The following is a 57,671-nucleotide window of genomic DNA, read 5'->3' on the forward strand; positions in this document are numbered from 1 at the left end:
CGGTGCCGACGGCCAGGGCGGTCCCGACGGCCATGCCGCGTCCGCTCCAGGTGGTGCCCGCGCCGCGGAACGTGTCGTAGGCCCGTCGCAGCCGGGGCAGCGGGACGGGCTCGCGGTCCGCGTACGGGTCGTCGTGCAGGATGCGGGTCAGGGCCTCGCGGACCACCGGGCGGGTCATCCGCTCGCGGGAGTTCTTGCGCAGCAGCCCCTGGATCACCTGGGCCAGTGGTCCGGCGCGCGACGGGCTGCGCATCGGGAGCCGGTCCACGCCCTTCAGGGTCGCCTCGGGGCGGCCCCGGTCCCGGAACGGCGGGTGTCCTTCGACCAGCGTGTAGAGGATCGCGCCCAGCGCCCACAGGTCGGCGGCCGGTCCGATGCGCTCGTCGCGGGCCTGTTCGGGGGAGGCGTACGAGGGCGCGGTGAGCCGGGGGACGAGGGTGGCGCCGGCGAGTCCGAAGCCGGTGAGGACGACGGTGCCCCGGTCGCGCACGAACACCTGGCCGGGGCTGAGTTCGCCGTGGGTGATGCCCTCGTTGTGCGCGGCCTCCAGGATGTCGAGCAGTTCGAGGCCGATGCGGGCCGCCCGTACATAGTGGAACGTGCCCTGCTGGGCGAGGAGTTGGCCGAGCGGTGTGCCGTCGATCCAGTCGGTGACGGTCCACAGCGTGCCGGCGTCCTCGACGGCGTCCATGACCTGGGCGACCCGGGTGGGAGCGAGCAGCACCATGATCTCGGAGGTGCGCATGATGGCCGCGGTGGTCCGGCGCGCGCTCTCCTCGTCCAGCGCGGCGGGCAGCGTCACCTGCGTGAGCAGGCACGGGCGCTCGGCGGCCATGTCCTCGCCGTACCAGGTGTCACGGTTCGTCTCGCGATGCGCGACCTCCATGGGCCGGTATCTGCCGGCGACTGACTCGTGTACGGAGACGTGTGTCTCGACCATGGCCATCCCTCGCTGAAACCCCGGGCTCTCACCTTTCACAGAAGTACGGCGGTTGTGATGGGCTGGTTCAAAGGAATCCCAATTCCCCGGTGGTTCTTGCCTTTTATTCAATCGCGGCGGGCGGGGGGCGAGGAAATGCCGTCGGGGAATATCCCTGCCCCGACCTGGCGGTAACCACGGGTAACGGGCAACTTTCCCGTCGCCGGGGCCCTGACCAGGCCCTCTTGCCCTGCCGGGACCGATCCCTGCGCCTGGGGACTTCCCGCGGCTACCTTGCTGTTCCCGGCAGTTCAGATCGGCCGTCGGGCTCAACTGTCAGTGCCGGGTGCGAAACTGCCCGGCATGATGGAACCGAACCCGAAAGCGGACCTTCTCCGGTACCTGCAAGAGGCGCGCGACGCCCTGGTGTGGAAGCTCGACGGCCTCTCGGAGTACGACATCCGCCGTCCCCTGACTCCCACGGGCACCAACCTGTTGGGGCTGGTCAAGCATGTCGCCAGTGTGGAACTGGGCTACCTCGGCGACGCCTTCGGGCGGCCGTTCTTCGACGGGGAGGAGCCGCCGTCCTGGTGGTACACCGAGGAGTCGGAGACCAACTCGGACATGTGGGCCACGGCGGACGAATCGCGGGAACACATCGTCGGGCTGTATCGCCAGGCGTGGGAGCACTCCGACAGCACGATCGCGACGCTGTCGCTCGACGCGGTCGGTCATGTCCCGTGGTGGCCGGAGGAGCGCCGGGAGGTGACGCTGCATCACATCGTCGTGCGCGTGATCTCCGACACCCAACGGCACGCCGGTCACGCCGACATCCTGCGGGAGTTCATCGACGGATCCGTCGGATATCTGCAGGACAAGGGCAACCTGCCACCGGAGGACGAGGCGTGGTGGGAGGAGTACCGGAGCCGACTGGAGCGCGTGGCGCGGGAGGCCGACAGCTGATCCCGCTCTGCTGTGACGGCTGGAGCGCCACATCCGGGAAGCGCGGCTCCCGCGCACCCTGGCCGGACTCCTCGCCGGAGCGGCCCTGGGACTCGCGGGCACCGTGATCCAGGGGCTGACCCGCAATCCGCCGACCGATCCGGGCCTGCTCGGCGTCGACGCGGGCGCGGCCGTGTTCATTGTCTTCGCCATCGGCGTCCTGTCGCTGACCGGGCCCGGCCAGTACATCCGGTTCGGCTTCCTCGGCGCCACCCTCGCCGCCGTGCTCGTCCACGGCATCGGCAGCCTCGGCCGCGAAGGTGCGACGCCGGTGAAGCCGGCGGGGCCGCGTTCTCCGTCCCGGTCTCCGAGGAGAACCTGGCGCTGCTCGACGCCGACCTGATCGTGATGGCATCGATCGGCGTCAAGGCCACCGAGATCACGTCGGATCCGCTGTGCAAGTCCCTGCCCGCGGTGAAGGCCAGCCATTCGGTCGTCTTCTACGACCCGAACCTCAGCCAGGCCTTCGCCACCAGCTCGGTCCTGTCGGTGGGGTACGCGGTGGACCACGTCGGCCCGCTGTTCGCGGCGGCGTTGAAGTAGTTGCGAGCCACGCGGTCACCGATCCGCTGCGGCGGAGCCGTCACGCTCACGCCGCAGCGACGGTCGGTGTTCCGGTCAGGCTTCGAGCGCGGCCAGTTCGCGGTCGACGGCATCTTGGTGGGCCTGCGCGTCCTCGCGGGCCTTCTTCGGGCTCCAGCGGCCCGCCATCACGAACACGAAGGGCAGGAAGAGAACCTGGCCGCCGACACAGATCCACCACCAGGTGCGCCACTCGCCGGGACCGTCCTTCGCGGCCTTCTGCACCTTCGTCCCGTACTCCTTGAGCACCTTCAGCTGCGGCTGTGCCTTCTGTACGACGGCCAGGTCGGCGGGGCCGACCTCCTTGACTGCCTGGGCGGCCAGGGCGGGGGGTGTGGTGGTCGGCGTGTACTTGCCGAGTTCGGCGAAGAGTTGGGGGTGGGCGCCGACGATCGCGAGCGCCGGGGCGGCCTGCTTCTGCGCCGCCGCGACCTCGGCGCCGTGTTCGACGAGCGGGGTGACCGACGTGACGAGCACCGGGATGAACGCCGCCGACACGGCGACCACGATGCGTACCGTCCAGCCCCAGACCGCGAGGCCCGCGGCGGTCGCGGCCGGATTGCGCTTCTCCACGGTCTCGGTGAAGCTCGCCATCCAGGGGGCGTAGGCGATTCCGCTGAACACGCCGATCGCGACGAACAGCCAGGCGAAGGTGTAGTAGTCGGTCGTCGGATGGGTGGCCCGGGAGGCGAAGACCGCGGTCGCCACCACGGCGCCGACCCCGCCGACGATCATGAAGGGCTTGCGCACCAGCAGCCGGTCCGAGAGCAGGCCGGCCACGATCAGCGCGAGGGCGTTCGCTGCCCAGTACCAGTTGGCCAGGCCGTTGGTGCGCTGCTCGCTGTAGCCGAAGGTGGTCGAGAAGTAGACGACGAAGTTGCCGACGGCGGCGTAGTAGAGGAGCAGGAAGACCGCGATCGCGAAGGCGGAGCCGAGGATGTCCAGGCGCAGCATCTGCCGCCACTCGCCGCGTCGTACCGCCTCGGTGTCGAGTCCCTTGGCGCGTGCTTCGACCAGGGCCCGGTCCCGCAGGCTCACCATGATCTGGTCGCGCAGTCCCGGCGACAGCTCGCGCAGGGCGAACAGGGCGACGACGAACACGATCAGCCCGGCCGCCCCGGAGTAGCGCAGCTCGTCCTGCCAGGAGGCGGAGTCGAGGGTGCTGCTGGTCACGGAGGTGACGACCAGGCTGCCGATGACCGGGCCCATCGTCCAGTAGCCCATCGCGGTGGCACGGCCCAGCTGCGGTGAGAAGTCCCGTATCAGCGCCGGGGTCGCGACCAGCACGATGCCCTCGATGACGCTGACGACGGCGAACAGCACCAAGTACGTTGTCTTGTCGCCCGCGTTGGGGAGTCCGAAGAAGACCAGGAGCGCGGCGATCAGCAGTCCGTAGACCACGAGGTTCGCCCGTCCCCAGCGGTCCGCGAGGCCGGCCACGAGGGAGGCGAAGGCCCCGAACGCGTTGCCGATGACCGAGACCCACACGAAGTAGCGGTAGGTCATGTCGAAGTGCGTGATGATCGACGTCGCCACCGCGTACTGGATGTAGAGCATGTAGTAGAGCACGACGGTCGTGACCACCACGATCGCCAGATACGACATGCGTCGCCCGGTGGCCGGATACGCGCCCAGGTCACGGCGGTACAGCCCGGTGAGCGAGCCGCGGGAGTCGGCGCCGGGTGCGTCGGTACCTGGGTTACTCGTGTCAAGAGGTGCGGAAGCGGAAGACATACGACTCCCTTTGAAGCTGCTGGGGACAGGGTGAGCGGCGGGAGGCTGGGGGCCCTTCCGTTCGGCGGAGCGTAGTACCGACTAGTCGGTATGGCTAGATGTGCGACAAGCCTTCGCGCACGGGGTCGAGAACGGGTCGATAACGGGTCGAGAACGGGACCCTTCATGCGGGAAGGCTCGTCGCACCTGCCGTCAACGGCAGGTCAGCGCAGTCCGAAGCGCTCCGACCAGTCCGCGATCTCCCCGGCCGTCGCGTTGCCCCCGCACACCACCAGGCCGAGCCGCGCGCCGTCGCCGACGCGTTCCAGGACCTGCCGGGCGGCGGGCAGCAGACAGCCCGCGGCGGGCTCCGTCCACACCTTGCCGTGCTCGGCGAGGTCGAGACAGCCCCGTACGGCGTCCTGGTCCGAGACGGTCAACACCTCGGTGACCAGGGCCGACACATGGTCGTACGTCAGCTGCGACACGGCCGGCGCGCTGAGCGTGGTCACGATCGAGGACGGGGTGACCGACACCGGGCCACCGGCCGCGAGCGCCGCGGACATCGCCTCGGCACCCTCGGTCTCCACGCCCCAGACCCGGATCCCGGGCCGCCGGGCGTGCAGTGCGGCGGCGACCCCGGCGATCAGCCCACCACCGCCGATGCTGACCAGTACGTCGGTGAGTTCACCGGCGTCGTCCGCGAACTCCAGCCCCACGGTGCCCTGTCCGGCGATCACCAGCGGGTCGTCGAACGGGTGGACCAGGGTCAGCCCCTCGTCCCGCAACCTGTTCACCAGCGCGAACGCGCTCGGCATGTCCTCGGTCAGCCGCAGCGAAGCGCCCGCCGCCTCCACCAGCGCCACGGACCGCGCCGGCGCCGAACGCGGCATCACCACCGTGGCCTTCACGTCCAGCGCCGCCGCCATGACCGCGAGCGCGATCCCGTGATTGCCGCCGCTGACCGCCACCACCCCGGCCGCCAACTCCGCCTCGCCGAGCGACAGCAGCTTCGCCGTGGCACCGCGCGCCTTGAAGGAACCCGTGCGCTGCAACAGCTCCAGCTTCGTCGTGACCGGGACACCGAGCAGCTCCGAGAGCCCCGGGCTCTCCACGGTCGGGGTGCGTACGACGTGTCCGGCGATCCGCTCGGCGGCGGCTTCGATGTCCGAGATGCCGATCAAGGCAGTCATCCTCCCGGCACGGGGCAAGGTGGTCCGTGCCGCCTCCGACCCTGACTCGGAAAGGACCCGCAGGTCAACACGTTTCAGGGTCGGTGCCGGATCGGGACCTCAGTGCTGCTGCGCCTTCTGCGGAGTCACCTCGCTGGGCCGTACGACGACGAACCCCTGTCCCTGGAGCATGAGTTGGACGGCCTCGCCGGAACCACCCCGCAGCATCGACCCGATGGACTGCGAACGGTGCAACGAGGTCTGGAGGTTGGCCGACCAGCCGACCACCGCGTCCGTGTCGACGAACACCGGGTACTGCGGCGAGACGGGTATGACCAGCGGGTTGCCCTCGCAGACCAGACCCAGCTTGCCCTGCCCCGTGAAGACGCTGTTGAACAGGCCGCCGCCCGCGATGCCGGAGCCCTTCACCGTCTTGATCGCGTACGACAACGAGGCGTCGAAACACAGGACGTTGCGGCCGTTGACGGTGAACTCGTCACCGGGGTCGATCTCGACCACGAAACAGTTCTGCGCCTCGTGCGCGAACCACGCCTCGCCCTGGCCGCGCACCGCCATCAGCGGCAGGCCCTCACCGGTGACGGCGCGCTTGAGCATGCCGCCCACGCCCTGGCCCTTGCGCTCGAACTGGAGGTTGCCGCGGTAGGCGATCATCGCCCCCTGGCGGGCGAGCATCTCGCCGTTGACCGCGTACTTGACGCACTTGGCGTTCTCTACGGTCATGCCCGGCGCGGTGGCCGGCTGCACCATGTGCTCACTGGAAAACAGATCACCCTTCATGCGGGCATCCTGACCCGGAAGATCTCATTCCGCCAAGATCGTGGAGGGCTTGACCTCGTCGGATGGTCAGGCGCCGAAGAGTTGCGTCCAGTACGTCCCCATCTGTCCGCCGCCCGCGAAACCGATGCCTATGTGGGTGAAGTCCGGCTTGAGGATGTTGGCGCGGTGGCCGGGGCTGTTCATCCAGCCCTCCACGACCTCGGCGGGGGAGCGCTGACCGCAGGCGATGTTCTCGCCGATCGTGCGCCTGCGTGAACCCGCGGCGGCGGCCCGGTCCCAGGGCTGGGAGCCGTCGGGGGAGGTGTGCGAGTAGAAGGCCCGGGCCACCATGTCCGTACTGTGCGCCTGCGCGGCGGCGGCGAGCAGCGGGTCCACGGCGAGTGGCGACAGCCCGGCCCTCGTCCGCTCCCTGTTGGTCAACTCGACGACGTCGCGCGCCGTTTGGGCCAGGTCGGCGGCGGTGAGCGGCTTCGCCCACAACGCCGTCCAGTAGACGTCGCCGGAGTGAGGGGAGACCGCCTGGGCGAGACCCGCGTGCGTGACGTCCCGTTCGAGCAGTGTGCGGCGGGCCTGTTCGGTGCGGAGACAATAGTCGACGAACTCCGCGGGGGTGCGCGGACCGGAGACCAGGTGCTCGCCGACGGTGAGATAGGCGTATCCGGCGTGGATCACGCGCTGGTACACGGAGGCGCCGTCGCGGCTCTCGGTGCTGAGGTGCCCTGCGGCGGCCATGTCGGAGACGTGGGCCTGCGCGGCCGACACGAGCCGGGAATCGAGCGCGATGGGTGGTGAACCGGCTTTGGCGCGGGCCGAGTTGACCAGGGCGAGGAAGCCGGTCGGGTCGGCGGCGGGGGAGTTGGGGGAGCCCCCGGTTCGCGCGCCGGCGCCCGGCGCGGTGCCCCTTCCTCGCACGGGGCCGGAGGCAGGGGTGGGACCGGGGGCCGTGTCCTCGACGATGTCCACGCCGAAGTCCCGTGCGATGCCCGCGAGTCCGTCGGCGTACCCCTGCCCCAGTGCGCGCAGCTTCCAGCCCGTGCCGCGCCGGTAGAGCTCGGCGAGGAGCAGGACGGTCTCGCGCTGGGGGCGGGCCGGGGTGAAACGGGCGAGCGGACGGCTGCTCGCGTCCGTGACATGCAGGGTGGGTGCGGGCAGGCGGCCCAGCGGTGTGCCGGGGGCGGCGGGGCTGATGACCACGGTGACCCGGGCGGCGCCGGCGCGGAGGCGGGCCGGGTCGACGGTCAGGGTGTCGCCCTGGAGGCGGGCTCCGGTCACGGTCGGCTGGTTGTAGAACACGAAGTCCGCGTCACCGCCGACCTTGCCGCTCTCGTCCGTGATCAACGCCGACACGTCGAACGGGCCGGGCACCCGCAGGGTCATGGCACCGCCCGGGAGGGGCAGGTTGCCGCCCGGCACCAGCTCGTTCATGGCACCGCCCTCGCTGTCCGTGTCCGGGGCAGTGCCCGGTGGGGGAGTTCGCCCTCCACTCAACGTCCCGTCACGGCGAGAGGGTTCCCGCGGGGCGCGGTGGGTGCCGGTGCGCGAGGCTGTCCGGCACCCACCGTGCAGCGCGCTCAGTCCCGGGCGATCCCCGGCGCGATGTCCTCGTAGGCCGTGCGCCGTTCGGTCACGTAGGAGCCCCGGCCGGTGAGCGGCGAACCTTGGAGCGTCCTGGTGCGCTTGCCGCAGAACGCCGACTCCAGGGCGCCCGCCATCGTGTTCAGCACCGTGCCGTTGTTGGAGGTGTTGGCCAGCGCGGTGAGACTGCGGCGGCCGTCCTTCGAGGTGAAGGAGTAGGTGTAGAAACCCTGGACCGCGCCCGTGTGGCCGTACACGGAGACGCCGCACGACAGGTCGCGCCGGCGCAGCCCGAGACCGTAGCGCGTCGTGCTGTTGACCGGAGTCCACCGCTGCATCTGTGCGAGCGCGGAGGCGGAGGTGAGCCTGCCGGAGAGCAGGGCGGAGAAGAAGGTGTTCAGGTCGTGGGTGGTGGAGATGAGCGCGCCCGCGCTCTGGGCCCAGGACACCGTCTGGTCGGTCGCGTCGACCGATTGCGCGCCGGCGCGGTCCTGCGTGAGGTAGCCGTGGGCGTGGCGGCCGGGGATCTTCGTGCCGGGGTGGACGTAGAAGGTGTCGCGCAGCTTGAGCGGCTTGATGACGCGGTTGCGGTACTCGGTTCCCACGGAGTGGCCGGTCAGCTTCTCGATGAGCATCCCGGCGACCACGAAGTTGGTGTTCGAGTACGAGTAGGCGGCGCCCGGCGCGTTGGTGCGCGGGTGCTGCAGGGACAGCCGTACCAGCTGCCGGTAGGTGAAGACCTTGTCGCGTACGGCCTCGAAACCGGAGACCGAGTTCGCGAACATCGCGTTCGTGTAGTCGTACAGGCCGCTGCGGTGGCTCAGCAGGTGCCGCACGGTGATCCGCTTGTCTGGGAGCAGGCCCGGCAGGTAGCGGTCGACCGAGGCGTCCAGGTCGAGCTTGTGCGCGTCGACGAGTTGGAGCAGGACGACGGCGGAGAACGACTTGGTGACGCTGCCGATGCGGAAGCGGTCGGCGTTGTCGATGGCCCGGTGTGTCGTGCGGTCGTCGATGCCCGCGGCGGCCGTGCGGACGGTTCCGTGGTCGTCGACGCGGGCGATCGCTCCGGGTGCGCCCTGGGTCGTCAGGGTGCGCAGCACGGCACGGAGACCCGCCATGTCGGGCGCCGGAAGCGCGACCGCCCGGCTGTCGGCGGTGTCCGTGGTGTCCCGCTCGTGGGTCGCGGCATGCGCGGGTACCGCCGTGAGCGTCACCAGCGCGGCTGCGGACACCGTGGCTCTGCGCAGCGTTCTTGAGACCATCCGGTTCTCTCCCGTTCTCTGTATGCGAGATCTGTCACAGTCGCGCGAGGGAACCTTCTCGCAGCCCGTCACATCTCCACAGGTGTCGCACAGTTGGTCACTCGCTGATCACTGAGCGACGCGGATTTGCAAAGTATTGCCATGAAAGCCACGAATACCGTTCATTTCGGCTTTACATGCACATGACTGATCCGTAAGGGTTTCGCCTCGGGGCCCGACCAGCCCCCTGGGCGCTGTCAACCGCGCCCGGTCTCAAGGCGGTCGGCGATCCCGGCCGTCTCGAAGCGAGGAGCCCTCACCCATGCGTGGATCCCACATACGCGGCCTGGCGGTCGCCGTCGCCGTGACGACGGCCGCCACGGGACTGGCCGGAACGGCCTTCGCGGGACCGGGGACGGACCACGCGGTGGCGGCGACCGGCACCAGCGCCGCGTCCGTCGTCGCGGCCGCGCGTGCCGCCGCCTTCGCGCACGCGGCGGCGACCGGTGTCGTCCAGGGCGACGGGCTCCGGGCCAAGGACGTGATGATCGACCCCGAGGGCGCACGCCATGTCCGGTTCATCCGTACGCACCAGGGCATGCCGGTCCTCGGCGGCGACCTCGTCGTCCACCTCTCCCGCCACCTGGCCTACACCGGGGTCACCAGGGCGGCCGACCACAGCGTCGAACCCGCCACCACACAGCCCGAGTTGACGGCGGCGGAGGCCGAGACCAAGGCCGCGGCCGTCGCCGAGGGCGACGCGGGCACCGCCCGCCTCGTGGTCGACGCCCGCGCCGGCCGGGCCGCCCTCGCCTACCAGGTCCCCGTCAGCGACAGCGACACCGCCGAGGCCACCGGCACCCGCACCGTCGTCATCGACGCGGTCACCGGCAAGGTCCGCAGCAACACCCCCGACAGCGACGAGTTCCTCTCACCCGAACTCCTCGACACCCTGCGCGAGCGCGGCGAGACCCTGAACCCCGCGACCGGCACCGCCGCACAGCCGACCGCGCTCACCGCAGCCACCGCGGCGCGTGCGGTCCACTACCCCGTCACCGCCACGGGCACCGGCACCTCCCTCTTCGTCGGCAAGGTGCCGCTGACCACCACCCGGACGGCACGCACCAGTTACCTCCTCAAGGACCCGACGCGCTGGGGCACCGAGACGCGCGACGCCAAGGGGCAGGAACTGGAGAGCTTCGCGCGCGGCAAGGCGTTCACCAGCACCACCGACAAGTGGGGCAACGGCACCGTCTCGCGCCGCGACAGCGCCGCCGTCGACGCCCAGTACGGCATCACCAAGACCCTGGACTTCTACAAGAAGACCTTCGGCCGCAAGGGCATAGCCAACGACGGCAAGGCAGCCCGCGGCATGGTCCACTTCGGCAACAAGGTCGCCAACGCCTTCTGGGACTCGACCTGCGACTGCATGCTCTACGGCGACGGTGACGGTGACATGTTCAAGAAGCCGCTCGTCGTCCTCGACGTCACGGGCCACGAGCTGACCCACGGAGTCGTGGACGCCACCGCCGAGCTGGAACCGACCCGCGTCGACGCGGACGGCAACCAGTACGGCGAGGCGGGCTCCCTGAACGAGTCCCTCGCGGACATCTTCGGCTCCAACGTCGAGTTCAGCGCCAACAACGCGAAGAACCCGCCGAACTACCTGATCGGCGAGAAGCTCGGCCTCGCCCAGAAGTTCCTGCGCCGCCTCGACCACCCCTCCCTCGACAAGCTCGAAGGCACCATCGACTACTGGTCGCCGCAGACCTACGACGCCGAGGTGCACGCCGGTTCCGGAGTCTCCTCGCACGCCTACTACCTGCTCGCCGAAGGCAGCGGACGCAAGACGATCGGCGGGTTCACCTACGACTCGCCCACCTACGACGGGTCCACGGTCACCGGCATCGGACGCGCCAAGGCCACCGCGATCTTCTACCGCGCGCTCACCCGCTACATGGTGTCCACCACCGACTTCCACGACGCGCGCCTCGCCACGCTGAAGGCGGCGGCGGACCTCTACGGCGCGAACAGCACGGCGTACCAGACCGTCGACAAGGCCTGGGCCGCCGTGAACGTCACGGTCGCCAACACCCCCGCGGCCAGGCACTGACGACCCTCCGGGTGTCCCGCCACGAGCGGGGCACCCGGAGGCCCGGCCGTCTCAGACCCACTGCTTCTCGATCTCCTCGGACACCGTGAACACGGCCTCGCAGGAAGGGCAACTCGCCTTCCCGAACACATACGTCAGCGCGGTCGCGACCTCCGTCTGCCCGAACTCGACCGCCTCGCCGTGCAGCCGCGCGCCGATGCCGTCGAGCGCGTCGGGCACGGCCGGTATCAACTCCGTCCGCCCCTCGGTGTTCTCCTCCTTGCCCGTGCCGGTCACGTAGTCGCCGGCCGAGGTGAAGACGCCGTACGAACCGAACGCGACGTACAGGCCCTCCTCGCACTCGGGGCATTCGAGGTCGTACTCCTCGCTGTTGACACCCTCCAAAGCCTCGGCCCACACACTGCCGCCCTCGAAGGCGAGCACGGCCATCTGCAGATAGACGAAGGTGTGCGCGTCCTGCGTCGGGTCGGCGCGCAACCGGCGTGCGACATCGAGCAGTTGGCCTATCTCGCTCGCATGGCGCTGGTGGCAGTCCTCGTCCGGGTCCGTGGTGATCAGGCCGGCCATGGTGACCGCCTGTATCGGCCCGCCCGGTGCCCGCTCCAGCGCGATGTCGACGAGCGTGGGCATCGCCGCCCAACTCGCGTCGTACACCGACCCCTGGTGACACAGGGAACCCCACAACTCCTGCCACACCGCGTCGTCCTCGGAGCCGCCGAGGCGCGTGAACAGGCCGGGGATGTCCTCGGCGCTGCCGTAGGCGTGGGTCAGCTCGGACCAATCGATCGTCGTCATACGGCGATTGTGCCGCGCGGCACTGACAACGCGGCTCCGGCCGCGGGCGGCTTCGTTAGACCTTCCGTCAACTTGGTCCGAACGAATCCTGCTTCTTTCATTGACGACGGAAAAGAAGGCATCTAGGTTCCGGCCATGCGCTTGATCCCCCACACGGAGTCGTTCCCGGCTCACACGCCCGCCGCCTCACAGGTCTTCACGACTGTGCTGTCGCACGGCCCCCTCACCCGGCTCGAGGTGGCCCGCCGGGCCGGGCTGTCGGCGGCGGCCGTGACGAAGGCGGTCCGGCCGCTGATCGAGGCGGGGTATCTGGCGGAGGGCGCGGACGAGGACGCGCCCCCGGCGCTGGGGCGGCCCGCGAACCTCGTCCGGGTCGACGGCGGGCGCGCGCTGTTCATCGGGGTCAAGGTGACCGGCGACGAGATCATCGGCGTCCTCACCGACCTGTGCTGCCGCATCCGGGTCGCCCGCCATGTGCCGCTGACCGACCGCGAACCCCGGTCGGTGCTGGCCTCGATCGCGGACCTGGCGCAGGAACTCCGTACCGAGGCCGACGAGTTGGGCATCCAGGTGGTCGGCCTCGGCCTCGCGGTCTCCGGTGACGTGGACCGCGGCGAAGGGGTCGTCCGTTACTCGCCGTTCCTGGAGTGGCGTGACGTACCGCTCGCCGAACTGGCCGCCATGACAACGGGGTTGCCCGTCACCGTCGACAACGACGTGCGCGCGCTGACCGTCGCCGAGCAGTGGTTCGGCGCCGGCGCCGGTCTCACGGACTTCGCCGTGGTGACCGTCGGCGCGGGCATCGGCTGCGGACTGGTCGTGCACGGCCGGGTCGTCGCCGGCGCCCACGGAGTGGCGGGCGAGATCGGCCATGTCGTCGTCGATCCCGCCGGACCCCGCTGCCACTGCGGCAACCGCGGCTGCGTCGAGGCGATCGCCGGGGACGCCGCGATCGTCGCCCGCGTCCGCGAGGTGACGGGGGTCCAGGTCGCCGACACTTCGGAAGCCGTGGCCCTCGCCCACCGGGGCGACGCCGGCGCCCGCGAGGTCTACGCGCGGGCCGGGGAGGCGATCGGCCGGGGCATCGCGACTGTGGCCAACCTGCTCGGCCCCGAACGCGTGATCATCTCCGGCGAAGGCCTCGCCGCCTACGACCTGTTCGCCGAACAGATCCGCGACTCCTTCGCCGAGGCCGCCTTCGGCTCCGCCGCCCGCTGCGACGTACGCACCCGCCCGCTGCCCTTCGACGAGTGGGCGCGCGGCGCCGCCGCCACCGCGATCCAGTCCTTCATCCGAGCCGCCGACTAGCCCGCACGATCCCCCTCCGACCCGCACGAGGAGCCCGACGATGTACTCCCTCACGCCCGTTCGCGCCCTGAGAGCCATGGTGGTCCTGGCCCTCACCGCAGGGTTCGCCACCCACCTCCCCACCGCGCACGCCGACACCGCACCCACCGTCGCGGCCAAGCCCTACATGGGCTGGTCGAGTTGGAGCATGCAGTCGTCCAAGTACCCCGGCCTCAACCCGGACGGCGACTACAGCTACCTCACCGAGGCGAACGTCAACAAGCAGACGGACGCGCTCGCCGGCAAGCTGAAGCAGTACGGCTACGACCACGTCAACATCGACGCCGGCTGGTGGATGGACAAGACCTGGAAGTCCGGATTCGACGAGTACGGCCGCCAGAAGGCCGACCCGGTCCGCTTCCCCAGCGGCATGAAGGCCGTCGCCGACCGCATCCACTCCAAGGGCCTCAAGGCCGGCATCTACCTGCCCGCCGGCCTGGAGAAGGGGGCCTACGGCGACGGTAAGACGCCGATCTGGAACGCCGACGGCTGTACCACCGCCGACATCGTCTACAGCGACCTGCGCACCACCAACGGCTGGGACAGCGCGTACAAGATCGACTTCTCGCGGCCCTGCGCCCAGAAGTACATCGACTCGCAGGCCCAGTTGATCGCCGGCTGGGGCTACGACTTCCTCAAGCTCGACGGTGTCGGCCCCGGTTCGGGCAAGAGCGGCGATCAATACGACAACGTTGCCGATGTGGCCGCCTGGAACAAGGCCATCACCGCCACCGGACGCCCCATCCACCTCGAACTCTCCTGGTCCCTGGACTACGGGCACGCCGCCGACTGGAAGAAGTACTCCAACGGCTGGCGCATCGACACCGACGTCGAGTGCTACTGCAACACCCTTGTCAGCTGGGAGAACTCGGTCGACGACCGCTGGGACGACGCCCCCGCCTGGACCGGCCAGGCTGGCCCCGGCGGCTGGAACGACCTCGACTCCCTCGACGTCGGCAACGGCAAGATGGACGGCCTGACCAAGGCGGAACGCCAGAGCTACGCCACCCTCTGGGCCGTCGCCAAGTCCCCGCTGTTCACCGGCGACGACCTCACCCAGCTCGACGACTACGGCCTCTCCCTCCTCACCAACCGTGAGGTCATCGCCGTGGACCAGAGCGACGCGCCGCCCGCCCGCCCCGTCACCCCGTCCGACTCCCAGCAGGTGTGGGCCGCCAAGAACCCCAACGGCACTTACACCGTCGCCCTGTTCAACCTCGCCAGTGCCCCCGCCGCCGTCTCCGCGAACTGGACGACCCTCGGCTTCACCGGCAAGGCCGACGTCCGTGACCTCTGGAACCACGAGGACCTCGGCTCCTTCACGAACAAGGTGACCGAAGCCCTGCCCGCCCACGGCTCCCGCCTCTTCACCGTCACCCCGCACGGCAGCGCCGTCACCTCGACCGCCTACGAGGCCGAGGCCACCACCAACACCCTGAGCGGCAACGCCAACATCGCGGACTGCTCGGCCTGTTCGGGCGCCCACAAGGTCGGCAACCTCTACCTCGGCGGCAAGCTCACCATCAACAACGTCGTCGCCGCCAAGGCCGGTATCTACCAGGTGAAGATCGCCTACGTCAGCGGCGACTCCCGCTCGGTGGCGATCTCCTCGAACGGCAACGGCGCCATCAGCCACAAGTTCCCGTCCACCGGCGACTGGGGGACCGTCGGGACGGTCAGCGTCCCGGTGACCCTGAAGGCGGGCGCCAACACCATCACCTTCGACAGCGGTTCGAGCTACGCACCGGACATCGACCGGATCGACGTGCCCAAGTCCTCCTCCTGAGCCGACCTTTTCGGAGACACCCATGTCCAGCGCACCGTTCGACCTGCCCAGACGCAACGTCCTCGCCCTCGCCGCGGCCACCGGCGCCCTCGCCGGCCTGCCCGCCTTCACCGCCTCGGCCGCCCCTGAGCGACCCGCCAACTCCACCTACAGCGGCGGCCCTTCACGCAACACCCTGTGGTGGCAGGCCCCCGCCGACGACAGCTCGATGATCGAGCAGGGCCTCCCCGTCGGCAACGGCCGGCTCGGCGCTCTCGCCAGCAACGACCCCGGCCACGAGGTCCTCCTCGTCACCGACGCCACCATGTGGACCGGCGGCCTCAACGACACCCTCGACTCGGACGGCCAGTTCCCCTACGGCCGCGCCGACTTCGGCTCCCTCACCCTGCTGGCCCGGCTCACCGTCGACATCCCCGACCACGACCTGGGCGCGGTCAACGGCTACCGCCGCACCCTCGACCTGGAACAGGGCGTGGCGACCACGTCGTACGTCCGCTCCGGAGTGACGTACCAGCGGCAGCTGTTCGCCAGCCGACCCGACGACGTGATCGTCCTGCACTTCACCCAGAACGGCGGCGGACGCTACACCGGAACCGTCGACCTCGCGGGCACGCACGGCGAACCGGCCACGGACGCCCGCTCGTTCGGCGGCACACTCGCCAACGGCCTGCGCTACGGCGCCGCCGTCACCGCCTACGGCAGCGGCGGCAGCGTCACGGTCAACGGCTCGCGCGTCGCCTTCTCCGGCTGCAAGGACGTAACCGTCGTACTGAGCGGCGGCACCAACTACGCGCCCAACTCGAAGGCCCACTACCGCGATCCGTCCCTCGACCCGCAGAAACTGGCCCGCACCAAGGTCGCCGCAGCCGCCAAGCACACGGCGGCCACCCTGCTGCACACCCATGTCGCCGACCACGGCGCCCTGTTCGGGCAGCTGGGCATCTCGCTCGGCACCTCGTCCGCAGACCAGCGCGCCCTGGACACCTGGGAGCGCATCCAGGCCCGCGCCCTCGACGGCGTGCCCGACCCCGAACTCGAAGCCTCCTACCTGCAGTTCGGCCGGTATCTGATGATCGCCGGTTCCCGGGGGAGCCTGCCGATGGGCCTCCAGGGGAACTGGCTCGACGGCAACGACCCCGACTGGATGGGCGATTACCACACCGACATCAACATCCAGATGAACTACTGGATGGCCGACCGCGCCGGACTCTCCCAGTGCTTCGACGCGTTCACCGACTACTGCGTCGCCCAGCTCCCCGACTGGACCGACGTCACCCGCAGGCTCTTCAACGACCCCCGCAACCGCTACCGCAACTCCAGCGGGAAGAACGCCGGTTGGACCGTCGCCATCTCCACCAACCCCTACGGGGGCGGAGGTTGGTGGTGGCACCCGGCCGGGAGCGCCTGGCTGAGCAACACCCTCTGGGAGCACTACGAGTTCACGGGCTCACGCGCCCACCTCGCGAAGATCTACCCGCTCCTCAAGGGCGCCGTCGAGTTCTGGGAGGCGCGGCTGCTCACCACGACGCTGCCCGGCACCTCGAAGGAGGTGCTCATCGCCGACAGCGACTGGTCGCCCGAACAGGGTCCGCTCGACGCGAAGGGCATCACCTACGCCCAGGAACTGGTGTGGGCGCTGTTCGGCAACTACTGCGTCGCGGCAGCCGAGTTGAAGAAGGACACCGGCTACGCGGGCACGATCGCCGGGCTCCGCAAGAAGCTGTACCTCCCGGTGGTCAGCCCCAAGACGGGCTGGCTGGAGGAGTGGATGTCCCCGGACAACCTCGGCGAGACCACCCACCGGCACCTGTCCCCGCTCATCGGACTCTTCCCCGGCGACCGCATCCGCCCCGACGGCTCCACCCCGAAGGACATCGTCGAAGGCGCCACCGCCCTGCTCACCGCCCGCGGCATGGACAGCTTCGGCTGGGCCAACGCCTGGCGCAGCCTGTGCTGGTCGCGGCTCAAGAACGCCGACAAGGCGTACCAGTTGGTCGTGAACAACCTCCGCCCGTCGACCAACGGCAGCAACGGCACCGCCTCCAACCTCTTCGACATCTACCAGGTCGACGTGGGCAACGGCATCTTCCAGATCGAGGCCAACTTCGGCACCCCCGCCGCGATGATCGAGATGCTCCTCTACTCCCGCCCCGGGCATCTGGAACTCCTCCCGGCGCTCCCCGACGCGTGGGCCGCGTCCGGGTCCGTCACCGGTGTCGGCGCCCGCGGCGGCTTCGTCGTGGACCTCCACTGGAAGAACGGGAAGCCGACCGAGGTGAAGATCCGCAGCGTCAACGGCCGGACCACGACAGTGGCCTTCGGCACCACCACCCAGACGGTGCGGCTGACACCGGGCGCGTCCGTCACACTGCGGGACTTCGCGCAGTGACGGCCGGACGGGCACGGTTAAGCCGTGGGCTCGCTCTCCTGATGACGGCCGTGGCTCTCCAGGCCGTGCCCGCACAGGCACGGCCGGAGCCCACCGTCCCTGCGGCAACGACAGCAGCGACAGCAGGGACGGCAGCGACGGCCTCGGCTGGCTCGCACACCGTCGTCACCTGGGGTGCGAGCGCCGACCACATGGGCGACGGAGCGGCCGACCGCGGCTACCGCATGGTCGTGCACACCAGTGTCGCGGGCGGTGAGCTGAGGATCCGGCTCTCCAACGCCTTCGGCGACCGGCCGGTGACCTTCGACAGCGTCTACGCGGGAGTGCAGAAGGAGGGCGCCACGCTGGTGCCCCGCTCCAACCGGCGGCTCACCTTCGGCGGCGGACGGTCGATCACCGTCCCCGCCGGGGCGACCGCCTACAGCGACCCGCTGACCGGCGCACTGCCCGCGGCCACCAACCTGGTGGTCAGCATCCACAGCCCGGACGCGGCGGGCCCCGCCACCGGTCACGGACTCGCCATGCAGACGTCGTACGCGACCCAGGGCGACCACACGTCCGAGGAGAGCGGCACCGCCTGGACCGACACCATCGGCGCCTGGTACTACCTCGACGCCGTCACCGTACGGACGGCCGCGGACACCGGCGCCGTGGTCGCCCTCGGCGACTCCATCACGGACGGCTGGGCGAGCACGACCGACCAGAACCGGCGCTGGCCCGACTACCTGGCCCGACGGCTCCAACGCGCCGACACGACTGTCAAGGGCGTGGCGAACGAAGGGATCTCCGGCAACAAGGTGCTCTCGGACGGCGCCGGACAGAGCGCCCTCAACCGGCTGCAGCGGGACGTCCTGTCGCAGCCCGGCGTCCGCACGGTGTTCCTGTTCGAAGGCGTCAACGACATCAAGGCCCACAGCGGCGTCACCGCCCAGGGCCTGATCGCCGGCTACCGCGAGATCATCGCGCGGGTGCACGCGGCCGGGAAGTGTGTCGTCGGCGCCACCGTCGGACCGTTCGAGGGCTGGTCCGAATGGGATCAGGCGGGCGAGGCGGTACGTCAGGAGGTGAACCAATTCATCAGGGACAGCGGGGAGTTCGACGCCGTCAACGACTTCGACCACATCCTCCGCAGCCCATACGACCACGAAAGGATGCTGCCCTTCTTCGACAGCGGCGACCATCTGCACCCCAACGACAAGGGGATGCAGGCCATGGCCGACGCGGTCGACCTCGCCGGTCTCGACTGCGACCGGTGAACCTCAGCCGGACGCCGTCGCCTCCGGGGTGATCAGACCCTGCCGGTAGGCGATCGCCACCGCCTCCGTACGGCTCGCGGCGCCCAGCTTCGCGAGGATGTTGGAGACATGGACGCTCGCCGTCTTGCCGGTGATGAACAACTCCTCGCCGATCTGGCGGTTGCTGCGGCCGAGCGCGAGCAGCCGCAGCACGTCCTGCTCGCGGGCCGTCAGCGGCGAGGGGCGCTCCCCGGCGTCCCCGCCGTCCGCCGCCGGGTCGCCGAGGCGGCCACGGCGGACGAGAGTGTCCAGCCGCGCGAGCAGGGGCGCGGCACCGAGCAGGGCCGCCGTCTCCCGGGCCGCACGTGCCTGGGCGGCGGCCTCCTCGCGCCGGTCGGCCGCCAACAGGGCTTCGGCGAACCGGAACCGGCAGCGCGCCCGCTCATAGACATCGCCGTAGTCGAACGCGGTCACCGCCTTCTCCCAGGCCGCCGCGTCCGGTCCCGTGGTCGCCCGCGTCCACTCCGCCTCGGCGCGCGCCAGCCACGCCATTCCTTCCGGCCCCTGCGGGCGGTGGCCGTCGCCCTCCTGCGCCACGGCCCGCGCCAGCTCGACGAGTTCCGTCGCGGTCTCCGTCCAGCGCCGCACCCCCACCTCGTCGCCCGTCAGCCGCAGCGCGGCGGCCCGGTCGGCGACCGGGGCCAGGGCGAGGGCGGCGAGCCGGACCGTCAGGTCGGGACGCCGGCCGGAGTCGTCGGTGAGCGCCGCGACCGCCGCGCGCATCGCCTCCACGGCCGCCTCCGGATCGTCCCGCAGGCCGCCGGCGTCGGTCAGCGCGATGCCCGCCACCATGGAGGCCATCCAGTCGAACGGCCCCTCCAGCAGGGCACGCGCCCGGTCGGCGGCCCTCAAGTCGCCGCGCGCCAGCGCCACATACAGCGCGGGTCCCATGGTGAAGCCGCCCATGCGCGGCAACACATTCGCGTCGCTCGTGGCGGCCTTCTCGCACTCGTCCCAGCGACCGAGTGTGTACAGCACCAGGAGTTGGAGGTAGCGCATCTCCAGCGGGTACGGCGAGGACAGCAGCCCGGCACGACGGGCCCGGTCCAGTCCCTCGGTGAGCCAGGGCAGGGACTCCTCCAGGTGGCCGGACTCGAAGTTGCCGATGGCCAGATGGAACAGGGCGCGCATCTCCACGGGCGCGTGCCCGGCCTGCCGGGCCAGCTCGCGGGCCTGGGCGAGCCGCTCGCGGCCCTCCTTCGTGCGTCGGCCGCCTTTTTCGAGCGTGGCCAGCGAGATCAGCAGATCGGCCCGGGCGTCGACCAGTTGGAGTTCCTCGGCGATGCGCAGGGCCTGCCGGGCGACCCGCAGCGCGATCTCGTCCTCACCGACCTGACGTGCCGTCAGTACATGGGTGGCCGCAGCCCACACCCAGGTCCGCGAGGGCGGCTCGGCGGGGATCATCGCGAGCGCCTCGCTGCTGTAGGCGAACGCGGCGGTGAGGCTGTCGACGCCCATGAGATTGCCGGCCAGCGTGTAGCGGACCCGGGCGGCCACCTCGGCGTCCGTGTCCTGGCCGATCCCGGCGAGCGCGGACCGGGTGAGGGAGACCGCGCGGTGCGCGTCCCCGGCGTGCGCCGCCGCAGCGGAGGCGCGCAGGGTGAGGGTCACGCTGTCGATGCCCTCGCCGGACGGCCGGGCCGCCGGGTCGACCGACCGCCACAGGTCGAGGGCGGTTTCGAGATGCCGTAGCTCCTCGGCGGGCGCGCCCACGCGCTCGGCGTGGTCGGCCGCTTCCAGGGAGGCGGCCAGGGCCTCGGCCAGGTCGTGGCTCTCGCGGTAGTGGTGGGCGCGCTCGGCCGCGCTCTCGGCGGGGTGGCCGCGTCCGGCGAGGAGGCGGGCGAACGAGCCGTGCAGCCGGGAGCGCTCGCCGGGCAGCAGATCCGCGTACACCGCCTCGCGGGCGAGGGCGTGCCGGAAGGAGTACGTGTCGCCGTGCCAGGGGACCAGGAGCTGCCGCTCGACGGCCTCCCGGAGTGCCGACTCCAGCTCGTCCTCCGGGAGTTGGACCGCGTCCCGCAACAGGTCGTACTCGACCCGGCGACCCGCGACGGCGGCGGTGCGCAGCACCTGCTGGGCGGTGTCGGAGAGCTGCTCGAAGCGGATCAGCAGGACGTCGGCCAGACCGCTCGGCACCCCGCCCGCCTCCATGTCGGTGGCCGCGAGCAACTCCTCGGCGTAGAAGGCGTTCCCCTCGGCGCGCTCGACGATCCGGCGGACCGTGCCGTCCGGCACCGGGCCCGTGCGCAGCGCGCGCACCAGCCGGGCGACCTCCGCGTCCCCCATGGGCCGCAGCTCCAGGCGCTCCACGGCGGGCAGCCGGACCAGCTCGGCGAGCAGGGGTCGTAGGGGATGGCGGCGGTGGAGGTCGTCCGCGCGGTACGACGCGAAGACCGCGAGGCGGTGGGTGGGCGCCCCGCCCGCCGGGCGCTGGAGGATGCCCCGGCTGAGCAGGAAGCGGAGCAGGTCGCGGGAGGACTGGTCGGCCCAGTGCAGGTCTTCCAGGACCAGCAGCAGGGGCGCGATGTCGGAGAGGTCGGCGAGCAGTCCGGCGATGCCCTCGAAGAGGCGCAGTCGGCCGCCCGCGTCACGGGCCGCGTCCGTGCCGGCGCCGAGCAGCCGGTCGACCGCCGGATGCGCGGCCAGAGCGGCGGCGAAACGGTCGTCGTCGGCGAGCGCTCCGAGGATCTCGGTGAACGGCAGATAGGGCAGCCCCACGTCACCGAGGTCGACGCAGTGCCCGGTGAGGACGGTCATCCCGGCGTCGGCGGCCCGCCCGGCGATCTCGTCCAGGACCCGGGTCTTGCCGACGCCCGCGTCCCCGGCGATCAGCACCGCCCCGGCCGTGCCCGCGCGGGCACGCTCCAGCACACCGGCGAGGCGGGCGACCTCCTCGTCCCGGCCGATGAGCGGCGCTGCTGCTACGGATTGCGACACGCCCCCATCCTGGCACGCGTCACTGACAACGCACCTGGCCACCGGGCAGGAGCCGACTCCCGCCCGGCGGTCCGGTTCAGCGCAGGCTTCAGCGCAGGGTCTCGGCCCAGTTCGCCGGGACGCGTCCCGCGGGACCCGGCACCGGCTGGTCCGCGGGGTGGCTCACCGGGGCGGCGAGTTCGGGACCGGAGTCGTACAGCTCGGAGGTGGTGAAGTTCCAGAACCAGTCCTCGCGCGGCTCGTAGCTCTGGATGAACGGGTGGCCCGTGGACTGGTAGTGGGCCGTGGCGTGCTTGGCGGGGGAGTCGTCGCAACAGCCGACGTGACCGCACTGCGCGCACCGCCGGAGGTGGAACCACCAGCCCTGGGCCGCGTCGCACTCCACGCAGCCCGCGCCGCTCGGCGGGACGCCGGTGTCGATTCCGGTGATGTCGTTCATGCGGACTCCTCGGGCGTCTCGTTGTCCGTGGCGGTGAGGGGGAGCAGGACCTGGAAGCGGGTGTCGCCCGGTACCGACTCCACCTGGAGCGTGCCGTGGTGCTTGTTGACGACGATCCGCCAGGAGATGTCCAGACCGAGACCCGTGCCCTCGCCCACCGGCTTGGTGGTGAAGAACGGATCGAAGATACGGCTCCGGATCTCCTGCGGCACACCGGGCCCCGTGTCACGGAACTCCACCATCAGCTGATCGCGCACCAGCGCCGTCCGCACGGTCAACGTGCCTTCCCCGCCCGTGCTGTTCATGGCGGAGACCGCGTTGTCGATCAGGTTCGTCCACACCTGGTTGAGCTCCGCCGGATAGGCCGGGATCTTCGGGAGTGAACGGTCGTACTCCTTGACGACCTTGATGCTGTCGCCGACCTTGCCGCCGAGCATCAGCAGTGTGCTGTCGAGGAGTTCGTGCACATCGGCGACCTGGTAGGGCGCGCGGTCCAGCTGCGAGTACTGCTTGGCGGCGCCCACGAGGTTGGAGATGCGGGTCGTGGAGTCCTCGATCTCCGTCATCAACAGCTCTGTCTCGACCGTGTAGTTGAGCCAGCCGATCGCGCCCGGCAGGATCTCCTCGTCCACGGCGGCCGCGACCTGGTCCAGCCACTCGACGTCGAGACCGGCCTGCACGAACGTCGGCGCGATCTGCCAGGACTCCGTGACACCGTGGTCGTCGAGCCAGTCGGTGAGCTGGTCCTCGCGGTCCGAGGCCTCCAGCGGGCTCAACGTCTGTGCCTTGGCGACCCGTTCGGCCGTGCGCTCCTGGATGTCGATGAGGTTGGCGAGATCCTCGCGCGAGTACGGGCCGGAGGAGATGACGCGGAGCTTGTGCCGCATCTTCGCCACCCGTTCCCGCAGCGTCGACGTCGCCCGGACGGCAGCGGCGGCGGGGTTGTTGAGCTCGTGCGTCAGCCCGGCCGACAACGAGCCCAGCGCCAGCAGCCGTTCACGCTGGCTGATCGCCAACTGGCTGCTCTTCTGGCCGAAGAAGAGCCCCTCCAGCAGATGGACCGCCATCGGGAACCACTCGCTCATGATGGCCGCGAACGTCTCGGCGGGCAGCACGAAGAACCGCGTAGTCTCCGTCACCCGCATCGAGTTGAGGTACACCTGCTGCACCCGGTCCCCGATGTAGGCCTGCATCGCGCCCGTGTAGACGCCGCGTTGCGAGGTGCGCGCGACCTCCACGTCGTCCTCGCCGACCCGGCGCGAGAGCACGACGGTGCCCTCGATCATGACGTAGAAGCAGGTGGCGGGATCACCCTCGGTGTAGACGGGCCCGGCCTCGAACTGCTCCACCTGACCGTCGCAGCACAGCCTGCCGAGCTGCTCCGGCGTCAGCTTCTCGAACAGGAACAGCGTGCCGATCTCCTGCGGGCTGCAGGGCAGCACCTTTCCGCTCATGACTGCTCCAGGTAGCGGTGGACGAGCATCACGGCCATGGCTCCCTCTCCGACGGCGGACGCGACGCGTTTCGCGGACTCGGCGCGCGCGTCGCCCGCCACGAACACGCCGGGAATGTTGGTCTCCAGGTGGTACGGCGACCGGTCCAACTCCCAGCCCGCGGGCGGCTTTCCGTCCGCGCTGAGGTCGGGCCCGGCCAGGATGAACCCGCGCTCGTCGCGCAGCACCGCGCCGTCCAGCCAGTCGGTCAGCGGGGCCGCGCCGATGAACACGAACATCCACTGCGCGTCGACGAGTTCGGTCGCCCCGGTCTCCGTGTCGCGCAGGGTGAGCTGCTCCAGATGGTCGGAGCCGTGCGCCGCGTCGACGACGGTGCCGGTGCGTACGGAGATGTTCTCCGCCTCGTTGATCTGCTGGATCAGGTAGTACGACATCGACGCGGCCAGCGAGGGCCCGCGCACCAGCAGGGTCACCGACTTGGCGCCCCGGGCCAGGTACATCGCCGCCTGGCCCGCCGAGTTGGCGCCGCCGACGATGTACACGTCGTGGCCCTGGCAGGAGGCGGCCTCGGTCAGCGCCGAGCCGTAGTAGACCCCGCAGCCCGTCAGATCGGGCGTGCCGGGTGCCTGGAGCTGCCGGTACGACACACCGGTCGCGAGGATCACGGCGTGCGCGGCGACGGCCGAACCGTCCGCGAAGTGCACCACCCGCGCCGACCCGTTGGCCTCCAGCCCCGTGACCTCGCGCGCGGTGAGGATCTCGGCGCCGAACTTGGCGGCCTGCCGCCGTGCCCGCTCGGTGAGTTGAGCCCCGGACACCCCGTCCGGGAAGCCGAGATAGTTCTCGATCCGCGAACTCTGCCCGGCCTGCCCACCGGTCGCCGACCGCTCCACAAGGACGGTCCGCAGCCCTTCGGAGGCCCCGTACACGGCCGCGCCCAGCCCGGCCGGGCCACCGCCGATGACGACGAGGTCGTAGAAGTCGGCCGTCGGTGTGGTCGCGAGCCCCACCTCGGCCGCCAGCTCGGGTGCCTCCGGCTCGACCAGCACCGACCCGTCGGCGGTGATGACGAGCGGCAGCCGCTGCCCGTCCTCCCCGGCGGCCGACAGCAGCCGCAGCCCCTCCGGGCTGTCCGCCGAGTACCAGCGGTACGGCACCTGGTTGCGGGCCAGGAACTCCCGCACGTCCGAGGAGCGCGCCGACCAGCGGTGTCCGACCACCTTGGTGGCGGGCACGGGACGGTAGTCGCTGTTCCGCCAGGCCTCCAGGAGGTCGTCCAGGACCGGGTAGAGCTTCTCCTCGGGCGGGTCCCAGGGCTTGAGCAGATAGTGGTCGAGGTCCACGACGTTGATCGCGTCGATCGCCGCGTCCGTGTCCGCGTACGCGGTCAGCAGCACCCGACGCGCGCCGGGATACACATCGAGGGCCTGCTCCAGGAACTCGATGCCGTTCATCTGCGGCATGCGGTAGTCGGCCAGGATCACGGCGACGAGATCCCCACGCAGCTTCAGCTCGCGCAGTGCGTCGAGCGCGGACTCACCGGATTCCGCGCGCACGATCCGGTACGACTCGCCGTAGCGCCGCCGCAGGTCACGGGCGACGGCACGGGAAACTCCCGGATCGTCGTCCACGGTCAAAATGACGGTCCGCGCGGCTTCGGCGGCCTGTGCCATACGTCTCCCACCCCGAGTGGTCGGCTTCACGGCACGGCGGCGCCGTTGTCACCGCGCCGGCTCCCCACCATCGTATGGTCGATCGCCCCGGTGTGCTCCGCTACGCCCGAGCCGGGGGGCTCCGCTACGCCGGAAGCTGAACACACGGAACCCGTTCCCCTTCAGGTCCACCGGCCTCACCACGGGCCAGGTGGTGAAGACTGGGCCGGCACACATGACCGCGACACAGGGAGGCCACCCGCATGACACGCCCGATCACGGCAGGGGTCGACGGATCGGCGGAGAGTCTCGCCGCGCTCGCCTGGGCGGGCCGGGAGGCCGTACGGCGGGGGCTGGCGCTGCGCGTGACGCATGTGTGGCGGTACGAGGAGCACCATGCCCTCGAGACCGGGGGCCGGGACACCCAGGACCGTTGGGTGCGGGACGCGGCTGCCGAGGCCGCCCGGGCGCTCGCCGAACGCCACCCCGGCCTGGACGTGACCACCGACGTCCTGGAGGGCGATCCCGTCGACACCCTGACCGCCGCGGCTGCCCAGTCCGAACTGCTGGTCCTCGGATCGCGCGGGCACGGGGCCGTCGTCGGCTTCCTGCTCGGGTCCGTCGGGCAGCAGGTGATCGCCGACGCCGTACGGCCCGTCGTGCTCGTGCGCGCCGGGGACGAGGCGTCGGGGGAGGCCGCCGGGCGGGAGATCGTCGTGGGGCAGCAGGGCGATCCCGAGGACAGTGCCGCCGCGCTCGGCTTCGCCTTCGAGACGGCGGCGGCGCGTGGTGCCACCGTACGGGCCGTGCGGGCGTGGACCCTGCCGCCCGTGTTCGCCTACAGCCCGGGTTCCATGAAGCTCCTCGACGAGGCCGGCGGACTGGAACCGTACGAGAAGAAGGCCCTCGCCGAGGCGCTGGAGCCGTGGCGGGAGCGCTTCCCCGACGTGCCCGTCGTCGAGCACATCGAGATGGGCAGCGCGGGGCAGGTGCTGCTGTCGGTGGCCGGGCGGGCGCAGCTGATGGTCGTCGGGCGGCGCGCCCACCGTACGGCGGTGGGCGCGCGGATCGGCTCGGTCGCGCACGGGGTGCTGCACCACGCGGAGTGCCCGGTGGCGGTCGTGCCCGCTGCCTGACCTCAGATGTCCTCGATGCGTACGGGGACGCCCTTCTCCACCGACCTGATGGCCGCCAGCGCGATCGTCAGCGCGGCGCGGGCGTCCTCGCCGGTGGCCGACGGGGTGCGGGCGGTGCGGACGCTGTCGGCGAAGTCGGCGAGTTCGGCGACGTACGCCTCGTGGAACAGGTCCTGGTCGTAGGCGATCGTCTCGGCCGCGATGCCGTCGGCGCGGTAGGACGTCAGATGGGTGCGCCGGATGTCGCCCATCGTGAGCATGCCCGCCGAGCCGAAGACCTCGCCGCGCACGTCATAGCCGTACACCGCCTGGAAGTTGGCCTCGGCGGTGGCGAGGGCGCCGTTGTCGAAGCGGATCGTGACGACGGCCGTGTCGAGGAGGCCGCGGTCCTTGAAGTCGGGGCGGACCAGGGCGTCGGCCATGGCGAAGACCTCGACCGGTTCGGAGCCGGGGTTGAGGTAGCGCAGGGTGTCGAAGTCGTGGATGAGGGTTTCCAGGAAGATCGTCCACGGCGGGATGGGGGAGGGGTCGGCCAGCTTCGGGTCGCGGGTGAGCGAGCGCAGCAGCTGTGGGGTGCCGATCGCGCCCGCCGCCACCTTGTCGTGCGCGGCCCGGAACCCGGCGTCGTAGCGGCGGTTGAAGCCGACCTGGAGCGGTACGCCCGCCTCGGCGGCGGCGGCGATGGCGCGTTCGGCGTCCGCGAGGGTGGTCGCCATCGGCTTCTCGCAGTACACGGCCTTGCCCGCGCGTGCCGCCGCCTCGACCAGGTCGGCGTGGGTGAGGGCCGGTGTCGCGATCACGACCGCGTCGACCGCCGGGTCCGCGAAGAGGTCGGCGATCTCGGTGTACGCCGTCGCGCAGTCGAGCCGGTCGGCGAGGCCGCGTGCCGCGCCGGGGACCGGGTCGGCGACGGCGGCGAGGCGGACGCCGGGCAGTCGGCGGGCGAGGGTCTCGGCATGGAAGGAGCCCATGCGGCCCGCGCCCACCAGGCCGACGGAGAGGGGCAGTCGGGTGGTCATGGGGGTCCTCCGTGAGGCCTTGTGACAGGTGGTGGCGGGTCAGATCGTGAACGCGGTGCGGAAGCGGTCCAGGGCGCGTTCGCTGTCGTCGTCCGAGGCCCAGGCCTCCATCGCGACCGTGCCGTCGTAGCCGATGTCGGCGAGGGCGCGGGCGATCGCCGGGTAGTTGATCTCGCCGGTGCCGGGCTCCTGACGGCCGGGTACGTCCGCCACCTGGATCTCGCCGATCAGGCCCAACCGGTGTGCCTTGCGGACGAGTTCGATGAGGTTCCCCTCGCCGATCTGCGCGTGGTAGAGGTCCAGGTTCATCCGCAGGCCGGGCCGGTCCACCGCCTTGACCAGGGCCAGGGTGTCGGCGGCTGTCGCGAACGGGACGCCCGGGTGGTCGACCGCGGCGTTGAGGTTCTCCAGCGTGAAGGTGACACCGGCGCTCTCGCCCAGCTCGGCGAGGCGGGTCAGGGTGCGGTGGGCGGCGATCCACATCGGGCCCGTGGGCTCACCGCGCACCGGAACCACCGGCAGACCCTCGGAGTTCAGACCTGTGCCGTGCAAGTTGAGGCGAGGGCAGCCCAGTTGATCCGCCGCCTTGACCGACTCCTCGGCGGTGCGCAGGAGTTCGGCGGCGCCCGCCTCGTCGGTGAGACTGCCCCGGATGTAGCCCGTCATCGACGAGAACTCGGCCGGGGTGCGCGTGAGCGCGTCCAGGTCGTGCCGGGTCCAGTCCCAGATCTCGACCTGGAAACCGGCTTCGTGGATCCGCCGCGCCCGCTCGTGGATCGGCAGGTCCCGGAAGACCATCTCGGCACAGACCGCCAACGTGTACATGATCGCTCGCCCTTCCAGCTGCGCTTCTAGAACGTTCTAGATGGCAGTAGTACGCCACTACCGGATGCGTGTGTCAAGCCTTCGCCCCGGATGCTTCTAGAACGTTGCAGAACCCTGTCGAGCAGCTAGGATCTCGGCAGGCGACGACCCCTCGACCGTGCCCCTCGACCGGAAGGACATCCGTGCCGGCCACCCCCGCGGTCCCCGACGGCAAGCGGCCCACCCTGGCCCATGTCGCGGCCCGGGCGGGCGTCTCCGTCGCGCTGGTCTCGATCGTGATGCGCGGGGCCTACGGCGCGAGCGCCGCCTCCCGGGAGCGGGTTCTCAAGGCCGCCGAGGAGATCGGCTACCGGCCCGACACCCGAGCCAGGGTGCTGCGCAGCAACCGCTCACGGCTGCTCGGCGTGCAGTTCGGACTGCGCCATCCCTTCCACACCGACCTGGTCGAGGGCATCTACGCCGCCGCCGAGCCCGCCGGCTACCAGGTGGCGCTCAGCGCGGTCGCGCCCACGCGCGGTGAGCGGCAGGCCGTGGAGGCGCTGCTCGCCGACCGCTGCGAGGCCCTCGTCCTGCTCGGCCCCGAGGTCCCGGCCACCCGCCTCGCGCACCTCGCCACACAGGTCCCGGTCGTCTCCGTGGCCCGGCGGCTGTGGCCCGCCCCGCCCGCCGTGGACGTCGTCCGCACCGCCGACGACGAGGGCGCCCGCCAGGCCGTCGACCACCTGGTGGCGCTCGGCCACCGGGCCATCGCCCACATCGACGGCGGCCGGGCACCCGGCGCCGCCGACCGCCGCCGGGGCTACCGCACCGCGATGCACCGACACGGCCTCGACGAGCATGTCCGGGTCCTGCCCGGGGGTCTCACCGAGGACGACGGCGCGCGCGCCGCCCGCACACTGCTCGCGGAGAACCCCCGGCCCAGCGCGGTCCTCGCCTTCAACGACCGCTGCGCCACGGGCGTCCTCGACACCTTTCTGCGGGCCGGTGTCACCGTCCCCGGCGAGATCTCCGTGGTCGGTTTCGACGACACCAGCCTGTCGCGGCTCGCCCACATCGACCTCACCACCGTCGCCCAGGACATCCCCCGCCTCGCGGAACTCGCCGTCGGCCGCGCCATCGCCCGCCTCGACGGAGAGGCCGTACCGGACGGCGAGCAGGTCGTCGCACCGCGGCTCGTGGTCCGGGGGACGACGGCCGCGCCCGGCACGGGCTGATCCCGCTACTCCGCCGAGGCCGGCTCCAGACTCTCCCGCACCTTCGGCAGGATGTTGGTGACGTAGTCCTCGACCACCGTGTCCAGATCGATGTCGTGCTGCGCCCGCTCGGCCAGGTACCAGCGGTGTTCGAGCAGCTCGTGGTAGATCTCGGCCGAGTCCATCGACCCGCGCAGCTCCAGGGGCACGGCCCGCACGGTGGGCCGGAACACGTCCCGCACCCACCGGTGCGCGAGCACCTCGGGACGGGCGGCGAGCGGGTCGCCCGGCGCGTAGTCGTCCTGGGTGGCCATCCAGCTCTCCAGGTCGTTGAGCAGCCGGCGCGCCTGGTTCTCCTCGGCGTCCAGGCCGGTCAGGCGCAGCAGTTGGCGCTGATGGTGGCCCGCGTCGACGACCTTCGGCACGAACGTGACCGTGTCGCCGTTCGAGGAGTGCTCGATCTGCATCTCGGCCACGTCGAAGCCGAGTTCGTTGAGACGCCGGATCCGGCGTTCGATGAAGTGGTACTTGCCCGCCGGATACACCGAGACCCGGGTCAGCTCCTCCCACAGCCCCTGGTAGCGGGCGCAGATCTCCATGCCGAACTCGATCGGGTCGACGGACGGGTGCAGCGCCCCCGACGCCTCCAGGTCGAGCAGCTCCCCGCTGATGTTGACGCGCGCGAGATCGAGGTCGTACTCCCGCTGCCCGTCGCTGAGCCGGGCGTGCAGGTCGCCGGTCTCCGCGTCCACGAGATACGCGGCGTAGGCGCCCGCGTCCCGCCGGAACAGCGTGTTGGACAGCGAGCAGTCGCCCCACGCGAACCCGGCCAGGTGCAGCCGCACCAGCAGCACGGCCAGCGCGTCCATCAGCCGGTGCATGGTGGCCGGCCGCAGCGTCGTCTCGAACATCGAGCGGTACGGCATCGAGCCGCCCAAGTGCCGGGTGATCAGCACCGGTTCCAGCGGCTCGCCGGCCGTGTCGGCGCGTCCGGTGACCACGGCGAGGGGGTCGACGGCGGGGATGCCGAGCCGGTCCAGGTCGCGCAGCAGCTCGTACTCGCGCAGCGCGGGCCGTTCCGCCAGCTCCTTGACGGCTATGACCTCGCTGCCGGCGCGGGCGTAGCGCACGACGTGCCGGGAGATGCCGCGCGGTAGCGGCACCAGGTATTCCTCGGGCCACTCCTCCAGCGGAACGTCCCAGGGCAGTTCCAGCAGGAGCACCGGATGCTCGGGGTTGGTCGCGTTGATCTGCAGTGCCATGAGGTGACCCTAGAACGCGAGTTCGCGGGCGCGCTGCGTCGCCTCACGGATCGGACCGGTGTGCACGGAGCCGTGGCCGGGCAGCAGGGTGTCCGCGTCGAGCGCCTCGATGACGTCCAACGAGGCGACGGCACGGGCGCGTTCGTGGTGGAACATGCCGGGCAGCAGCTGCGGGCCCTTGATCCGCGAGGTCGGATGACCGCTGACCAGGGCGTCCCCGGAGATCACGATCCCGCTGTCCGGGAGATGGAAGACACAGTGCCCGCTCGTGTGGCCGGGAGTGTGCACGGGGACGGGCCGGCCCGGCAGGTCGAGCGGACCGCCCCCGGCCGGGAACGCCTCGGCCGCGGCGACCGGATGCTGTTCCATGCCTCCGGAGCGGATCGTGTGCACCGCCCACGGCAGGACGCCGGGACGCCAGGCGTTCTTCAGCACGTCGCCCAGGGTCACCTGCTGGAGGAACTCCCGTCGGGCGTGCGGCACTTCGGCCTCGTGCGCGTAGACGGGTGTGCCGTGGGCGCTGTGCAGGTACTCCGCCGAACCGAGGTGGTCGTTGTGGGCGTGGGTGAGGAGCACCGCGGCGACCGCCTTGGCCGAACTCCCCACCTGCTCAAGGGAGTCGAGCACGAGCTCACGGTCCCCGGGATACCCGGTGTCCACGAGGGTGGCCGTGTCGCCGTCCGTGAGGATCACCCAGTTGGTGTTGCTGCCGTGCACGAGATAGGTGGCGTCGGCGACTTGGCGTACTTCTGCCCGCATGATCGTTCCTTGCCTGGTGGTGCTGTTCGGATCCGGCCGGTGATTCGGGATCCAGCCAACCAGACGCGTACGGTCTTTGCGCGCGCGGGGGAAGCCGCCTCCGGCACCGTCCGCCGGAGGCGGCCCCCGCGTGCGTCCGAAGCGGCCGCCTCTCCGCCTCAGTGCACGCCGTGCGGGCGGAACTGCACGCTGATGCGCGGTCCCGTGGCTCGGGTGGTCTTCGGGACGCAGTGCTCCCAGGTCCGCTGACAGGAACCGCCCATCACGATCAGATCGCCGTGCCCCAGCGCGTGCCGCACGGACGCGCCGCCGCGCAGCGGACGCAGCAGTAGATCGCGGGGCACGCCCACGGAGAGGATCGCCACCATCGTGTCCACGCGGGCACCCCGCCCGATCCGGTCACCGTGCCAGGCGACACTGTCCCGGCCGTCGCGGTAGTAGCACAGCCCGGACGTGGTGAAGGGCTCGCCCAACTCCCTTGCGTAGTACGCCGAGAGCTCGTCCCTGGCCTCGGCCAGCACCGGATGCGGCAGCGCGTCGTCGGCGCCGTAGTAGGCCAGCAGCCGGGGTACGGCCACGACCTGGTCGTACATCTGACGGCGCTCGGCGCGCCACGGCACCCCGGCGGCCAGTTCCTCGAACAGGGCGTCGGCGCCGCTCAGCCACCCGGGCAGCACATCGATCCAGGCGCCGAGCCCCAGCGTGGTGCGGCGGATCCCGTGGAGGGGGCCGAGGCGGAGTCGGTCGGTCTGGTCGAAGAGCGAGCCCTGGAGGTGGTGGTGCGCGGTCATGGGACCAGCGTACTCCTTATTCGAATATGTGTTCCCATTCATGTTCGGCTTTGCGTTCGACTCTTTCGATACATCGGTGTATCGGATACATTCACGTATCGAACATCGGGACGCGGAGGTCCGGGCATGGTGGCGGAGGCGACGGCCAAGCGGGTGACCAGGCGCCGGGTGCGTACGCGGGCCAATCTGCTGGACGCCGCGTTCGCCGTGTTCGCCGCGAAAGGCTTCGGGCGGGTCTCCATCGAGGAGGTCTGCGAGGCCGCCGGCTACAGCAGGGGCGCCTTCTACTCGAACTTCGACAGCCTCGACGGGCTGTTCTTCGCGCTCTACCAGGAGCGGGCCGAGCTGATCGCCGAGCAGGTGGCAGGCGCGCTCGCCCTCGACGGCCCCGACCTCGACGTCCCCGCCGCCGTCGACCGCGTCACGGACGTGCTGCTCCTCGACCTGGACTGGCTCCTGGTGAAGACCGACTTCCTGGTGCACGCGGCCCGCGACCCCGCCGTGGCACAGACCCTGCTGGGACACCGGGCCCGACTGCGTGGCGCGATCGCGCACCGCCTCGGCCGCGCCCGGGGTCTCGCCGAACTCCCAGTCGTGCTCGGCGACTTGGACGCGGCGGCGTACGCCGTGGTCGCCGCGTACGACGGCGTCACCACCCAACTCCTCCTGGACAAGGACGTGGAGCACGCCCGCGTCTGGCTCAAGCAGCTCCTCACCGCCCTGCTGACGGACGGCAGCGGCACCCCGTAACAACCACCTCCCTTGAGAAAAACCCCGATTACCAACTGAACCCAACGAGAAGGGCAACGGTCGCCATGGATGCGGACGTCATCGTCGTCGGAGCCGGTCTGGCCGGTCTGGTCGCGGCCCATGAACTGACCAGCCAGGGACGCCGGGTCGCGCTCGTCGACCAGGAGAACGCCGCCAACCTCGGCGGGCAGGCGTTCTGGTCCTTCGGCGGGCTGTTCCTCGTCGACTCGCCGGAGCAGCGCCGCCTCGGCATCAAGGACTCCTTCGACCTGGCCTGGAACGACTGGCAGGGCAGTGCGGGCTTCGACCGCGTCGACGACGAGGACTCCTGGGCGGTGCGCTGGGCGCGCGCCTACGTCGAGTTCGCGGCCGGCGAGAAGCGGACCTGGCTCGACGGCCACGGCATCAAACTGCTGCCCACCGTCGGCTGGGCGGAACGCGGAGACCTGCGCGCCCACGGACACGGCAACTCCGTCCCGCGCTTCCACGTCACCTGGGGCACCGGCACCGGAGTCGTGGAACCCTTCGTGAACTACGCGAAGCAGGCCGCCCGCGACGGGCTCCTCACCTTCTACTACCGCCACCAGGTGGACGAGTTGGTCGTCGCGGAGGGCGAGGCGCGCGGCGTGCGCGGCACCGTCCTCGCCGAGGACGACTCGCCGCGCGGTGTCTCCTCCAGCCGCGAGGCCATCGGCGAGTTCGAACTCACCGCGCAGGCCGTCGTCGTCACCACCGGCGGCATCGGCGCCAACCACGACATCGTCCGCCAGTACTGGCCCGAACGCCTCGGCACCCCGCCCGCCGAGATGATCACCGGCGTCCCCGCCTACGTCGACGGCCGGATGCTCGACATCAGCGCCGAGGCGGGCGTACGACTGGTCAACCGCGACCGCATGTGGCACTACACCGAGGGCCTGCAGAACTGGAACCCGGTCTGGCCAGGACACGGCATCCGCATCCTGCCCGGCCCTTCCTCCCTGTGGTTCGACGCCCTCGGCCGCCGCCTGCCCGACCCGTGCCTGCCGGGCTACGACACCCTCAACACCCTCAAGTACCTGCGCACGACAGCGGACTTGGCGGACCACGACCACTCCTGGTTCATCCTCACCCAGAAGATCATCGAGAAGGAGTTCGCGCTCTCGGGCTCCGAGCAGAACCCCGACATCACCGCCAAGGACAAGAAGGCGGTGCTGCGCGACCGGCTGCTGGGCAAGGGCGCGCCCGGCCCGGTGGACGCCTTCCTGCGCAAGGGCGCGGACTTCGTGACGGCCGGAAACCTGGAGCAACTGGTCGAGAAAATGAACCAGTTGACCGACAAGCCGCTTCTCGACGCGGCGGTGGTGCGCCGTCAGATCGAGGCCCGCGACCTCCAGATGGCCAACCCGTACAGCAAGGACTCCCAGATCCAGGGCATCCGCAACGCCCGCCGCTACATCGGCGACCGCCTGGGCCGCGTCGCCACCCCGCACCGCATCCTCGACCCGGCCGCCGGTCCCCTGATCGGCGTCAAGCTGCACATCCTGACCCGCAAGACCCTCGGCGGCATCCAGACCGACCTGGACTCACGCGCCCTGGGCGCCGACGGCAAGCCGATCGGCGGACTGTACGCGGCGGGGGAGGTGGCCGGCTTCGGCGGCGGTGGTGTGCACGGCTACAACGCCCTCGAAGGCACCTTCCTCGGCGGCTGCCTCTTCTCCGGGCGCGCGGCGGGCCGCGCGGCGGCCAAGCAGACCGCCTGACCGGAGGCCCCGGCCCGTCTCCTCAGCTGTTCAGCTGTCGAGGAGGCGGGCCAGCACCGCCGCGTGACTCTCCTGCGGCGACTTCACCGCCGTCAGCAGGGTCACCGGGCCCATCCGGACCAAGTTCCGCAAGGTGTGCAGGAGTTGGGCCGCCTCCGGCTCGGCGAGCTCCGCCTCGTAGCGACCGGTGAACTCCTCGTACGACCCCTCGCCCGCGTGGTACCAGCGGCGCAGCTCGTTCGACGGGGTGAGGGCCTTGGGCCACTCGTCGACGCGGGCCGCGTCCTTGGACAGACCGCGCGGCCACAGCCGGTCGACCAGGACGCGGACGCCGTCCTCCGGCTCGGGCGGATCGTAGACACGGCGCACGCGGACGGTCACGGGCGGGCTCCCTCGGGTGGCGGTGGTGCCCGCGAGCCTACGTCCGGGAACGCGCCCGGCGCGGGGGCGACGCGGCGTAACTTGACCCGCACATGAAGGATTCGGAGGGTGTGGTCGGCCTAGTCTCTGAGACGAATGATCACCCCCCTCACTCTGTAGGAGCGCATGTGACGCACCTCCGGCAGCCGTCCACAAGACGCACCGCCGTCCTCCGCCGCAGCGCCGTCGTGGCCACCGTCCCCGTCGCCGTCGCGGCCCTGCTCGCCGCCGCCGCACCGGCCGGAGCCACCACGATCGGCTCGTCCGGCGTGGGCGACCCGTACTTCCCGCTCTCCGGCAACGGCGGCTACCACGTCGCCCACTACGGCCTGACGCTCCGCTACGACCCGGCGAGCCGCCACCTCGACGGCAAAGCGGTCCTCACCGCCCGCGCCACCGAGAAACTCACCCGCTTCGACCTCGACTTCAAGGGCCTGACCATCACCGGCCTCACGGTCGACCGCGTCAAGGCCGGCTTCCGCCGCGACGGACAGGAACTCGTCGTCACCCCGCGCAAGGCACTGCGCAAGGGGCAGGAGTTCCAGATCGCCGTCACCTACAAGGGCATCCCCAAGCAGGTCACCGACCCGGACGGCTCGGCGGACGGCTGGATCGCCACCGACGACGGCGCCTTCGTGGCGGGCGAACCGCAGGGCGCCATGACGTGGTTCCCGGCGAACAGCCACCCCAAGGACAAGTCGTCGTACGACTTCACGATCACCGTCCCGCAGGGGCGCACCGCGGTCGCCAACGGTGTTCTCCAGAGCCAGAAGACCGCGCACGGGAAGACCACGTTCCGCTGGCACGCGCCCGAGCCGATGGCCGCCTACCTCGCCACCGCGACGGTCGGCAAGTTCAAGGTCGAGCAGTACACCACCCGCGACGGGGTCAAGGTGTACAACGCCGTCGACCCCCGCGAGGCCACCGCCGCCGCGCCCGTGCTGAAGAAGCTGCCCTCCGTCCTGGAGTGGGAGAGCAAGCTGTTCGGGCCGTACCCGTTCCGCTCGGCCGGGTCGATCGTCGACCACGCCCCGGACGTCGGCTACGCCCTGGAGACGCAGGGCCGGCCGGTCTACGACTCGGCGCCGGACCTCAGCACCCTCGTGCACGAGAACGCCCACCAGTGGTTCGGGGACTCCGTCTCCCTCACCAGCTGGAAGGACATCTGGCTCAACGAGGGCTTCGCCACCTACGCGGAGTGGCTCTACAGCGAGCAGCACGGCGGTAAGACCGCGCAGCAGACCTTCGACGCGCTGTACGCCCGCAAGGCGACCGACGACCTGTGGGCGTTCCCGCCCGGCGACCCGGGCAGCGGCGCCAACATCTTCGGCACGCCCGTGTACGCCCGCGGGGCCATGGCACTGCACGAACTGCGCCTGGCCGTCGGCGACAAGACCTTCTTCACGATCCTGCGCGCGTGGGCGAGCGGACACCGCTACGGGCACGGCACCACCGCACAGTTCATCAGCCTTGCGGAGCAGAAGTCGGGGAAGAAGCTGGACGTTCTGTTCCACACCTGGCTCTACACGAAAGGCAAGCCGGCCGAGTCGTAGGAGCTGACGAGTTCCTCACATGTGTCGGTCATCGTCGACTCATGATCACTCGTATGTCCCCGGTCGCACTCGTCGCCGTGTCCCTGCTTCTCACGGGGTGCGGCGGCGGTGCGGTGGCGGCGACGGACCACACGTCCGCCGCCCCCGCGCCCGCCTCCACACCCCCGGCCTCGCCCTCCTCGGCGATATCCGCGGAGGCCGCACCCCGCCAACTCCCGGGCGTGGGGCCCAAGACGCTCGCCCGAATACCGGCCGGCACCGAGCAGGTCGTCCTGGTGACCGGCCGCGGCGTGAACTCCTCCGTCTCCGCCCTCGCCCTGTACGAGCGCACCGACGACGGTTGGCAGCAGATCGCGAGCTGGGCCGCGCACAACGCGCTTCGGGGCTGGTCGGACCACCACATGGCCGGTGACCTGCGCTCGCCGATCGGTGTGTACTCGCTCACGGACGCGGGCGGACTCCTCAAGGACCCCGGCACCAAGCTGTCGTACGACCAGGGCTCGGGCTTCGTCTCACCCGGCACCGGCTTCGAGGGCGAGCCGCTGGCCGGGTCCTTCGACTACGTGGTCGCCATCAACTACAACCGGCAGCCCGGCACTTCACCCCTCGACTGGACCCGCCCCCTCGGCGCCTCGCGCGGCGGCGGCATCTGGATCCACGTCGACCACGGCGGCCCCACCCACGGCTGCGTCAGCATCGCCGAGGACCACATGAAGGAACTGCTGCGCACCCTCGACCCCGCCCGGCACCCCGTCGTCGTCATGGGCGACGCCGCCTCCCTCTCGCACTGACCGCCTAGGATCCGCCCAATGTGCGCACATGTGCTGGTCGCCGAGGACGACGAGATGCAGGCCGAGCTGATCCGACGCTCCCTGCTGACCGAGGGCCATACCGCGACCGTCGTCCACGACGGGGCCGCCGCCATCACCGCGGCCCGGGAACTGCGACCCGACCTCGTGGTGCTGGACCTCATGCTGCCCGTGATCGACGGCTTCGGGGTGTGCCGGGTCCTGCGCGGTCAGGACGACATCCCCGTCCTCATGCTGACCGCCCGCTCCACCGAGGACGACGTCCTGCTCGGTCTGGAACTCGGCGCCGACGACTACATGACCAAGCCCTACAGCCCGCGCGAACTGATGGCCCGCATCCGCACGGTCCTGCGGCGCAGCGGCCGTACCGTCGAGGGCAGACAGGAGGACACCGCCGTACGGGCGGCGGGTCTCTCCGTCGATCCCGCGCGGCACGAGGTGCGCTGCGACGGGACACCGGTGGACTGCACACCGGCCGAGTTCGAGATCCTGCTCGCGATGACCGCCGAGCCCGAACGGGTCTTCTCCCGACGGCAGTTGCTGCAGTACACCCGGGGCCTGGACCGGGCGTCCACGGAACGGGCCGTCGACGTCCACATCATGAACCTGCGCCGGAAGATAGAGGCCGACCCACGCAGACCGGCCCGGCTGCTCACCGTGTTCGGCGTCGGCTACAAGCTGCGCGGCGGTCGCGCGTGAGGCCCCGGATACCGCTGCGCAAGCGGCTGTTGGTCCGGCTGCTCGTCGCCACCGTGCTCATCGCCCTCTGCTCGGTCGGGGCGACCGCCTGGATCGCGGTGGAGACCACCACCCGGGCCATCCAGGAGGAACAGGGCCAGGACCTCGCCGACGACATGCGCATCCTCGCGCAGCTCAGCGGATACGCCGCGACCCACCCCGAGTGGAAGGGCGTACGGCCCACGCTCGTCGCCCTGTCGAAGAAGATGGGCCGCCGCATCGCCCTCACCACCTCCGACCGCACCCTCGTCGCCGACTCCGCACCGCACGGCACCTCACTGCCGCCCCGCCCCGCCGCGAACGTCGACCCGCTGCACACCGACACGTACACGCAACCGGGCGCACAGCTCAGCGGTCTCGACCCCCGGGTCGTCGGACCGTACCGGCTGACGGCGAAGGAGCGGGCCCGACTGGAGGGGCTGGCCAGGGAGCGGCAGAAGTGCTTCGCCCGGGCCGGGATCGACACGACCATCACGATGACGCCGAGCGGCCGTCCCGTCCTCACCGACGCGAACGGCAAGGACGCCAACGACAACGTGCCCACGCCGTGCGCCGACGGGAAGCTCAACACCCCGACCGCCACCGAGGACAAGGCGCTGAAGAACCTGATCGTGCGCGCCCAGCCCTGCTACCAGAAGGAAGGCCTGAGCTACGCGGTCCCCTACTTCGGCGTCGACGTCTTCGACAAGAGCCTCGGCTCCCGCTATGTCCCGGGCGCCTACACCAAGCTGGGCGGCGCGGCCGACACACGAAGAGCGCAGGCCTGCACCGACAGCGCCCGCCGCGCCCAACTGGAGCCCTACGTCGCGCCGGTGGCCGAACTGTTCCTGGGCGGCGGCGACACCATCGCGCCCCGCTTCGACGTCTCCCCGGCGAACAAGGCCAAGGTCGTCGGCGCCGCCGCGGCCGTGCTGGCACTCACCGTCCTGGTGACGGCCGTGGTCGCCACCCGCCTGGTACGACCCCTGCGCGTGCTGACCGAGGCGGCCCAGCAGCCGCCGGAACTGCACGTCCGGGTGCCGGTCAGGACCCGGGACGAGACCGGCATCCTGGCCGAGGCCTTCAACGACCTCGCCGATCGCCGCGAGCGCATGGAGGCCCAGCGCAAGGCCATGGTCAGCGACATCGCCCATGAACTGCGCAGCCCGCTCACCAACATCCGGGGCTGGCTGGAGGTCACCCGGGACGGCTTCGTCGAACCCGACCCGGCGCTCCTCGGCTCGCTGCACGAGGAGGCGATGGTTCTCCAGCGCGTCATCGACGACCTCCAGGATCTCGCCGCCGCCGACGCCGGGACCCTGCGGCTGCACCGCGAACCCGTGCGCGTGGAGGATCTCTTCGACCAGGTCGCCGCCGCGTACCGGGTCACCGCCGACACGGCCGGGGTCGTCCTGCTCACCAAGGCGGACCGCACCCTCTGGCTGGACGCGGACCCGGTCCGCATGCGCCAGGTGCTCGGCAACCTCGTGTCCAACGCACTGCGCCACACACCCGTCGACGGCACGGTGACCCTCACCGCGTGGCGCGAGGGCGACCGGGCCGTCCTGACCGTGACCGACACCGGCACCGGCATCGCGCCCGAGGATCTCCCGCACGTCTTCGAGCGGTTCTGGCGCGCCGACCAGTCCCGCAGCCGCCGTACCGGAGGCAGCGGCCTGGGCCTGTCCATCGTCCGCGACCTGGCCGCCGCCCACGACGGCACGGTCGAGGCGACGAGCGAACCCGGCACGGGCTCCGTCTTCACCCTGAGGCTTCCCGACTCGCCCGCGCCGGAAGGCAGTTGAGCCGGGTCACTGCTCCCGCAGACCCCACGGCGAGCCGTATGCCGTCAGCAGGTCCAGGAACGGGCCGGCCGGGAACGCCTCCGGGCCCAGCACACCCGAGCCGGTCCACGCGCCCGTGGCCAGCAGCTCCAGGGCGATCACGGGGTTGATCGCGGTCTGCCACACCACGGCCTGGGAGCCGTACTCCGCCATCGACCACTGGTTGTCGACCACGTGGTACAGGTACACCTCGCGCGGCGCCCCGTCCTTCGTGCCGCGCACCCAGGTGCCCGCACAGGTCTTGCCGTGCATCCGGTCGCCCAGCGTCGCCGGGTCGGGCAGACAGGCGGCGACAACATCCCTCGGCGATACGGCGATTGGCCCCGAGGCGCTCGGCACGGTGACCGGCTCGGTGCGGTCGAGGCCCAGCAGACGCAGGGTCTTCAGGGTCGCGATGAAGTAACCGCCCAGCCCGTACTTGAAGGTGACCCGCTTCGCGTCGACCCAGCGCGGGACCAGCAGCACCTCCTCGTGCTCCACGTTCACGCACTCCACCGGGCCGATGCCCTCGGGGAAGTCGAACACCTCGGGCTCGCTGAACGGTTCCGTGGTGAACCAGCCGCGGTCGGCCTCGTAGACGACCGGCGGGTTCAGGCACTCCTCGATCGTGGTCCAGATGGAGAAGGAAGGCGCGAAGTCATAGCCGTCGACGGTGAGGTTCGCGCCGTCGCGGATGCCGATCTCCTCGATCTCGTCGAAGAGTTCATCGGCGGCGTACCGCGCGAACACGTCCGAGAGTCCCGGCTCCACCCCCATCCCGACGAGGGCGAGCGCGCCCGCCTTCTCCCACTCGGCCGCGTCCTCGAACTGCGCGTCCCCGAGCTTGACCCCGCACTCCTCGTACGGCCGGTCCGGATGCGGCCGCGACAGCGACATCGCCATGTCGAGGTAGTTCGCCCCGGCGGCGCGTGCCGCCCGGAACAGGGGGAGGACGAAGCGCGGGTCGGTCGCGTTCAGCAGCACATCGCACTCGTGCGCGCGCAGCGCCGCGACGACGGCCTCCTCGTCGTTGGCGTCCAACCGCTCGGCACGGAACCGGGCGCCGGCGTCCCCGAGCGCGGCGACCGCCGCTTCCGCTCGCGCCAGGTCGTAGTCGGCGACCACCATCGCGTCGAAGAACGGACGCCGGGCCGCGATCCGGGTGATCGCACCGCCCACACCACCGGCTCCCACGAGCAGTACACGCATGGCAAGAACTCCTTCAGTGCCGATTTCTCTCCGGAGATACAACGCCGGTCGTCCGGATAAGGTCAATGGCGTTGGCATAAGGGTGAACAGGGAGGCCGCGATGCCGAAACCGGTGGTGCCGGAGGAGAAACGGCGACGGCGCCGTCCCACCAAGAACGGCACCGTCCTGTCCGAGCGACTGATCGTCGACACGGCCCTGCGCATGCTCCGCGAACACGGCAGCGCCGGCCTGACCGCCCGCCGCCTCGGCCTCACCCTGGACGCCGACCCCAGCACCCTCTACCGCTACTTCCGGGGCATGGACGAGCTGACCCTGGCCATCGGCGACGCCCTCGTCGGGCAGGCACTGCGCGGCTGGGAGCCGACGGGGGAGTGGCGGGCCGACCTGCGCGCGATCGGCCTGCGCATCCACGCCGCGTACGTCGCCCACCCACAGGCCGCCCAGCTCACGGCGAGCCGGGTCACCGGCCGCGCCAACGAACTCGCCGCCGACGAGGCCGTGTTGGACGTCCTGCGCACGGCCGGCCTCCCGCTGCCGGACACCGTCCGGATCTACCACGCCTTCATCGACCAGACCCTGGCCTTCGCCGCCCTGGACGCGGCGTCCCTGGCCCTGCCGAGCGCGTCGCTCCGCGCGGACGAGGCGATGTGGCGCTCGACCTACGCGCGCCTGCCGCGCAGCACCCATCCGCGCATCGCGGAGGCGGCCCCGCTGCTGGCGACCCGCATGGTCGAGAGCGCGTATCCGACGGCCCTGGAGATGCTGTTGGACAGCGTCGCCCTCCAACTGGCTAGGACCGCAGAATCTCAGCCGCTGTCTCCGTGACCGCCGTCGCCACGGCCGCCAGCGCCGGCGAATCCAGCTTCCACTGCTGCCAGTACAGCGGTACGTCGACGGGACGCTCCGGCGCGAAATTCACCAGTCGCCCGGCGTCGAGCAGCGCCGCGGCCTGCATCTCCGGGACCATGCCCCACCCCAGCCCGGCGGCGACCGCGGCCACGAACCCCTCCGACGTCGGCACGAGATGCCGTACCGCACTCGCCCCGCCCTGCCCACCCCGCAGCCGCCGTACGAAGGTGTCCTGGAAGTCGTCCAGCCGGTCGAAGGTCACCACCGGTGCCTCGGGCAGCGCGTCCCGCAAAGGACCGGCGAGCCAGGTCTCCCTGAACTCCGGGCTCGCGACCGGCAGATAGCGCATCCGCCCCAGCGCCCGCACCGAACAGCCAGGCACCGCGTCCGGCGACGAGGTCACCGCCGCCATCACCAACCCCTCGCGCAGCAGAGCCGCCGTATGGTCCTCGTCCTCGCGGCGGAGTTCGAAGGAGACCGGCACATCGCGCGGGACGCGGGTCAGCGCGCCCAGGAACCAGGTGGCGAGCGAGTCCGCGTTGACCGCGATCGAGACCCGGGTCGGCTCCCCGGCCCCGCTCATCCCCAGCTCGGCGCGCGCGTCCCGCTCCAGGCGGGCCAGTTGGCGGGCGAACCGCACGACCACCTCGCCGGACTCGGTCGTCCGCACCGGCTTGGTGCGCAGCAGCAGGACCCGGCCCGTGCGCTGCTCCAGGGCCTTCACCCGCTGGCTGACCGCCGAGGGCGTCACATGCAGGGCGGTGGCCGCCGCGTCGAACGTGCCCTCGTCGACCACCGCGAGCAGCGTCCGCACCTGATCGAGGGGCAACTCCGAAACCATCACGAGCGCTAATGTTACGTAAGAATCTTTAGTTGTACTCCCGATGCTGGCCTCTCTAGCGTCGAGTGCGTGACCAACGCCCTCTCAGCGGCGGCCGCCGGCTTCGGCACCGGCCTCTCGCTCATCGTCGCCATCGGCGCCCAGAACGCCTTCGTCCTGCGCCAGGGCATCCGCCGCGAGGCGGTCCTCGCCGTGGTCGGCATCTGCGCCCTGTCCGACGCCCTCCTCATCGCACTGGGCGTCGGCGGCGTCGGCGCGGTCGTGGTCGCCTGGCCGGGCGCGCTCAGGGCGGTCGGCCTGATCGGCGGCGCGTTCCTGCTCGTCTACGGCGTCCTCGCCGCCCGCCGGATGTTCCGCCCCGCCGCTCTCCACGCGGAGGGCGAAGCGACCGGCTCGCGCCGCCGGGCCGTCCTCACCTGCCTGGCGATGACCTGGCTCAACCCGCACGTCTACCTCGACACGGTCTTCCTGCTCGGCTCGATCGCCGCCGACCGCGGCCCGCTGCGCTGGACCTTCGGGCTCGGGGCCGTATGCGCGAGCGTGTGCTGGTTCACCGCGCTCGGGTTCGGCGCCCGGCTGCTCAGCCGCTTCCTCGCCAAGCCCTCGGCCTGGCGGGTCCTGGACGGTCTGGTCGCCGCCACGATGATCGGCCTCGGCGCAACTCTCGTCGCCGGAGCGTGAGATCGCGGATTCGGCAGCCACAGCCGGTGCTGCGATAGTGAACCCTGGTCGATTAGATGTAGCGAGCAACCAGGAAGCCAGTGGACACCAGCGAGAGCACCGACAGCGGCACCGAACCCGAGGCCGCGAAGGACACGGAACCCGCCTCCGGAGCCCGGCGCGGCTGGCGCCGCTGGGCGATGGACACCCGCCCGCTGCGCATCCCCGCCTACCGCCGCCTGTGGTCCTCGACGATCGTCACGGCCGTCGGCAGCCAGCTCACCGCCGTCGCCGTACCCAAGCAGATCTACGACATCACCGGCTCCTCCGCCTGGGTCGGCGCCGCCAGCATGGCCGGACTGCTGCCGCTCATCGTGTTCGCGCTGTGGGGCGGCTCGCTCGCCGACAGCATGGACCGCCGCAAGCTGCTGCTGATCACCAACGGCGGCATCGCCGTCACCTCGGTGCTGTTCTGGCTGCAGGCCGTCACCGGGCTCGAATCGGTGGCCGTGCTGATGCTCCTGCTGGCGATGCAACAGGCCTTCTGGGGCCTCAACGCGCCCGCTCGCAACGCGTCCATCGCCCGCCTGGTTCCCGCTGAGCAGCTGGCTGCCGCCAACGCCCTCGGCTCGACCGTGATGCAGACCGGCCAGGTCGTCGGACCGCTCCTCGCGGGCGCCCTCATCCCCGTCATCGGCCTGCCCGAGCTGTACCTCATCGACGCGCTCGCCCTGTGCGTCACCCTCTGGGCGGTCGTCCAGCTGCCCTCGCTGCCGCCCCTGGAGTCCGCGACCCCGCGCCGCGCGGGCTGGCGCGAGGTCGCCGCCGGGTTCCGCTACATCTCGCTGCACAAGGTGCTGTTGCTGTCCTTCCTCGCCGACATCATCGCGATGGTCTTCGGCATGCCCCGCGCCCTCTTCCCGCAACTTGCCGCCCAGACCTACGCGCCCTACGGCGAGGGCCTCGCGCTCGGCATGCTGTTCGCGGCGATCCCGATCGGGGCGGTGGTCGGCGGGCTGTTCTCGGGCACGTTCTCGCGGGCGCGGCGGCACGGCTGGATGGTGATCGGCGCGGTCGTCGCCTGGGGCGTCGCCATCACAGGGTTCGGGCTGAGCAGCAATCTGTGGATCGGCGTGGTGTTCCTGGCCGCGGCCGGGGTCGCCGACATGGTGTCCATGGTGTTCCGCGGGGCGATCCTGCTGTCCGCCGCCACCGACGAGATGCGTGGCCGTATGCAGGGCGTCTTCACCGTCGTCGTCGCGGGCGGCCCCCGCCTCGCCGACGTCCTGCACGGCACGGCGGGCTCGGCCTTCGGCCCCCGCACGGCGGTGGCGGGCGGCGGCATCATGGTCGTGGTCATCATGCTGACTCTGACCTTCGCGGTCCCGGCGCTGCGCCGCTACCGCATCTGAGGCCGCGCTCAGGCATGCCCGTGGAGCGTGTAGTGCTCCATCAGCTTGCCCCGGGTCAGCTCCAGCCGGTGCGCCAGGATCTCCGCGACGATCCGCACAAGGGAGAGCCCGAGCAGCGGATCCTCCACGCACAGCGCGAGCACGGCCGCCGCGTCGAACTCGTAGGCCCGCACGGCACTGAACGCCTCCGCGCCGAAGTCCCACCGGTACGGCGGGAACAGCCACGACCAGCCGAGCAGGTCGCCGGCCCCGAGACTGCCCACGGTGACCCGCTGCTGGGGTGTCACCCGCTGGTCGAGCGAGACCGCGCCGGAGCGGATCACCCAGAAACGGTCGGCCGTGCCGCCCGCCTCGAAGATCCTTGAGTCCTCGGCGAACGACACCTCCTGCGCGAGTTCCATCAGCCGTTCGCGCTGGGCCTGGGGCAGGGCGGTCAGCAGTTTTATCGCTTTGGTCATGGCTCGGGGCTCCTCGCCGGCAGCGGTTCCGGAATTCTCCCTACGCCCATTTCAGCCGCTGTCGACGTCCCGGGCACCTCGGGGGACGGAATCGGGGCATGAAAAAGCCCTGGCTGGACGGGGGAGACCAGCCAGGGCCGTTAAGCGGTGGCGGCGGAGGACCGTACGGTCGACTCCGTGACCACGTATGAATGAACCGTAAACCATCGGCGGGCATTTCGTACCCAGCTGAACCGGTCGCGTGACCGGTTTCACTTCGCGGCATGCCGGCCGGGGGCCACGATCTCGTCCAGCACCCGCAGAACGGCCTCGTAGGCCACCTCCCGGACGGGGTCGCCCTGCTCCGACCACGCGTGCGCCTCCTGGGCGGCGAAGGCCCGGGCCCGTTGGATGCGCCGCAACAATTCACCCGAGTCCACGACATCAGTCATGCCGAACGTCTACCCCCGGCGCGCGCGGTTCACTTCGCGGGCGCCGGAATCGGTACTCCGAGCGGGCGCGCCAGACCGACCACGGCCTCGTCCAGGCGCTGCAGATGCCGCAGCACGCGGTCGGTCACCCGGCCGTAGCGCGGGGTCCCGGGCGTACCGGGCCGCAGCAGGGACGCGATGCTCGGCCCGGTCTCGATCAGGCCCACGGCGTCCCCGTCCGCGACATGCGCGCCGATCACCCCGATGTTGTGCACGATCCGGCGCCCCGCCTCCCGCAGCCGGGGATCGGCCGCGATCGACGGATGCGTCGGCAGCAGCTCGGCGGTCGCCGCCAGATAGCGCGCGTGATAGGCGCAGGTCTCAAGGAGCGCGACGACGAACCGGGCGGTGTCCCGGCGTGCCCGCAACGGCGTGATCGGATGCGTCAACGGCTGCGTCGAGGCGCTCAGATCGGCCAGCGCCTGGTCCAAGTCCCTTGCCTTGTCGAGGAGTTCGGCCGGGGCGCCACCGCTGAGCTGGTCGACGGCGGCCTCGGTGACCTCCGTGAGGCGCGCCAGCACGGTCCCGAGCAGTTCGTTCGTACGGCGGTCCGTGTGCACCGGCAGCACCAGCGCCGCCGCGACCACCCCGCAGGCCGCACCCAGCGCCGTCTCCTCGATCCGCAGCACCAGCACCGACGCGCTGTAGGTGTGCAGCAGCGTGTAGAGCAGGCCCAGCATCGCGGTGACGAAGAAGGACATCAGGGTGTACGACAGCGGTGCCGTGTAGAACATCGCGAAGATGAACAGCAGCACCAGCGCGAACGCCGTCCATGTGTGGTGCCCGACCAGGCCCGCCAGTCCGATACCGGCGACCACACCCAGGACCGTGCCGAGCAGCCGCCGGTAGCCCTTGACCAGGATCTCGCCGGTGGACGAGGTGTTGAGGAACACGATCCAGCAGGTCAGCACCGCCCAGTACCAGCGCTGACTGGACAGGAACTCGCCGCCGATGATCGCCAGCGACGACCCCACGGCGACCTGCACGGCGGCGCGTGTCGTCGGCCGCCGCAACCCCGTGCGCTCCGCGTCCTCGGCCTCCTCGCTGCTCGCGATGGCGACGTCCTCCGCGTCCAGCTCCTCGCGCGAGCGGGTCGTCGCGGGCGTGTCCTCGGACTCGTCCTGCGGCCCGTCCACGGCGATCCGCAGCCCCAGCACCGCTCGCGCGGCCTCACCGATGCCCCGGAACACGTCCTGCACGGCGTCGGAGGCGGACGGCAGGTTCTCCTCCTCGCGATAGCCCAGCAGCCTGTTGCGCACCCGGGCCAGCCCGGTGCCCGAGTCCGCGCCCACGGGCCGCAGGACCAGCAGGCGCAGCGCCTCCAGCTCGCGGCGCAACGTGTCGGTCGTCCGGTCCGGCACCGGCAGCCGGTCGGCCAACGGGACGGGTGCGCCCGGCAGATGCAGGGTCAAGGTGTGGCCCCGCTCGGCGCTGCGCGCGGTCAGCAGCAGGAGCCCAAGGCGTTCGGCGGCGATCTCGGCGTCGGCGATCCGCCGTTGCACCAGCCGCGCCACCGCCTCGTCGGAGGTCCCGTCCTCCAGTCGCCCCTGGATCAGCAGCGCCGTCTCGTGCAGCCGCGCGGTCCCCTCGCGTACGTCGTCGAGGGCCTTCTCCATGTCGTCGGGACCGGCGTCGAGCAACGCGAGCTGCGCGGTGACCAGTTGGGCGAACCGGGCCCGGAACGCCCGCCGCAGCCGGTCCAGCGTCCCCGTCGGTGTCTCCGGCACCAGCGCGAACCGCACCAGCGCGCTGCACACGAAGGCGACGCCGATCACGCCGTACAGCCGGGGCAGTGCGGAGACGGTCGCGCCGATGAACAGGGACAGGAAGTAGATCTGGAAGCCGATCAGGCCGAGCGCGGTGCCGCGGTCGCCGAAGCGACGGCTGTAGACCGCGCCGAAGATCAGCAGGACGAAGAAGACGTCACCGGCGACCACCCGCGAGTTCAGCAGCGCGCTCAGCGACACCGAGGCCAGCGCCACCGGCAGACCGAGCGCGAGCGTCACCGCCTGCCCCGCGCGCTGCTTCTCGCGGATCGCGAACGTCGACACCATCGCCGACATCGCCCCGGCCACCAGATGCGGCACCGAGGCGTGCAGCAGGGAGAGCACGGTCAGCGTGAGCGCGATCGAGGCCACTGTCCGCAGCCCGGCCGTCAGCCGCAGCAGTCCGGGATCGGACGCCGCGACCCGATCCCACAGCCGTGCCCACGCCGCCCGTCCCGCTGCCCTCACGCCGCCGTACTCTCCCCGGGGTTCATCTCAAGATCCGTACCACCGATGCTACGGCTCCTGGGTCCCGGCCCCCTCGACCTGGTCGCGCACCTGCTCGGGCGAGAGATACGAGTCGGTGTACTCGAAGTCCTTCAGGGTGGCCGGTTTGCGGGCCTGGAAGCCGGTGCGCACGAAGTCGTCGCCGGCCAGCGCGTTGAGCGTCCAGTTCGTCGCGACGCGGACCTTGGCGACGTTGGTGCGCAGCGCCGACCAGTGGTAGCCGCGCGCCACGACCTGGGCGGGCAGACCGCGCAGTTCGATGCCGAGCGGCTTGGACACCGCGTCCTTGCCGCCGAGGTCCACGACCAGACCGAGGTCCTTGTGGACGTACGGCTTCAACGGCTGGTTGCGGAGGGTCGCGATCACGTTGTCGGCGACGACCTTGCCCTGCCGCATCGCGTGCTGCGCGGTCGGCGGGCAGATCGCGCCGTCCCCGCCCTTGGCCTCGTCCGGGACCGCCCCGGAGTCGCCGAGCGCGAACACCCCGTCGTGTCCGGGGAGGTTCATGTCGGCGGTGACCGCGAGGCGCCCCCGAATCGTTTCCGCACCGAGCGTGGCGATCAGTGGACTGGCGACCACACCGGCCGTCCAGATCAGCGTCCGGGTCGGCACCACGCGTCCGTCGGTGAAGGTGACCTCCTCCGGCCCGGCCTTGGCGATGGAGACACCCAGGGAGATGTCGATACCGCGCCTGGTCAGGATCTGCTGCGCGCTCTTGCCGAGCTTGTCGCCCAGCTCGGGCATCAGCTTCGGCGCGATGTCGATGAGGTGCCACTTGATCAACCCCGGGTCGATGCGCGGGTAGCGCTTGACGGCGGCATGCGTCAGCTTCTGCAGACAGGCGGCCGTCTCGGTGCCGGCGTATCCGCCGCCCACGACGACGAACTGGAGCCGCGAGGCCTTCTCCGCCGGGTCGTCGCTCGCGTCCGCGAGGTCGAGCTGCGTGATCACGTGGTCGCGGATGTACGCGGCCTCGGCGAGCGTCTTCATCCCGAAGGCGTGGTCCGTCAGCCCGGGGATGTCGAAGGTGCGGGTGATGCTGCCGGGGGACAGCACGATGTAGTCGTAGGGCTCGTTGACGATCTCGTCGTTGATCGTGCGGATCACACAGACCTTGGACTTCATGTCCACGCCGATGGCACCGCCCGGGATGATCCGGGTGCGGTACTTGCTGCTGCGGCGCAGCGAGACGGCGATCGACTGCGGGGTCAGGACGCCGGAGGCGACCTGGGGCAGCAGGGGAAGATAGAGCTGGTAGGAGAACGGCGTCACCAGGGCGACGTCGGCCTCGTCGGTGTTCAGTTTCCGTTCCAGGCGGCGTACGCACTGCACTCCTGCGAAGCCTGCGCCAACCACCAGGATCCTCGGTCGTGTCACGGTGTTCATCCCTTCTGCGGCTCCAGGCGGTCTGCCTCGACGTCGTCCGCCTGCCCCTGGATCGCTGCTTCGCACACCAACATCGATCCCACCGTGCCGGGAGCCGTTCCGCCAGCTGAGCGCGGCAGGCAGACGAACGCGTGGGCACCAGCATGCCCCGCCGACGCCCGGCGTACGCCCCGGGCGCATGAACAAATGGCGTACGTGAACCGGTCTCGACCCGCTCTTGGGCGACCGCTTCGGACCGTAGAGTGCACGCCATGTCGCACACTCAGCCCGAGCCGGGGTCCGGCTTCCGCACCCAGAACATCGACCCCGGCAACGTGACGCGGCTGGTGGCCGCGCTCGACATGCAGGAAACCAATCCCGGCGTACGACGCCTGCGGGCCTGGGCACACGAGGCACTGGACCCGCGTGCCGGTGAACGCGCCCTCGACATCGGGTCCGGCACCGGCTCGACGACCCGTGAACTGGCCGCCGCGGTCGGGGACACCGGCTCGGCGCTCGGTGTCGAGCCCAACCCGGGGCTGCGGACGATCGCCCAGGAACGCGCCGCCGAGGCCGGCAACGCGGCCCGCTTCACGGACGGCGACGCGCTGTCCCTGCCCGTGCCGGACGCCTCCGTGGACGTCGTCTGGTGCGAACGGGTGCTCCAGCACCTCGCCGAACCGGACAAGGCCGTCGCCGAGATGGCCCGGGTACTGCGCCCCGGCGGGCGCGTGGCCCTCCTCGACACCGACTGGGCGACCACGATCCTGCACCCCGGCGACCCGGAGATCATGGCCGCGCTCACCTCGGGCGCCCTCACCGGCGCGGCCAACCCCTACGCGGGACGCCGGCTCGTGGGCCAGCTCAGCGCGGCCGGGTTCGCCGTCGACGACCGGGGCTCGCAGGCGCTGCTCCAGGACCACCGGTCGGTCGTCTGGCCCCTGATCCGCATGCTCGGCGAGTCCGCGGTGCGCCGCGGCGCACTCACCGAGGATCAGCGCGACCGCGCCTACGCCGACCTCACCGAGGCCGCCGAACAGGGCGCGCTGCACATGTCCGTGACGATGTTCGCGGTCGTCGCCCACCGCCCGGAGTGACCCCGTGTTCCGGTGACCTCACCGGAACACGTTGTCCGCGTCCTCCCACCCCGTGACCTGCTCGTCCACCGTCGGCAGGCGCGGGGCACGCGCGCGTGCCTGGTACATCGCGTCGATCTCGAACGCGTACTTCCGCACGATCGCGTCCCTGCGCAGCTTCATCGACGGCGTCAGCAGCCCGCCCGCGACGTCGAACGGCTGCGGGAGCACCCGGAACACCCGGATCGACTCGGCGCGCCCCACCGGGCTGTTGGCGGCCGCCACGGCCCGCGTGATCTCCTCCCGCAGCGCGTTCTCCTCACGCGCCTCCCGGCCCCGCGCGTCGCTCTGCATCGCGAGACCGGCCTGCCAGTGCGCCACGAACTCCGGGTCCAGGGTCAGCAGCGCCCCCACACAGGGACGGTCGTCGCCGACGACGACCGCCTGATGGATCAGGGGATGCATGCGCAGCCGGTTCTCCAGCGCGGCCGGCGCGACGCTCTTGCCGCTGCTGGTGATGATGATGTCCTTCTTGCGGCCGGTGATCGTCAGATACCCCTCGGTGTCCAGCCGCCCGATGTCCCCGGTCGCCAGCCAGCCCGCGTGCATGGTCGCCCGGGTCGCCCGCTCGTCGTTGATGTAGCCCTGGAACATCGACGGGCCGTGCACCAGGATCTCGCCGTCCTCCGCGACCCGGATCTCGGTCCCGGGCAGCGCCTGCCCCACGGTGCCGATCTTCTCCCGGCCCGCGGGCTGCATGGTGATCCCGCCGGCGGTCTCCGTGAGCCCGTAGCCGTCGTGCACCATGATGCCGATGCCCGCGTAGAACAGGGACAGTTCACGGTTCAGCGGGGAGCCGCCCGACGTGCCGCCGACCACCCGGCCGCCCAGGCCCGCGCGCAGCTTGCGGTACACCGTCCGCTCGTACACGGCGTGCTGCAGCCGCAGATCGAGTCCGGGGCCCGAGCCCCGGCCGAGTCTCAGCCGCTCCTCGGCCGCCGCGAACTCCCGTGCGGTCGCCGCGGCCCGCTCGAACAGCGCGCCGCGGCCCAGCTGTTGGGCCGTCCGCAACATGGTCTTGTAGATCTTCTCGAAGACCGAAGGCACCGCGTAGAGATAGGTGGGCCGGAAGGAGCGCAGCCCCGACACCAGCGCGGCCTCGGTCATCTCCGGCTCGTGCGCCATCAGCCAGCCGCCGCGCGTGCACAGGCCCTGGATCATCAGGCCGTACACATGGGAGAAGGGCAGGAAGGCCAGCACGGCAGGCTGTTCCCCCGCGGGTGCCGCCGTGTTCGGCCAGCCCGAGAGCAGGGTGTCGCAGGGGCTGGCGAGGCTGCGATGGCTCAGCGCGCAGCCCATGGGGCGGCCGGAGGTGCCCGAGGTGTAGGCGACGACCGCGGTCGAGTCCGGCATCACGATCCGGCGCAGCGAGTCCACTGTGGTCTGCGGGATGTACGTGCCCCGCTCGACGAGTTGGGGCAGCGCCCCGGAGTCCAGCTGCCAGACGTGCCGCAGCAGCGGCAGCGCGGCACACACCGTGCCGACCGTCATGATGCCCTGCTCGTCCTCCACCACCACGGCCACGCAGTTGGCGTCCCGCAGGATCCACTCGACCTGCTCGCGCGAGGACGTCGGATGGACCGGCACGACCTCGGCGCCGACCGCCCACAGGGCGTGGCTGAGCACCGTCCACTCGTACCGGGTGCGGGCCATGATCGCGACCCGGCTGCCCGGCGAGATCCCGGAGGCGATCAACCCCTTGGCCACGTCGACGACTTCGTCCCGCAGTTCGACCGCCGTCACTTCCTCCCACACGGGGGAGGAGGGGTCGGGCCGGCGCGCGACCAGCGGAAGGGTGGGATTGATGGCCGCGGTCTCGAAGACGCTGTCGGCGAGGCCGCCGGTGAGGGTGGTCAGGGCGGAGGTGGGGGGTGGAGCGACGGCGAAGTCGCGCATGCGCTGCTCCTGGGTTGTACGGGGCGTGACTCTGCCGATCATTGCTGTTATCGACGGTGCTCGAATGTAGCCCAGGTGTGAGCGATTGGTGAGGGGAACAGGGAAGTGGCCTTACGGAGTTTGGTGGTTGAGTGGAACCGACCTGACAAAGCGGGGTGTACGAGGACGTGAGCACGGTGGATCTCGACGAGTTGAGAGCACATGACTTCGGCTATCTGGACGCCGAGGGACACACCTATCTCGACTACACGGGCGCGGGACTCGCCCCCAGCTCACTGGTCCTGGCCGGCGCCGCGCGGATCACCCGGGGCGTCTACGGCAACCCGCACTCGGAGAGCCCCGCCGCACGCGCCTCCGGCGACCTGCTGGCCGAGGCCCGCGCGGCGGTCCTGCGGCACTTCTCGGCCGACCCGGCCGAGTACACCGTGGTGTTCACCGCCAACGCGACGGCCGCGCTGCGCCTGGTCGGCGAGTCCTACCCGTTCGCACGGGGCAGCCGGCTCGTGATGCTGCTCGACAACCACAACTCGGTGAACGGACTGCGCGAGTACGCCCGCGCCGCCGGCGCCAGGACCGAGTACGTCCCGGTCCACGGCCAGGACCTGGCCGTGGACGAGGAACGGCTGCGCACCGCGCTCACGGCCCGCACCCGCCGCCGCGGACTCCTCGCCTATCCCGCACAGAGCAACTTCACCGGCGTACGGCACTCCCTGGACTGGATCGCCACCGCGCGGGAACACGGCTACGACGTCCTGCTCGACGCCGCCGCCTTCGTCCCCGCCAACCCCCTCGACCTGTCCCGCTACCACCCGGACTTCACCGTGGTCAGCTGGTACAAGGTGTTCGGCTACCCCACCGGCATAGGCAGCCTGATCGTCCGCCGCGAGGCCCTCGCCCGGCTGCGCAGGCCCTGGTTCTCCGGCGGCACCATCTACGCCGCGAGCGCCCAGGCGCAGTGGCACGTCCTCGCGGACGGCGAGGCCGCCTTCGAGGACGGCACCGTCAACTTCCTCTCCATACCGGACATCACGGCCGGCCTGGAGTGGATCGACGCCATCGGCATGGACCGCGTGCACGACCACGTCGCCCGGCTCACCGGCCAACTCCTCACGGGAGTGGCGAAGTTACGCCACAGCGACGGCTCCCCGATGGCCCGGGTCTACGGCCCCACCGACACCGGCCCCGCACGCGGCGGCACCGTCGCCCTCAACCTCCTCGGCGCGGATGGCAGGGTGATCGACGAACGGATCGTCGCCCAGGACAGCGCCGAGCGCCGCATCTCGCTCCGCTTCGGCTGCTTCTGCAACCCGGGCGCCGGAGAGGCCGCGTTCGCCCTGCCCCTGCGCAGCCTGCGCTCGGCGGCCCGAACTCCGATGCGCTCACTGGAGGAGTACCTCGACCTGCTGGGCCTGCCCTCCGCGGGCGCCGTACGGGTCTCGGTGGGCGTCTCCTCGCAGCCCAGGGACGTCGAGACGTTTCTGGACTTCGTCGCGGACACCTACCGCGACCGCGTACCGACGGCGGCCGGCCTCGCCGACCGGGCAGGCTGCTGAACGGCGGGCGGCTCACCGCCCCGCACGGGCCGCCGACACCCCCTGGCGGCACCTGCGCACCAGCACCGCCCAGGTCGCCGCCAGGAACAGCACCGCGAACCCCGCCAGGATCAGCCAGCCGCGCCCGGCCGGATGCCCGAACGAGTCCCCGTACGACCGCAACAGCGGCGGCCCCGCCGGTGAACTGCCGTCCCGCCACAGGTCGTTGAGACCGATCGCACCACCGAGCGCCTCGAACGCCCAGCGGTTGGTCATCGCCCAACTGATCCCCTGGCCGACCGGTGCCATCCGGGGCACCGGCACGAAGGCGCCCGAGAACAGCACCTGGGGGAAGCAGAGCAGCGGCAGCATCAGGGTCGCCTGGGCCGGTTCCGTGACCGCGGCCGAGGTGAGCAGCCCGAGGGCCAGCGCGGCGGCCGAGGCCAGCACACTGGTCAGGAACAGCGAGCCGTACGTGCCCCAGCCCGCCGCCGGCAGCCGGTCCAGCGCGCGCAGCACCGCCAGCAACAGGGCGTCCGCCGCCGCCAGTACGGGCAGCACGGTGGTCAACTTCGAGGCCACATACGGCCCGATCCGCACCCCCGCCAGCCACTCCCGGCGCAGCACGGCCAACTCCGGGCAGATCTGCAGCAGTCCGTACGTCAGCCCGAAGAAGAACGCCCCGAACGCGATCCAGAACATGATCATCGCCGTGGACCCGGGATCGGGCGCCGCAGGATCGAACGCCCCCGCCCGGAACAGCACCGCGAACATCGCCACGATCATCACCGGCGACCCCACGAACACGGCCACCGACAGCCGGTTGTGCACCAACAGGGCCGTCGTACGACGGGTCAGCAGCGCCCACTGGCGTACGGCGCCGACGCGCGGTGGACGGTGCGCGGTAGGCGCCGGTTGCCGGTCGGTCAGCGCAGCCGGGGCCGCCCGTTCTGCGCGCTTCCCTTCCGCGACCGCCGCGTACACGTCCTCCGCCGTCTCCGCACCGAACGCCCCGAGCAGCGCGTCCGGCGGCCCCACGAACGCGACCGCCCCGCCCGGCGACAGGAACACCACCTGGTCGCAGCGCGGCAGATCGGCGAGGACGTGGGTGGTGAGCACGACGGTGGTGCCGGCCTCGGCCAGTCTCCGCAGGGTGGCCAACAGGGCTGCCCCGGTGACCGGATCGAGCCCGGAGGTGGGTTCGTCGAGGAAGAGCACCCGCGGCCGGGTCAGCAACTCGGCCGCGATACAAGCCCGTTTGCGCTCCCCACCGCTCAGTGCCCGCACCGGCGTATCGGCGCGCTCGGACAGCCCGAGTGCGTCGAGCACCTCCGTCACCCGCGCCGGAACCGTCTCGCCCGGCATCCGCAACCGCCCCGCGTACTCCAGCGTGCGCCGCAACGGCAGCTCGCGGTGGATCACGTCCTCCTGCGGCACATACCCGAACTCCGGCCCGGGCGGCCCCGGTTCGGCACCGTCGTGCAGTACGGCCCCCGAGGTCGGGCTCTGAAGCCCCGCGAGGGTCCCCAGCAACACCGTCTTGCCCGCGCCGCTGCTGCCCGCGATCACCGTGAGCTGTCCCGCCCCGACCTCGATGGACACACCGTCCAACACCCGCCCGGCGCCCCGCACTTCCTGCGTGACGTCCCGCAACTCCAGGTGCAGGCCGGTGACTTGAGTGAGGTCAGCGTGTATCGGTGTCGGCATGGGAGCAGGATGTCACCCCGGTGTCAGCCACACCGTCGCCAGGGGCGGAAGGGTGAGCCGGATGTGCCCGTCCTCCGGCTTGACCGGGTCGGGGTTGGTGACATCGCTGCCGCCGTACGCGATGGAGTCGGTGTTGAGCGCCTCTCGCCAGGCCGGGATGTCGTCCGGGACCCCGAGCCGGTAGTCGTGGCGCACGACGGGGGAGAAGTTGCTGACGGCGAGAAGCGGCGCGCCCTCGGCGTCAAACCTCAGGAACGCGAAGACGTTGTCCTCGGCCGCGTCGCCCAACACCCAGCGGAAACCGGAGGGTTGGGTGTCGAGCTGCCAGAGAGCGGGCGTACGGCGGTAGACGGTGTTGAGGTCGCGTACGAGGTTCTGGACACCCCGGTGGTCGGGTGCCGCGTCGTAGGCCGGGTCGAGGAGCCACCAGTCGGGGCCGTGGGCTTCGGACCATTCGGCGCCCTGGGCGAACTCCTGCCCCATGAAGAGGAGTTGCTTGCCGGGGTGGGCCCACATGAACCCCAGATACGCCCGGTGGTCGGCGCGCTGCTGCCACCAGTCGCCGGGCATCTTCGACACCAACGACCTTTTCCCGTGGACGACTTCGTCGTGGGAGATCGGCAGCACGTAGTTCTCGCTGTACGCGTACACCATCGAGAAGGTCATCTCGTGGTGATGGAACTTGCGGTGGACCGGCTCGTGCGCCATGTAGCCCAGCGAGTCGTGCATCCAGCCCATGTTCCACTTCAGCCCGAAGCCGAGACCGCCGGTGTCGGTGGGCCGGGTGACGCCGTCCCAGGCGGTGGACTCCTCCGCGATGGTCACGACGCCGGGCACTCGCCGGTACACGGTCGCGTTCATCTCCTGGAGGAAGGCGACGGCGTCCAGGTCGTCGCGCCCGCCATGGACGTTCGGGGTCCACTGGCCCGAGTCGCGCGAGTAGTCGAGGTAGAGCATCGAGGCGACCGCGTCCACGCGCAGGCCGTCGATGTGGAATTCCTGACACCAGTAGACGGCGTTCGCCACAAGGAAGTTGCGCACCTCGGTGCGCCCGAGGTCGAACTCGTACGTCCCCCAGTCCGGATGCTCGGCCCGCCGCGCGTCCCCGGGCTCGTACAGCGGCTCCCCGTCGAACCGGGCCAACGCCCAGTCGTCCTTGGGGAAGTGCGCCGGCACCCAGTCCATGATCACGCCGATACCGGCCTGGTGCAGGGCGTCGACGAGGAACTTGAAGTCGTCGGGGGTGCCGAGGCGCGCGGTCGGGGCGTAGAAGCCGGTGACCTGGTAGCCCCAGGAGCCGCCGAAGGGATGCTCGGTCACCGGCATGAACTCGACGTGGGTGAAGCCCAGGTCGTTGACATACGCGGGGAGTTCGACCGCGAGCTGACGGTACGTCAAGCCTGGCCGCCAGGACGCGAGATGCACCTCGTACACGGACAACGGCGCTTCGTGGACGGGAGTTTCCGTCCGGCGGGCGAGCCACTCCGCGTCGTCCCACTCGTGGTAGGAGGCCGTCACGATGGACGCCGTCGCGGGTGGCACCTCCGTACGGCGGGCCATCGGGTCCGCCTTGAAGAAGCGGTCACCATGGCGTGAGGTGATCTCGAACTTGTAGCGCGCGCCCTCGCCCACCCCCGGCAGGAACAGCTCCCACACACCCGAAGAACCGAGCGACCGCATAGGGAAGGCCGTCCCGTTCCAGGAGCTGAAGTCCCCGGCGACACGCACCCCTTGGGCGTTCGGCGCCCACACGGAGAAGCGGGTGCCGGTCACTCCCTCGTGCGTCATCGGCTCCGCACCGAGCGCCTTCCACAACTCCTCGTGGCGCCCCTCCCGGATCAGGTGCAGATCGAGATC

Annotated in this window: 46 protein-coding genes and 1 pseudogene (1 of these 47 running past the window's edge); 21 read left to right on the forward strand and 26 right to left on the reverse strand. The window is 71.0% G+C overall.

The annotated features are described in order from the left end of the window. Positions 1-946, reverse strand: a 946-nt coding sequence (locus JHN45_RS00005; protein WP_201047471.1) for a serine/threonine-protein kinase, incomplete at its 3' end; no start/stop codon positions are given. A gap of 336 nt (positions 947-1,282) precedes the next feature. Here JHN45_RS00005 and JHN45_RS00010 point away from each other — a divergent pair. The 3 genes and pseudogenes from JHN45_RS00010 to JHN45_RS00020 all read left to right on the forward strand — a co-directional run bounded on the left by JHN45_RS00010 (position 1,283) and on the right by JHN45_RS00020 (position 2,464). Next, entirely contained in the window at positions 1,283-1,882 is a 600-nt protein-coding gene (locus JHN45_RS00010; protein WP_201047472.1) for a DinB family protein, read from the forward strand. 31 nt (positions 1,883-1,913) lie between these two features. Continuing rightward, a pseudogene (locus JHN45_RS00015) lies at positions 1,914-2,204 on the forward strand (iron chelate uptake ABC transporter family permease subunit); the annotation flags it as partial. A gap of 65 nt (positions 2,205-2,269) precedes the next feature. Beyond that, positions 2,270-2,464, forward strand: coding sequence for a hypothetical protein (locus JHN45_RS00020; protein ID WP_201047473.1), 195 nt, complete (start codon positions 2,270-2,272; stop codon positions 2,462-2,464). Between the two features lie 75 nt (positions 2,465-2,539). Here JHN45_RS00020 and JHN45_RS00025 read toward each other — a convergent pair whose 3' ends face one another. The 5 genes from JHN45_RS00025 to JHN45_RS00045 all read right to left on the reverse strand — a co-directional run bounded on the left by JHN45_RS00025 (position 2,540) and on the right by JHN45_RS00045 (position 9,023). Next, complete coding sequence (locus tag JHN45_RS00025) at positions 2,540-4,237, reverse strand: nitrate/nitrite transporter (protein WP_201047474.1); 1,698 nt, start codon at positions 4,235-4,237, stop codon at positions 2,540-2,542. 203 nt (positions 4,238-4,440) lie between these two features. Then, positions 4,441-5,400 carry a threonine/serine dehydratase gene (locus tag JHN45_RS00030; RefSeq protein ID WP_201047475.1) on the reverse strand — a complete coding sequence of 320 codons (960 nt, stop codon included), beginning with the start codon at positions 5,398-5,400 and terminating at the stop codon, positions 4,441-4,443. A 108-nt stretch (positions 5,401-5,508) separates the two neighbouring features. Continuing rightward, positions 5,509-6,186 carry an AIM24 family protein gene (locus tag JHN45_RS00035; protein WP_200709017.1) on the reverse strand — a complete coding sequence of 226 codons (678 nt, stop codon included), beginning with the start codon at positions 6,184-6,186 and terminating at the stop codon, positions 5,509-5,511. 66 nt (positions 6,187-6,252) lie between these two features. Next, positions 6,253-7,611, reverse strand: coding sequence for a CAP domain-containing protein (locus JHN45_RS00040; protein WP_201047476.1), 1,359 nt, complete (start codon positions 7,609-7,611; stop codon positions 6,253-6,255). 146 nt (positions 7,612-7,757) lie between these two features. After that, positions 7,758-9,023: a serine hydrolase gene (locus JHN45_RS00045; protein WP_201047477.1), complete on the reverse strand. Its 1,266-nt coding sequence runs from the start codon at positions 9,021-9,023 to the stop codon at positions 7,758-7,760. Positions 9,024-9,324: 301 nt separating this feature from the next. Between JHN45_RS00045 and JHN45_RS00050 the strand changes: the two genes are divergently transcribed. Continuing rightward, positions 9,325-11,115 carry a M4 family metallopeptidase gene (locus JHN45_RS00050; RefSeq protein ID WP_201047478.1) on the forward strand — a complete coding sequence of 597 codons (1,791 nt, stop codon included), beginning with the start codon at positions 9,325-9,327 and terminating at the stop codon, positions 11,113-11,115. Between the two features lie 51 nt (positions 11,116-11,166). Here JHN45_RS00050 and JHN45_RS00055 read toward each other — a convergent pair whose 3' ends face one another. Beyond that, on the reverse strand, positions 11,167-11,910 hold the full coding sequence (locus JHN45_RS00055; RefSeq protein WP_201047479.1) for a hypothetical protein: 744 nt from the start codon (positions 11,908-11,910) through the stop codon (positions 11,167-11,169). A 135-nt stretch (positions 11,911-12,045) separates the two neighbouring features. On the opposite strand from JHN45_RS00055, the gene JHN45_RS00060 reads away from it, so the two are divergent. The 4 genes from JHN45_RS00060 to JHN45_RS00075 are packed head-to-tail and all read left to right on the forward strand — an operon-like array spanning position 12,046 to position 18,688. Next, positions 12,046-13,218 carry an ROK family transcriptional regulator gene (locus JHN45_RS00060; protein WP_201047480.1) on the forward strand — a complete coding sequence of 391 codons (1,173 nt, stop codon included), beginning with the start codon at positions 12,046-12,048 and terminating at the stop codon, positions 13,216-13,218. 40 nt (positions 13,219-13,258) lie between these two features. Next, entirely contained in the window at positions 13,259-15,043 is a 1,785-nt protein-coding gene (locus JHN45_RS00065) for a CBM35 domain-containing protein (protein ID WP_201047481.1), read from the forward strand. A 22-nt stretch (positions 15,044-15,065) separates the two neighbouring features. Further along, positions 15,066-17,432, forward strand: coding sequence for a glycoside hydrolase N-terminal domain-containing protein (locus tag JHN45_RS00070; RefSeq protein WP_201047482.1), 2,367 nt, complete (start codon positions 15,066-15,068; stop codon positions 17,430-17,432). A gap of 41 nt (positions 17,433-17,473) precedes the next feature. Continuing rightward, the gene (locus JHN45_RS00075) at positions 17,474-18,688 is read left to right on the forward strand and encodes an SGNH/GDSL hydrolase family protein (protein WP_236583015.1); all 1,215 of its coding nucleotides are present in this window, start codon (positions 17,474-17,476) and stop codon (positions 18,686-18,688) included. Between the two features lie 3 nt (positions 18,689-18,691). Here JHN45_RS00075 and JHN45_RS00080 read toward each other — a convergent pair whose 3' ends face one another. The 4 genes from JHN45_RS00080 to JHN45_RS00095 form a co-directional block, all read right to left on the reverse strand. Then, positions 18,692-21,664 carry a helix-turn-helix transcriptional regulator gene (locus JHN45_RS00080; protein WP_201047484.1) on the reverse strand — a complete coding sequence of 991 codons (2,973 nt, stop codon included), beginning with the start codon at positions 21,662-21,664 and terminating at the stop codon, positions 18,692-18,694. A gap of 88 nt (positions 21,665-21,752) precedes the next feature. Continuing rightward, entirely contained in the window at positions 21,753-22,103 is a 351-nt protein-coding gene (locus JHN45_RS00085) for a UBP-type zinc finger domain-containing protein (protein WP_201047485.1), read from the reverse strand. Continuing rightward, entirely contained in the window at positions 22,100-23,557 is a 1,458-nt protein-coding gene (locus JHN45_RS00090) for an ATP-binding protein (protein WP_201047486.1), read from the reverse strand. Before JHN45_RS00090 ends, JHN45_RS00085 begins: the two co-directional genes overlap by 4 nt. Then, positions 23,554-25,230 (reverse strand): FAD-dependent oxidoreductase, encoded by a 1,677-nt coding sequence (locus JHN45_RS00095; protein ID WP_201047487.1) that lies wholly within the window; start codon positions 25,228-25,230, stop codon positions 23,554-23,556. The genes JHN45_RS00090 and JHN45_RS00095 overlap by 4 nt, the downstream gene beginning before the upstream one ends. A gap of 242 nt (positions 25,231-25,472) precedes the next feature. On the opposite strand from JHN45_RS00095, the gene JHN45_RS00100 reads away from it, so the two are divergent. Then, complete coding sequence (locus JHN45_RS00100; protein WP_201047488.1) at positions 25,473-26,345, forward strand: universal stress protein; 873 nt, start codon at positions 25,473-25,475, stop codon at positions 26,343-26,345. 2 nt (positions 26,346-26,347) lie between these two features. Here the strand turns inward: JHN45_RS00100 and JHN45_RS00105 are convergent, their stop codons facing one another. Further along, the gene (locus JHN45_RS00105; protein ID WP_201047489.1) at positions 26,348-27,364 is read right to left on the reverse strand and encodes a Gfo/Idh/MocA family oxidoreductase; all 1,017 of its coding nucleotides are present in this window, start codon (positions 27,362-27,364) and stop codon (positions 26,348-26,350) included. 39 nt (positions 27,365-27,403) lie between these two features. Continuing rightward, positions 27,404-28,189 carry a TIM barrel protein gene (locus tag JHN45_RS00110; RefSeq protein WP_201047490.1) on the reverse strand — a complete coding sequence of 262 codons (786 nt, stop codon included), beginning with the start codon at positions 28,187-28,189 and terminating at the stop codon, positions 27,404-27,406. A 182-nt stretch (positions 28,190-28,371) separates the two neighbouring features. Between JHN45_RS00110 and JHN45_RS00115 the strand changes: the two genes are divergently transcribed. Then, the gene (locus JHN45_RS00115; RefSeq protein ID WP_201047491.1) at positions 28,372-29,403 is read left to right on the forward strand and encodes a LacI family DNA-binding transcriptional regulator; all 1,032 of its coding nucleotides are present in this window, start codon (positions 28,372-28,374) and stop codon (positions 29,401-29,403) included. 5 nt (positions 29,404-29,408) lie between these two features. Here the strand turns inward: JHN45_RS00115 and JHN45_RS00120 are convergent, their stop codons facing one another. From JHN45_RS00120 to JHN45_RS00130, 3 genes are all read right to left on the reverse strand, one after another. Beyond that, positions 29,409-30,644, reverse strand: a complete 1,236-nt coding sequence (locus JHN45_RS00120; protein ID WP_201047492.1) for a DUF4032 domain-containing protein — start codon at positions 30,642-30,644, stop codon at positions 29,409-29,411. A 9-nt stretch (positions 30,645-30,653) separates the two neighbouring features. Beyond that, a complete protein-coding gene (locus JHN45_RS00125) occupies positions 30,654-31,403 on the reverse strand; it encodes an MBL fold metallo-hydrolase (protein WP_201047493.1) in 750 nt (249 codons plus the stop codon). A gap of 158 nt (positions 31,404-31,561) precedes the next feature. Continuing rightward, complete coding sequence (locus JHN45_RS00130) at positions 31,562-32,194, reverse strand: alpha-ketoglutarate-dependent dioxygenase AlkB (RefSeq protein ID WP_201047494.1); 633 nt, start codon at positions 32,192-32,194, stop codon at positions 31,562-31,564. Positions 32,195-32,320: 126 nt separating this feature from the next. On the opposite strand from JHN45_RS00130, the gene JHN45_RS00135 reads away from it, so the two are divergent. Then, positions 32,321-32,944 (forward strand): TetR/AcrR family transcriptional regulator, encoded by a 624-nt coding sequence (locus JHN45_RS00135; protein WP_201047495.1) that lies wholly within the window; start codon positions 32,321-32,323, stop codon positions 32,942-32,944. A gap of 65 nt (positions 32,945-33,009) precedes the next feature. Then, positions 33,010-34,683 (forward strand): FAD-binding dehydrogenase, encoded by a 1,674-nt coding sequence (locus tag JHN45_RS00140; protein WP_200709038.1) that lies wholly within the window; start codon positions 33,010-33,012, stop codon positions 34,681-34,683. A 30-nt stretch (positions 34,684-34,713) separates the two neighbouring features. Here the strand turns inward: JHN45_RS00140 and JHN45_RS00145 are convergent, their stop codons facing one another. Further along, the gene (locus JHN45_RS00145; RefSeq protein WP_200709039.1) at positions 34,714-35,064 is read right to left on the reverse strand and encodes a DUF488 domain-containing protein; all 351 of its coding nucleotides are present in this window, start codon (positions 35,062-35,064) and stop codon (positions 34,714-34,716) included. 167 nt (positions 35,065-35,231) lie between these two features. On the opposite strand from JHN45_RS00145, the gene JHN45_RS00150 reads away from it, so the two are divergent. The 4 genes from JHN45_RS00150 to JHN45_RS00165 are packed head-to-tail and all read left to right on the forward strand — an operon-like array spanning position 35,232 to position 39,987. Next, positions 35,232-36,656 (forward strand): M1 family metallopeptidase, encoded by a 1,425-nt coding sequence (locus JHN45_RS00150; protein ID WP_201047496.1) that lies wholly within the window; start codon positions 35,232-35,234, stop codon positions 36,654-36,656. Between the two features lie 41 nt (positions 36,657-36,697). Then, positions 36,698-37,447: a L,D-transpeptidase family protein gene (locus tag JHN45_RS00155; protein ID WP_201047497.1), complete on the forward strand. Its 750-nt coding sequence runs from the start codon at positions 36,698-36,700 to the stop codon at positions 37,445-37,447. 18 nt (positions 37,448-37,465) lie between these two features. Then, positions 37,466-38,164, forward strand: coding sequence for a response regulator transcription factor (locus JHN45_RS00160; protein ID WP_201047498.1), 699 nt, complete (start codon positions 37,466-37,468; stop codon positions 38,162-38,164). Continuing rightward, positions 38,161-39,987: a cell wall metabolism sensor histidine kinase WalK gene (locus tag JHN45_RS00165; protein WP_201047499.1), complete on the forward strand. Its 1,827-nt coding sequence runs from the start codon at positions 38,161-38,163 to the stop codon at positions 39,985-39,987. The genes JHN45_RS00160 and JHN45_RS00165 overlap by 4 nt, the downstream gene beginning before the upstream one ends. 6 nt (positions 39,988-39,993) lie before the next feature. On the opposite strand, the gene JHN45_RS00170 is transcribed toward JHN45_RS00165, so the two are convergent. Then, a complete protein-coding gene (locus JHN45_RS00170) occupies positions 39,994-41,214 on the reverse strand; it encodes a saccharopine dehydrogenase family protein (RefSeq protein ID WP_201047500.1) in 1,221 nt (406 codons plus the stop codon). A gap of 100 nt (positions 41,215-41,314) precedes the next feature. Between JHN45_RS00170 and JHN45_RS00175 the strand changes: the two genes are divergently transcribed. Beyond that, entirely contained in the window at positions 41,315-42,040 is a 726-nt protein-coding gene (locus JHN45_RS00175; protein ID WP_201047501.1) for a TetR/AcrR family transcriptional regulator, read from the forward strand. Here JHN45_RS00175 and JHN45_RS00180 read toward each other — a convergent pair. Continuing rightward, complete coding sequence (locus JHN45_RS00180) at positions 42,006-42,905, reverse strand: LysR family transcriptional regulator ArgP (protein ID WP_201047596.1); 900 nt, start codon at positions 42,903-42,905, stop codon at positions 42,006-42,008. The two genes, JHN45_RS00175 and JHN45_RS00180, sit on opposite strands and share 35 nt — an antisense overlap. Before the next feature lie 69 nt (positions 42,906-42,974). On the opposite strand from JHN45_RS00180, the gene JHN45_RS00185 reads away from it, so the two are divergent. Together JHN45_RS00185 and JHN45_RS00190 are read left to right on the forward strand one after the other, a co-directional pair. Then, complete coding sequence (locus tag JHN45_RS00185) at positions 42,975-43,586, forward strand: LysE family transporter (RefSeq protein ID WP_201047502.1); 612 nt, start codon at positions 42,975-42,977, stop codon at positions 43,584-43,586. An 80-nt stretch (positions 43,587-43,666) separates the two neighbouring features. Further along, positions 43,667-44,977: an MFS transporter gene (locus tag JHN45_RS00190; protein ID WP_201047503.1), complete on the forward strand. Its 1,311-nt coding sequence runs from the start codon at positions 43,667-43,669 to the stop codon at positions 44,975-44,977. 8 nt (positions 44,978-44,985) lie between these two features. Here JHN45_RS00190 and JHN45_RS00195 read toward each other — a convergent pair whose 3' ends face one another. From JHN45_RS00195 to JHN45_RS00210, 4 genes are all read right to left on the reverse strand, one after another. Beyond that, positions 44,986-45,435: a cyclic nucleotide-binding domain-containing protein gene (locus JHN45_RS00195; RefSeq protein WP_200709048.1), complete on the reverse strand. Its 450-nt coding sequence runs from the start codon at positions 45,433-45,435 to the stop codon at positions 44,986-44,988. A gap of 251 nt (positions 45,436-45,686) precedes the next feature. Next, on the reverse strand, positions 45,687-45,866 hold the full coding sequence (locus JHN45_RS00200) for a hypothetical protein (protein WP_019069241.1): 180 nt from the start codon (positions 45,864-45,866) through the stop codon (positions 45,687-45,689). 29 nt (positions 45,867-45,895) lie between these two features. Continuing rightward, positions 45,896-48,139 carry an FUSC family protein gene (locus tag JHN45_RS00205; protein WP_307783009.1) on the reverse strand — a complete coding sequence of 748 codons (2,244 nt, stop codon included), beginning with the start codon at positions 48,137-48,139 and terminating at the stop codon, positions 45,896-45,898. Positions 48,140-48,187: 48 nt separating this feature from the next. Next, positions 48,188-49,564 (reverse strand): NAD(P)/FAD-dependent oxidoreductase, encoded by a 1,377-nt coding sequence (locus JHN45_RS00210; protein WP_201047504.1) that lies wholly within the window; start codon positions 49,562-49,564, stop codon positions 48,188-48,190. A gap of 251 nt (positions 49,565-49,815) precedes the next feature. On the opposite strand from JHN45_RS00210, the gene JHN45_RS00215 reads away from it, so the two are divergent. Then, positions 49,816-50,640 carry a methyltransferase domain-containing protein gene (locus tag JHN45_RS00215; protein WP_200709050.1) on the forward strand — a complete coding sequence of 275 codons (825 nt, stop codon included), beginning with the start codon at positions 49,816-49,818 and terminating at the stop codon, positions 50,638-50,640. Positions 50,641-50,658: 18 nt separating this feature from the next. On the opposite strand, the gene JHN45_RS00220 is transcribed toward JHN45_RS00215, so the two are convergent. After that, the gene (locus JHN45_RS00220; protein WP_200709051.1) at positions 50,659-52,575 is read right to left on the reverse strand and encodes a long-chain fatty acid--CoA ligase; all 1,917 of its coding nucleotides are present in this window, start codon (positions 52,573-52,575) and stop codon (positions 50,659-50,661) included. Positions 52,576-52,742: 167 nt separating this feature from the next. Between JHN45_RS00220 and JHN45_RS00225 the strand changes: the two genes are divergently transcribed. Next, positions 52,743-54,128 carry an aminotransferase class V-fold PLP-dependent enzyme gene (locus JHN45_RS00225; protein ID WP_307783010.1) on the forward strand — a complete coding sequence of 462 codons (1,386 nt, stop codon included), beginning with the start codon at positions 52,743-52,745 and terminating at the stop codon, positions 54,126-54,128. A 12-nt stretch (positions 54,129-54,140) separates the two neighbouring features. On the opposite strand, the gene JHN45_RS00230 is transcribed toward JHN45_RS00225, so the two are convergent. Then, the gene (locus JHN45_RS00230) at positions 54,141-55,814 is read right to left on the reverse strand and encodes an ATP-binding cassette domain-containing protein (RefSeq protein WP_236583016.1); all 1,674 of its coding nucleotides are present in this window, start codon (positions 55,812-55,814) and stop codon (positions 54,141-54,143) included. A 12-nt stretch (positions 55,815-55,826) separates the two neighbouring features. Then, positions 55,827-57,671, reverse strand: partial view of a 1,4-alpha-glucan branching enzyme gene (gene glgB, locus JHN45_RS00235; protein ID WP_200709053.1) — the 3' portion only. 351 nt of this gene lie beyond the right edge of the window; only the last 1,845 of its 2,196 coding nucleotides appear in the window; the start codon falls outside the window, past its right edge — the gene reads right to left on this strand; its stop codon occupies positions 55,827-55,829.

This window comes from Streptomyces sp. MBT53, assembly GCF_016654115.1.
Taxonomy (GTDB): domain Bacteria; phylum Actinomycetota; class Actinomycetes; order Streptomycetales; family Streptomycetaceae; genus Streptomyces.

Bases quoted from the DNA above. Each gene is read 5' to 3' on its own strand.
- JHN45_RS00055 (WP_201047479.1), bottom strand. From the start codon at position 11,910: ATGACGACGATCGATTGGTCCGAGCTGACCCACGCCTACGGCAGCGCC.
- JHN45_RS00175 (WP_201047501.1), top strand. From the start codon at position 41,315: ATGCCGAAACCGGTGGTGCCGGAGGAGAAACGGCGACGGCGCCGTCCC.
- JHN45_RS00085 (WP_201047485.1), bottom strand. From the start codon at position 22,103: ATGAACGACATCACCGGAATCGACACCGGCGTCCCGCCGAGCGGCGCG.
- JHN45_RS00025 (WP_201047474.1), bottom strand. From the start codon at position 4,237: ATGTCTTCCGCTTCCGCACCTCTTGACACGAGTAACCCAGGTACCGAC.
- JHN45_RS00065 (WP_201047481.1), top strand. From the start codon at position 13,259: ATGTACTCCCTCACGCCCGTTCGCGCCCTGAGAGCCATGGTGGTCCTG.
- JHN45_RS00125 (WP_201047493.1), bottom strand. From the start codon at position 31,403: ATGCGGGCAGAAGTACGCCAAGTCGCCGACGCCACCTATCTCGTGCAC.
- JHN45_RS00140 (WP_200709038.1), top strand. From the start codon at position 33,010: ATGGATGCGGACGTCATCGTCGTCGGAGCCGGTCTGGCCGGTCTGGTC.
- JHN45_RS00230 (WP_236583016.1), bottom strand. From the start codon at position 55,814: ATGCCGACACCGATACACGCTGACCTCACTCAAGTCACCGGCCTGCAC.
- JHN45_RS00220 (WP_200709051.1), bottom strand. From the start codon at position 52,575: ATGCGCGACTTCGCCGTCGCTCCACCCCCCACCTCCGCCCTGACCACC.
- JHN45_RS00195 (WP_200709048.1), bottom strand. From the start codon at position 45,435: ATGACCAAAGCGATAAAACTGCTGACCGCCCTGCCCCAGGCCCAGCGC.
- JHN45_RS00095 (WP_201047487.1), bottom strand. From the start codon at position 25,230: ATGGCACAGGCCGCCGAAGCCGCGCGGACCGTCATTTTGACCGTGGAC.
- JHN45_RS00010 (WP_201047472.1), top strand. From the start codon at position 1,283: ATGATGGAACCGAACCCGAAAGCGGACCTTCTCCGGTACCTGCAAGAG.
- JHN45_RS00050 (WP_201047478.1), top strand. From the start codon at position 9,325: ATGCGTGGATCCCACATACGCGGCCTGGCGGTCGCCGTCGCCGTGACG.
- JHN45_RS00040 (WP_201047476.1), bottom strand. From the start codon at position 7,611: ATGAACGAGCTGGTGCCGGGCGGCAACCTGCCCCTCCCGGGCGGTGCC.
- JHN45_RS00045 (WP_201047477.1), bottom strand. From the start codon at position 9,023: ATGGTCTCAAGAACGCTGCGCAGAGCCACGGTGTCCGCAGCCGCGCTG.
- JHN45_RS00090 (WP_201047486.1), bottom strand. From the start codon at position 23,557: ATGAGCGGAAAGGTGCTGCCCTGCAGCCCGCAGGAGATCGGCACGCTG.
- JHN45_RS00020 (WP_201047473.1), top strand. From the start codon at position 2,270: ATGGCATCGATCGGCGTCAAGGCCACCGAGATCACGTCGGATCCGCTG.
- JHN45_RS00120 (WP_201047492.1), bottom strand. From the start codon at position 30,644: ATGGCACTGCAGATCAACGCGACCAACCCCGAGCATCCGGTGCTCCTG.
- JHN45_RS00135 (WP_201047495.1), top strand. From the start codon at position 32,321: ATGGTGGCGGAGGCGACGGCCAAGCGGGTGACCAGGCGCCGGGTGCGT.
- JHN45_RS00180 (WP_201047596.1), bottom strand. From the start codon at position 42,905: ATGGTTTCGGAGTTGCCCCTCGATCAGGTGCGGACGCTGCTCGCGGTG.
- JHN45_RS00155 (WP_201047497.1), top strand. From the start codon at position 36,698: ATGATCACTCGTATGTCCCCGGTCGCACTCGTCGCCGTGTCCCTGCTT.
- JHN45_RS00060 (WP_201047480.1), top strand. From the start codon at position 12,046: ATGCGCTTGATCCCCCACACGGAGTCGTTCCCGGCTCACACGCCCGCC.
- JHN45_RS00075 (WP_236583015.1), top strand. From the start codon at position 17,474: ATGACGGCCGTGGCTCTCCAGGCCGTGCCCGCACAGGCACGGCCGGAG.
- JHN45_RS00160 (WP_201047498.1), top strand. From the start codon at position 37,466: ATGTGCGCACATGTGCTGGTCGCCGAGGACGACGAGATGCAGGCCGAG.
- JHN45_RS00215 (WP_200709050.1), top strand. From the start codon at position 49,816: ATGTCGCACACTCAGCCCGAGCCGGGGTCCGGCTTCCGCACCCAGAAC.
- JHN45_RS00130 (WP_201047494.1), bottom strand. From the start codon at position 32,194: ATGACCGCGCACCACCACCTCCAGGGCTCGCTCTTCGACCAGACCGAC.
- JHN45_RS00110 (WP_201047490.1), bottom strand. From the start codon at position 28,189: ATGTACACGTTGGCGGTCTGTGCCGAGATGGTCTTCCGGGACCTGCCG.
- JHN45_RS00210 (WP_201047504.1), bottom strand. From the start codon at position 49,564: ATGAACACCGTGACACGACCGAGGATCCTGGTGGTTGGCGCAGGCTTC.
- JHN45_RS00035 (WP_200709017.1), bottom strand. From the start codon at position 6,186: ATGAAGGGTGATCTGTTTTCCAGTGAGCACATGGTGCAGCCGGCCACC.
- JHN45_RS00200 (WP_019069241.1), bottom strand. From the start codon at position 45,866: ATGACTGATGTCGTGGACTCGGGTGAATTGTTGCGGCGCATCCAACGG.
- JHN45_RS00170 (WP_201047500.1), bottom strand. From the start codon at position 41,214: ATGCGTGTACTGCTCGTGGGAGCCGGTGGTGTGGGCGGTGCGATCACC.
- JHN45_RS00105 (WP_201047489.1), bottom strand. From the start codon at position 27,364: ATGACCACCCGACTGCCCCTCTCCGTCGGCCTGGTGGGCGCGGGCCGC.
- JHN45_RS00070 (WP_201047482.1), top strand. From the start codon at position 15,066: ATGTCCAGCGCACCGTTCGACCTGCCCAGACGCAACGTCCTCGCCCTC.
- JHN45_RS00100 (WP_201047488.1), top strand. From the start codon at position 25,473: ATGACACGCCCGATCACGGCAGGGGTCGACGGATCGGCGGAGAGTCTC.